Consider the following 57,671-nt stretch of genomic DNA (forward strand, 5'->3'; position numbering starts at 1 on the left):
TCCGGCGCTACGCGCCACCTCCCGCCAGCGGGAGGAAACAATGCCCCCGCCGGCGGGGGCTGTCGGCGAAGCCGACTGGGGGTGGTCCACCACGGCACATAACGAAACAGGCCGGCCCCTCGGACGGTCCGCACCCGCGGACCACCCTCCGGCGCATAACGGAACGGGCCGGGCGGCACATGTGTTGCATGTGCCGCCCGGCCCGTGGGCGGGTTCTCTTATCCGATTCCTATAGGCCCTATATATAAGGACCTATATATAGGACTCGGTTACGAAGACCCGCTCTCAGACGATGGCGGTCGGATCGTCGTCGGCGCCGTTCGCGCCGTCGCCGTCCGCACCGTCGTCACCGGGGAGCTTCAGGTCCGGCAGGTCGACGGAGCCCGAGGCGTCCGCGTCGCCGCCGAAGTCGGCGGAGCCACCCTGATCGTTCAGGAAGTCGTCCGGGTTGAAGTCCTCGCCGAGCTTCAGGTCGCCGAAGTCGATGTTGGAGAAGTCCACATCGTTCATGTCACCGTCGGTGAAGTCGAGGCCCTCGCCGTCGTCGCCACCGCCCAGACCGAAGTTCGGGTAGATGGTGTCACGGATCGCCTTGTCCGGCTCGACCACCGCGTTGCGGTAGCGGGCCAGGCCGGTGCCGGCCGGGATGAGCTTACCGATGATGACGTTCTCCTTGAGGCCCTTCAGGTCGTCGACCTTCTGGTTCAGGGCGGCGTCGGTGAGCACGCGGGTCGTCTCCTGGAAGGAGGCGGCGGACAGCCACGAGTCGGTGGCCAGCGAGGCCTTCGTGATGCCCATGAGCTCCGGACGGCCGGAAGCCGGCTTCTTGCCCGCCTGCACGGCGGCCTTGTTGACCTCGCGGAAGCGCTGCTGGTCGACGAGCTCGCCGGGCAGCAGGTCGGTCTCGCCGGAGTCGATCACGGTGATGCGACGGCTCATCTGGTGGACGATGACCTCGATGTGCTTGTCGTGGATGTCGACGCCCTGGGAGCGGTACACGTTGTGCACCTCTTCGACGATGTTCATCTGCGCGGCGCGCTTGTTGAGGATGCGCAGGATCTTCTTCGGATCGACGGAACCCTCGATGAGCTGCGTGCCGGTGGCGACGTGCTCGCCGTCCTTCACGAGCAGCGGGACACGGCGCGACACGTTGTACGTGATCGGCTTGATCTCGCCGTCCTCGACCGGGGCGCCGGAGTCGGCGTCCGGGGTGAGGATGACCTGACGGCCGCGGTCGCCGTCCACCACCTTGATGGTGCCGGCGAACTCGGCGATCGGGGACTCGCCCTTCGGCGTACGGGCTTCGAAAAGCTCGGTGACACGCGGAAGACCCTGCGTGATATCGGAGGCCGAGGCGACGCCGCCGGAGTGGAAGGAACGCAGCGTCAGCTGGGTGCCAGGCTCGCCGATGGACTGGGCCGCGACGATGCCGACGGTCTCGCCGACATCGACCAGCTTGTTGGTGGCCATCGACCAGCCGTAGCACTTCGCGCACACGCCGCGCTTGGAGGCGCAGGAGAGCACGGAACGGCACTTGACGAACTCGACGCCGTGGGCGACGAGATCGTTGAGCACGTCCATCGACAGGGCGTCGTCGCGCTTGTACAGCACGGTCTTGCCGTCGGCCGGGTCGATGACGTCGGCCGCGAGCAGACGGGAGTACGGGCCGCCGTCCGCGTTCTTGACGAGCACGAGGTTGCCGTCGGCGTCGCGGTCGGCCACGCGGATGTCGATGCCCTGCTTGGTGCCGCAGTCCTCCTCGCGGACGATCACGTCCTGGGAGACATCGACCAGACGACGGGTCAGGTAGCCAGACTCGGCGGTACGCAGTGCGGTATCGGCCAGACCCTTGCGGGCGCCGTGCTGGGAGATGAAGTACTCCAGCACGGACAGGCCGTCGCGGTAGTTGGACTTCACCGGACGGGGGATGATCTCGCCCTTCGGGTTGGCCACGAGGCCACGCATGCCGGCGATCTGGTTGATCTGCATCATGTTGCCTCGCGCGCCCGACTGGACGATGATGGCGAGGTTGTTGAGCGGATCGAAGTCGTGCTCGACGGCCTTCGACACTTCGGCGGTGCACTTCGTCCACAGGTCGATGAGCTCCTGACGGCGCTCCTCCTCGGTCAGAAGACCCATCTCGAAGTTGTCGTTGACCTGGGCGGCCTCGTCCTCGTACTTGGCGACGAGGGTGTTGCGCTCGCCCGGCTCGATGACGTCGGAGAACGCGAAGGACACGCCGGACCACGGCGCGCGGGTGAAGCCGAGATCCTTCAGGGCGTCCAGCGAGGCGGCCACCTGCGCGGTGGAGTAGCGGGTCGCGATGTCGTCGACGATCTTCGCCAGACGCTTCTTGCCGACCTGCTCGTTGACGAACGGGTAGTCGACCGGCAGGGTCTGGTTGAACAGCACGCGGCCGTAGGAGGTGGCGAACAGGGCGGTGCCGTCCTGGAAACGCTCCTCCTTGACGACGGTCTCGCCGTTCTGGGCGTCCGGATCGGCGACCTTGAGCTCGCCCGGCTCCCAGTTGGACGGCAGGACGAAGTCCTTCGGCACGCGGATGAGCACCTTGGCCTGCATGTCGATCTCGTGCAGGTCGAGCGCCATCTCGGCCTCGGCCAGCGAGGAGAACACGCGACCCTGGCCCTTGACGCCCTCCACCACGGTGGACAGGTAGTACAGGCCGAGGATCATGTCCTGGGACGGCATGGTCACGGTGTGGCCGTCGGCCGGCTTCAGGATGTTGTCGGAGGCCATCATCAGCGAGCGGGCCTCGGCCTGGGCCTCGGCGGACAGCGGCAGGTGGACGGCCATCTGGTCGCCGTCGAAGTCGGCGTTGAACGCGGCGCAGGCGAGCGGCGGCAGGTGGATGGCCTTGCCTTCGACGAGGATCGGCTCGAACGCCTGGATGCCCAGACGGTGCAGCGTAGGCGCACGGTTGAGGAGCACCGGATGCTCGGAGATGACCTCCTCGAGCACGCCGTACACCTCGGTGTCGCCACGGTCGACCATGCGCTTCGCGCTCTTCATGTTCTGCGCGTAGTTCATGTCGACGAGACGCTTGATGACGAACGGCTTGAACAGCTCGAGCGCCATCGGCTTCGGCAGACCGCACTGGTGCATGCGCAGCGACGGGCCGACGACGATCACGGAACGGCCGGAGTAGTCGACGCGCTTGCCGAGCAGGTTCTGACGGAAGCGGCCCTGCTTGCCCTTGAGCATGTCGGACAGGGACTTGAGCGGACGGTTCGAGGCGCCGGTGACCGGACGGCCGCGGCGGCCGTTGTCGAACAGGGAGTCGACGGCCTCCTGGAGCATGCGCTTCTCGTTGTTGAGCATGATCTCCGGGGCGCCGAGCTCGATGAGGCGCTTCAGACGGTTGTTGCGGTTGATGACGCGACGGTACAGGTCGTTGAGGTCGGAGGTCGCGAAGCGGCCGCCGTCCAGCTGGACCATCGGGCGCAGGTCCGGCGGGATGACCGGGATCACGTCGAGCACCATGGCCTCCGGCTTGTTGCCGGTGGACAGGAACGCGTTGACGACCTTAAGGCGCTTCAGGGCCTTGGTCTTGCGCTGCTCGGACGCGTCCTTGATCTCCTCGCGCAGCTCGGCGGCGATGGCCTCGAGGTCGAGGGACTGCAGACGCTTCTTGACCGCCTCGGCGCCCATGGAGCCCTCGAAATAGTCCTCGTAGCGGTCCTGCATCTCGCGCCACAGGTCCACGTCGTCGATGATGTCGCCGGCCTTGAGCTTCTTGAACTTGTCGAACACGGCGTTCAGACGCGCGATCTGGTCGTCGTAGCGCTGGCGGATGGCCGCCATGTCGCGCTCGGCGCCGTTGCGCAGCTTGGCCTTCGCGGCGCCCTTGGCCTCACCGGCCTCCTCGAGCTCGTGCAGATCGGCCTCGACCTTCTTGGCGCGGTCCTCGATCTCGACGTCGCGGCGCTTCTCGAAGTTCGCGATCTCGTGGTCGAACTCGTCCTGCAGGTCCGGCAGATCCTGATGACGCTGCTCCTCGTTCACGGCGGTGACCATGTAGGAGGCGAAGTAGATGACCTTCTCCAGGTCCTTCGGGGTCACGTTGAGCATGTAGCCCAGACGGGACGGCACGCCCTTGAAGAACCAGATGTGGGTGACGGGGGCGGCCAGCTCGATGTGGCCCATGCGCTCACGACGGACGCGGGAACGGGTGACCTCCACGCCGCATCGCTCGCACACGATGCCCTTGAAGCGCACGCGCTTGTACTTGCCGCAGGCGCACTCCCAGTCGCGGGTCGGTCCGAAGATCTGCTCGCCGAACAGACCGTCCTTCTCCGGCTTCAGGGTGCGGTAGTTGATGGTTTCGGGCTTCTTGACCTCGCCGTGGCTCCAGCCGCGGATATCGTCCGCGGTGGCCAGGCCGATGCGAAGCTTGTCGAATGCGTTGACGTCCAGCACTGTTGTTTTCGTCCTTACTTACGCTTGCTTACGGTTCTCGATGGGTCTCACTGGTACTCGGGCTGAGCGGCGGCCTGGTCTTCCTTCGCGGCCGCGTCGGGGCGGGCGCCGATGTTGAAGCCGAGGTCGTCGGAGGAGCCGGCCGGATCGTCGTCCTCGTCCTTCATGTCGATGGCCTGGCCTTCGGCGTTGAGCACCTCGACGTTCAGGGACAGGGACTGCATTTCCTTGAGGAGCACCTTGAAGGACTCGGGGATGCCCGCCGGCGGCAGGTTCTCGCCCTTGACGATCGCGCCGTAGACGCGCACGCGGCCGTCCACGTCGTCGGACTTGGTGGTCATCATCTCGTGCAGCGTGTACGCGGCGCCGTAGGCCTCAAGGGCCCACACCTCCATCTCGCCGAAGCGCTGGCCGCCGAACTGCGCCTTGCCGCCCAGCGGCTGCTGGGTGATCATCGAGTACGGGCCGGTGGAGCGGGCGTGGATCTTGTCGTCGACCAGGTGGTGGAGCTTCAGCATGTACATGTAGCCCACGGAGATCGGACGCGCGAACGGCTCGCCGGTGCGGCCGTCGAACAGCGTGGCCTTGCCGTCCGGGCCGACCAGACGGTCGCCGTCGCGGTTCGGCAGCGTGGTGGACAGCAGGCCCTTGAGCACGTCCGGCTTGACGCCGTCGAACACCGGGGTCGCGACCGGGGTGCCCGGCTCCGCCTTCTCGGCGCCGGAGGGCACGAGCTTCTTCCACTCGGCCTCGAGATCCGGGTCGAGGGAGATGTCCCAGCCGGAGTGCGCGATCCAGCCGAGGTGCAGCTCGAGCACCTGGCCGAGGTTCATTCGGGACGGCACGCCGAGCGGGTTCAGCATGATGTCGACCGGGGTGCCGTCGGCGAGGAACGGCATGTCCTCCTCGGGCAGGATGCGGGAGATGCAGCCCTTGTTGCCGTGGCGGCCGGAGAGCTTGTCGCCCACCGTGATCTTGCGGTGCTGGGCGATGTAGACGCGAATCATCTGGTTGACGCCGTTGGGCAGCTCGTCGCCGTCCTCCTCGGCGTCCTCGCGGGTGATCTCCTTGACGCCGATGACGGTGCCGGTCTCGCCGTGGGGCACGCGCAGCGAGGTGTCGCGCACCTCACGGGACTTCTCGCCGAAGATGGCGCGCAGCAGGCGCTCCTCCGGGGTCAGCTCGGTCTCGCCCTTCGGCGTGACCTTGCCGACGAGGATGTCGCCGGCCTCGACCTCGGCACCGATGCGGATGAGGCCGCGCTCGTCGAGGTTCGCGACCGCGTCCTCGCCGACGTTCGGCAGGTCGCGGGTGATCTCCTCGGCGCCCAGCTTGGTCTCGCGGGCGTCGATCTCGTACTCCTCGATGTGGATGGAGGAGAGCGTGTCGTCCTGGACGAGACGCTGGGAGATGATCACGGCGTCCTCGTAGTTGTAGCCGTTCCACGGCATGAACGCGATGAGCAGGTTCTTGCCAAGGGCCAGCTCGCCCTTCTCGATCGCCGGGCCGTCGGCCATCACGGTGCCGGCCTCGACGCGCTCGCCGTCGTGGACGATCGGACGCTGGTTGTAGCAGGTGGTCTGGTTGGAACGCTGGAACTTGGCCAGCTTGTAGGAGCTGGTCGTGCCGTCGTCGTTCATCACGCGGATCATGTCGGCGGAGACGTAGGTGACCACGCCGTCCTTCTCCGACTTGATGACGTCGCCGGAGTCGTTGGCGGCGCGCCACTCGGAGCCGGTGCCGACGAGCGGACGCTCGGATTCGATCAGCGGGACGGCCTGGCGCTGCATGTTCGTACCCATCAGCGCTCGGTGGCCCTCGTCGTGCTCGAGGAACGGGATCAGCGAGGCGCCGAGGGAGACCATCTGGCGCGGGGAGACGTCCATGTAGTCGACCTGGCTGACGGGCACATCGACCGCCTCCTCCTCGCCGACTCGGGCGAGGGCGGACTTCTGGACGAAGTTGCCGTTCTTGTCGAGCTCCTGGTTGGCCTGGGCGATCACGTGGTCGAGATCGCGGTCGGCGGTCATGTACTCGACCTCGTCGGTCACGTGGCCGTCGACGACCTTGCGGTACGGGGTCTCGATGAAGCCGAACGGGTTGACGCGGCCGAAGGTCGCCAGCGAGCCGATGAGGCCGATGTTCGGGCCTTCAGGGGACTCGATCGGGCACATGCGGCCGAAGTGGGACGGGTGAACGTCGCGCACCTCCATGGATGCGCGGTCGCGGGACAGGCCGCCGGGGCCCAGCGCGGAAAGACGACGCTTGTTCGTCACGCCGGACAGCGGGTTGTTCTGATCCATGAACTGCGACAGCTGCGAGGTGCCGAAGAACTCCTTGATGGTGGCGTTCACCGGGCGGATGTTGATCAGGGACTGCGGGGTGATCGCCTCGGCGTCCTGCGTGGTCATGCGCTCGCGCACGACGCGCTCCATGCGCGACAGGCCGGTGCGCAGCTGGTTCTGGATCAGCTCGCCGACCTGGCGGATACGACGGTTGCCGAAGTGGTCGATGTCGTCGACGTCGACGCGCAGGTCGACGTCCTCGCCGTTGCGCTTGCCCGGGAAGGTGTCCTTGCCGTCATGCAGCGTGCACAGGTACTTGATCGTCGCGATGATGTCCTCTTTGTGGAGGGAACGGTCGTTGACCTCGTTCTCCAGGCCGAGCTTGCGGTCGATCTTGTAGCGGCCGACGCGAGCCAGATCGTAGCGCTTCGTGTTGAAGTAGAAGGAGTCGAGCAGGTTGCGGCCCGCGTCCGGGGTCGGGGTGTCGGCCGGACGGATCTTGCGGTACAGGTCGACGAGGGCCTCGTCCTGGGTCTGGAGGGTCTCCTTCTCCAGGGCGTCGAGCACCAGCGGGTAGTCCTTGAACGCCTCGCGGATCTCCGGCTTGGTCATGCCGATGGCCATGAGGAACACGATCGCGGACTGCTTGCGCTTGCGGTCCACGCGCACCTGCGGCTGGTCCTTCTTGTCGATCTCGAACTCAAGCCACGCGCCGCGCGACGGGATGATCTTCGCGCCGAAGACCTCCTTGTCGGAGGTGCGGTCCTGCTGGCGGTCGAAGTAGACGCCCGGGGAGCGCACGAGCTGGGAGACGATGACGCGCTCGGTGCCGCCGATGATGAACGTGCCGTGCGCGGTCTGCAGCGGGAAGTCGCCCATGAACACGGTCTGGGACTTGATCTCGCCGGTCTCGCCGTTCTCGAACTCGGCGTTCACGTACAGCGGGGCGGAGTAGGTGTAGTCCTTCTCCTTGCACTCCTGGACCGTGTGGCGCGGCTCCTCGAAGTACGGGTCGGAGAAGGTGAGGGACATGGTCTGCGCGAAGTTCTCGATCGGGGAGATCTCGTTGAAGACCTCGTCGAGGCCGGAGACGTGCGGCGTGGTGACCGTGCCGTTCTCCTCGTCCTTCGCGACGCGCGCCTTCCAGCGTTCGTTGCCGATCAGCCAGTCGAAGCTGTCGGTCTGGACGCCCAGAAGGTAGGGCACGTCGATGGGTTCCTTGATGGAACCGAAGTTCACGCGATCCGACGCCTTGTGCAGGTCGATGTCGTGCTGGTCGGCGCGTGCGGTGATGGTGGTGGTGTTCGTCGTAGCTTCAGTAGCCAATGGACGTTCCTTATCGCTCGCTATGTGTTCGTTTTCCCCGTCGAAGCAAGCATGGCCACCATATGCCTATGCGAGCTTCGTTGTGTGGAGGCATGCCCGCAATATGACACACCGTATGCAAATTACAAAGAATAGCGGTATGTAAGGACTTTTTTTCGAACCCGCCCGCGCACGCCGAGACGGTCCCCCATCCCGCTCCCGCTGGCGGGAGCTGGCGCGCACAGCGCGACTGAGGGTGGCAACCGACCGCAACCACCCCCAGTCGGCCAAGGCCGACAGCCCCCCGCCAGCGGAGGCGGCACGACCCCGACCGGGGCGGCACGCTCACGTGCTGGGGGGCGCGTGACCTACTGGACTTCGATGGTGACCTTCTCGCTGGTGACTTTGGGGGCGTTCTTGAGGCTCAGCCGGGCGACGTACGCGCCGCGATCCACCTTCGGCAGGTCGTCCTGGTTCGCCACGCACTCCGACCCCGTGCGGTTCGCGCCCCACGTGAGCGTCTGCACGTCCTTGTCGCCCTTCGCCATGAGCAGCATCCTCGCATCCGCCGGGCACGAATCGGACGTCCACACCGTGTCCTTGCCGTCGGCCGACGTGATCGTGAGCACACGGCCCGAATCGGACGCGTCGATCAGACACGAATCCGCGCCGTCATGTTCGATCGTCGCGACGAACTCCATCGAACCGCCGACCGTCACCGTCGCCGCCTTCGCGGTGAGAGACAGACGCGTGTCCTTCGCGGAGCAATCCTTCACGCCGGTGCTGCGGTGCGGCGTGGGCGCCGTGTCGCGTTCCAGCGCGGCACGGCTCACGCTGCCGTACGTCGCGCCCCACACCGCGCCCACGCCGCGCGACAGGCTGTACCCGCAGAACACGACGAGCGCGAGCGCGACCAGCAGCGCGACGCCGACGACGATGCGACGACGACGGTAGACCGCACGCTGCCGTTTGCTCAGATTGCGCGTGCCCGATATGCGTGTGCGCGGATTGCCGGTGCGCGGATTGCGTGTGCGCTGCGTACCCGACTTGCCCATACCCGACCTGCCCTGTGCCATAATGCGTCCCAGTCTATCGCGGCAGACGAATCGCGCCGCCGGGCAGGATCTCGATGAGACCGTCCTCGTCGAGGCTTGCCACGCACCGGTCGAGCTGCGCATGGTCCTTCCACAGCGTCTCGACCGTCGCACGCTCCAGCACAGACGCACGTTCGCCGGATGGTTCGGACGCGGACGAACTGGACACAACGGACGAACTGGACACATCGGACAGTTCGGATGTGACGGGCGAACCGGACATGGTTGACGATTCGGACGTGACGGACGAACCGGACACAGCAGACCGTTCGGGCGCGGCAGACGAACCGGACGCGGCGGGTAGTTTGCGCAACGCGTCGAGGACGATGCCGCGCACCTGACGGTCCGTGCCCTGGAACCGTTGTCGGGGCCGCGTGCGCCGCTCCCCCAATCCGGGACGGCCCGCGGCGAGGAACGCGCAGTCGTCGTGTACCGGGCAATGGTCGCACAGCGGGCTCTTCGCCGTACACACGAGCGCCCCCAGCTCCATCACCGACTGGTTCCACGTGACGGAGGGAATGCGTGAGGAATCGCGTGAAACGTCATGTGAAACGTCACGTGGAACAACACCGGAATCCCGTGAAACATCGCGTGGAACATCATCGTCGTCGTTCCCGGAACCATCGGCGTCCCCGCCGTCGCGCGGCAGGACGGCGACGGCGAGCGCGCGTTCCGCCGCGCTCGCCGCGCCGCCGCGCGACTCCTCCCCCGCGAACACGCGCGAAAGGACGCGACGGATGTTCGTGTCGACGACGGCGATCCGCTCGCCGTACGCGAAACTCATCACCGCGCTCGCCGTATAGTCGCCGATGCCGGGCAGCGCGACCAACGCGTCATACGTGCGCGGCAGGTCGTCGCCGCACTCCGTGGCGACGACGCGCGCGCACTCCTGCAGACGCAGGGCGCGACGCGGGTAGCCGAGACGCCCCCACGCGGCGATCACGTCGGATTTCGGGGCGGCGGCGAGCGCGGCGGCGTCCGGCCACCGTTCCATCCACGCGGTCCAGTAGGGCACGACGCGACTCATCTGCGTCTGCTGACTCATCACCTCGGAGACGAGGATCCCCCACGGCGTCGCGCGGCCGAACCGCCACGGCAGGTCGCGCGCGTTCGCCTCCCACCACGCGGCGAGACGCAGACGGACGCGGGCGGCGACCCGCCGTTCCGGAACACCCATGACACCCATTCCGACTCTCCCTCCCGCTCGCCGACGCCCAGCCTGTTCGCCGACGCCCAGCCCGCGATTCCTTCTGCCGCCACAGGCGCGTTCCGGGAGCCATGCGAGTCCGGGGCACACGCGAGTCCGGGAACCACGCGAGTCCGGGGCACCATGCGAGTCCAGGAACACGCACGTCCGCGGGGAACCACGCACGGACGCCCGCATTGATGCACACCCGTGTCGGTCATCGTCCATATTCTTAGCAGCTATGACGAACGAAGCACAACAGACGCTGGGGGCCACGGCCCAGACCACGCCGGAAACCGGCAATCCGGCCGGCAACCCTGCCGACAACCCGGAGGCACAAGTCGAGAAGATGTTCGAATACGGCTACCGCAAGTCGAACTACGGACCGGACGAGCTCGTGACCGACGCGCACGGCAACCCGATCTCGGTGGTCGACGCGATGCTCACCGCGGAGAAGGCGGCCGAGGCGGAGACCGTCACCCCGCACCTGTGCTACTACTCGCCGCGTATCCCCGGCAACACCGGTTCCGCGATCCGCCTGTGCGCGGTGACCGGCACGATCCTGCACCTCGTGGAGCCGCTCGGCTTCAACCTGCGCGACACGAAACTGCGCCGCGCCGGCCTCGACTACCATGACATGGCGCACGTGGTGCTGCACCCGAACTTCGAGAACCTCGTCGAGTCGATGCCGAACTCGCGCATCATCGCGTTCACCGCGCACGCCACGAAGCTGTACACGGAGATCGAATACAAGCCGACCGACATCCTGTTGTTCGGTCCGGAGCCGGGCAACATCCCCGATCCGATGGACATCATGGCCGGCCCCCACGTCGCCGAGCAGGTCCGCCTGCCGATGCGGCCGTCGCTGCGCTCGCTCAACCTCACGAACTGCGCGTCGATCGCCATCTACGAGGCGTGGCGCCAGCTCAACTTCGCCGGCGGCCGGTAAGGATTCGTTCCGACGGCGGCCGGTAGGGATCCGTTTCGTTGGCGACCGTTAGGAATCCGTTTCGACGACAGCTGTTAGGAATCCGTTTCGTTAGCGACCGTTAGGAATCCGTTTCGACGGCGACCGTTAGGGATCCGTTTCGTTGGCGTACGTTCGGCACGATATTTTCCCGTCCTACCGTCGCGAACGTACGCTGAGGAATCGTCAGTGTACGTTCGCGACGATGCCGCCCAAAAATACCGTGCCGAACGTACGCCGCCGAACGCCACACCGACCGACCGGCACCAGCGAAACCACCGACCGACCGTACCGACACACCGACACGGCCGACCGTGCCGAACGTACGCCACGGCACGACCGTACCGGCACGACCGACACCAGAGAAACCGCCTGCCGCCGCCGAACGACCAGTACCAGCGAAACCACCGACCGGCCGTACCGACACACCGTCACACCACCAACCGACCACACCGTCCCCCGGCACGTCAGCAGTAGGCGCCCTCGGCGCGGGTTCTCGGCACGGCGTTGTCCCCCAGCATCATGAAGAGCCGGTTCGACGCGAACGCGTCCTCATACGTGCAATGCAGAATCGTGGTGACTCCGGCGGCCCTCAACACGCGATCACGCTCGTTGCGCTCGTTGAGTATCTGTTTGGCGGTGCGTCCCCGCGTCATCGCGGGATTCTCGTATTTGGCCATGCCGTCGTATTCCAACACGATCATGCGGCCGTCATGCAGTCTCCACAGGAAGTCGACACGATACCGTCGCACGGGATACGCGGGATCATGGAACTCGACCTGCAGCTCCGGCACGACGAACCCGTTGTCGATGATGAACGCGCGAACCATCGATTCCCCTCCGTTCTCGCTGGCCGCGTCAACATATCGCAACAGCATCTCGATAGGGGCGCGATCATCATGCAGTCCCTTGCACGACCGCTCCACCTCGTTCATGTCCATGCCTTTGCGCGCCGCGGAATCGAACATCGGCAGCGCGAAACGGAACGGCAGGCTCAGGCCGCAGTCGATCAGCGTTCGGGCCGCATCGGTCACCATGATGCCGTTCACCGATACCGGCGCGATCGACGGAACGTAGAGGCGTCTCACGGTGAACCGGCGTCCTCCGTCGGCCCCTGACCGACTGGAACGGCGATACCCCTCTCCCGGCATTCGCCGAGACAACTCGGACCTGTTCGAGACCTTCCGCCCCTCCGCGTTCGCGACGTAGACGGATTGGTCATGGACTTTCCACGAGTGTTCGAATCCGTGGACGTCCGCGGCCGTGATCCCCGCGAACACCCACGTGGGATGCAGACGCGCCAAACCTCGCGCCACGTGCAGCGAGCGCTGGCACTCGTTCAACTGCGCCCAATAGTCCGGCGGAACATACAGATTCTGGTAAGGAGACGCCAGTTCGCCCGTCGCGACGCGGCGCCTCATCGCCCGGCGCAGGGCGTCCGTGTCCCCTACCGCGCAACGGTTCTCCTGTTGCGCCTGCACTATCCGCGCGTTCACCACCTTGTGCTGTTTCATTCCCTCACGGTAGAGGACATCCGTTGGATCCGGCAAATCCGGGATTGTGGATAACACGCCGCACGACGTGCGATTGTGGATAACCGCCGTTCCGTCCGGCGTCGTTTCTCCGAAGATGACGCCACTGGCGGTCTCCGGACGGTGGTTTCCGGGCGACGGTCCAGCGGCACGGTGTACGTTCGGCACGGTATTTTTGGGCGGCATCGTCGCGAACGTACACTGACGATTCCCCAGCGTACGTTCGCGACGGTAGGACGGGAAAATACCGTGCCGAACGTACGCCGGCAAAACGAGACAAGAGAACAGACCGACAAGACAAGAGAACAGACCGACGGTATGGCGAAAGAACAGGCCAACGAAACAGGACGAGAGAACGAACCGACGGTCCGACGGTCCGACGGTCCAACGGTCCAACGGTCCGACAGTTTGACGGTACGACGGCTTCCGGGCGACGGTCCAGCGGTACGGCGTACGTTCGGCACGGTATTTTTGGGCGGCATCGTCGCGAACGTACACTGACGATTCCCCAGCGTACGTTCGCGACGGTAGGACAGGAAAATACCGTGCCGAACGTACGCCGACAAAACGAGACAAGAGAACAGACCAACGAAACGGCCGGAGAAAACCAACCGACCGCAGGGACGAGAGAACACAGACCGACCGCGGAACCAAAGACGCCTCCGGAGATGACGGTGTATTGCGGGATAGAATGGGAAAAGGTGCAACGACCTAGCCGGCGACTACGCCCGGGCGGGTCGACGGCCGGTGCGGACCGATACCTCATCCGACACGGGCGGCAGACATCGAAGGAGATGACCATGGGCGGGAAGAGCACACGACGGACGGGATGCGGAACATCGGGGACGCGGATGCCGGCGGCGCATGTCACGAAGCGGGTGACGACGGGCATCATGGCGCGGGTGACGGCGGGCGTTATCGCGATGATCGTCGCGGCGGCGATGCTGTTCACGCCGATGATCGCCTCGGCGTCGGGACCGTTGTCGTTGAAGGTCATCGGCAACATCGACTTCCGGAAATACGATAACGTCTCCCTCCGCGGAATGTCCAGGGATGGTTCCGTGGCCATCGTAAGCGCATCGGCCTCCTCGGACGACGACGGCACGTACTTCATGGTGACGCCGAAGGACGCGTCGATCACCGAACTGGACGATTCGAACGACGATTATCCTGTCATCTCGACCGACACCAAACACGTCTATTACATCGACGGCGACCAATCGGTGCGGATGGTGGACGTCGCTTCGAAAAAGATCACCACGCTGAACTATATGGATGACGATTCGGCGGGCTCATCGAGTTCTGACGACTCCGACGATGATTCGGATTACTCCGACGACTCCGACTACTCGGATGACGACTCCGACTACTCCGACGATGACTCCGACGACTCCGATGACTCGACCAACGCTCCGTCCGTATGGTATGCGAACGGCAACCGACTGCTGGTCAAGTACACGGACCACTACGGGGTGGGCGACATCGCACGGCACAAGATGCTCTCCACACTGAAGGTCGACGAAGACGGCGCCTCCACCATGGCCACGGATTCCGATTTGTCGCATGTGTATGTGCTCAACATCCCCTCCGATGTCTCCTCCAGCACGTTGAAGACCTATGATGCGGGCAGCGGCGACGTCGTCTCCACGATGCAGGCCGCCATTCCCGAGGATTCCGTCCCTTCTTCGTTCAATCCGGACTCGGGGACAACGTCTTTTCTGTTCGGAGTCTTCGGCGGCGGGACACTGCTCGCATATATTTATTACTTTGGCGACGCTACGGGTCCCAATGGTCCGCACATTTATCGGATTGATTCCAAAACCGGCGACGTGACGACGTTTTCAAATCATCGCAACAGCCTCGTCACTGCCAATCTGGACTATATGATGCTCGCGGAGGATGAGTCCGGCGACGTGAATCAGCAGTTGAGTGTGTACGACGCCAAGGACCGGAACGCCGTGTCGAGTCTCACCGTCAAGAGCATCACCACGGGAAAGACCATCCATAGCGTCACCGACCGCGACACGATACGGAAGATCCTCAAGCCCCTCGCCAATCCGGACGAATATCCGGACAGATATACGCCGGCGTATCTGTCGTGCGACGGCAGATACCTCGTCGAAGCGACGGCCTCGTCATTGAAACGCTCGGAATTCTCCCTGCTCGACACGGCTTCGGGAGCATTGTCGACCGTGACGCCGCCGGAATCCGACACCATCGCGCTCGGCGATGACGGCATCGATTCGCTGATGTTCAGCGCCGATAGCGGCACGATGCTCGCAGTGACCGGCATCAAGGACAAGCAGTCCGGCGAATCCTCGTACGGCAGACGGCTGGTGGTCTACGACACCGGCATCGGCGGTGACGCATGGACGCGACCGAAGACGTGGATCATGGTCGGCATCGGCGCCGCCGTGGCCGTCGCGGCGATCGTCGTCGTCGTCATCGTGGCGCGCCGGGCGAGGCGCCGCAGGCGCGCGACGACCGGCGGCGCCGGAACCGGCATGCCGCCGTTGCCGGGAGCCGCGGCGCAACCCGCGGCGACCGGTCATCCGGTGCCGCTGGTTCCGGCGCCGGTACCGCAACCGGGCCGCACGGGACGTGCGATGCCGGCGGTACCGCAACCGGCGGCACCGCACGTCCCGCCGTCACCGCAAGCGTGGCCGTCCGTGCCGTCAGTCCCGCAACCGGCGGCACCCCTGCCGCCGGGACAGCCGACGCAACCCGAACGCCCGCGGTTCTGCCCGCAGTGCGGCGCGCCGGTGGCCGACGGCGGCACCCGGTTCTGCACGCGTTGCGGCCGTCCGCTGTTCAGTTCTTAAACGAGTGGATCGGGGCGGGGATGCGGCCGCCGCGGGTGACGAACGCCTCGCAGGAGGTCTGGTTGACGGGGATGATCGGCGCGTAGCCCATGAGGCCGCCGAAGTTCGCCATCTCGCCGACGCCCTTGCCCTCGACCGGGATGACGCGCACGGCGGTGGTCTTCTGGTTGACCATGCCGATGGCCGCCTCGTCGGCGATGATGCCGGAGATCGTCGCGGCGGACGTGTCGCCGGGGATCGCGATCATGTCGAGACCGACCGAGCACACGCAGGTCATCGCCTCAAGCTTCTCGATCGTGAGGCACCCGTTGCCGGCCGCGTCGATCATGTTCTTGTCCTCGGAGACCGGGATGAACGCGCCGGACAGGCCGCCCACGTAGGAGGACGCCATGATGCCGCCCTTCTTCACCTGGTCGTTGAGCATCGCGAGCGCCGCGGTCGTGCCGGGAGCGCCCACCTGTTCGAGACCGATCTTCTCGAGCACCTCGCCGACGGAATCGCCCACGGCCGGGGTCGGCGCGAGCGACAGGTCGATGATGCCGAACGGCACGCCCAACCGTCGCGACGCCTCCTGCGCGACCAGCTGGCCGACGCGCGTGATCTTGAACGCGGTGCGCTTGATCGTCTCGCACAGGAACTCGAAGTCCTTGCCCTTGGCGGCGTCGAGCGCGCGCGAGACGACGCCGGGGCCGGAGACGCCCACGTTGATGACCGCGTCGCCCTCGGTCACGCCGTGGAAGCCGCCCGCCATGAACGGGTTGTCGTCGGGCACGTTGCAGAACGCGACGAACTTCACGCAGCCGTAGGAGTCGATGTCGGCGGTGGCGTGCGCGATGTCCTTGACGATGTGGCCGAGCAGTTCGACCGCGTTCATGTCGATGCCGGTCTTCGTGGAGCCGACGTTGACGGACGAGCAGACCACGTCGGTCTCGGAGAGCGCCTGCGGCAGGGAACGGATGAGCAGCTCCTCGGCCGGGGTCATCGCCTTCGAGACGAGCGCCGAGTAGCCGCCGATCAGGTTGACGCCGACCTCCTTGGCCGCGCGGTCGAGCGCGTGCGCGATCTTGACGAAATCACCGCTCGTCTTGCAGCAGCTCGCGCCGACCAGCGAGATCGGGGTGACGGTGATGCGCTTGTTGACGATCGGGATGCCGTAGTCGCGTTCGATGTCCTCGCCGGTGGAGACGAGGTCCTTCGCGTAGGTGGTGATCTTGCGGTAGATGTTGTCGCAGGTCTCGTCGACGCTTGCGCTCGCGCAGTCGAGCAGCGAGATGCCCATCGTGATGGTGCGCACGTCGAGCTTCTCCTGCTCGATCATCTGGTTGGTCTCGTGGACCTCCATGATATTCAGCATGATGTGATGTCCTTATCGAATAGGTATCCGCCCCACTGGAACGACGGACCCGCCGAAGGCGAGACCGTATCACCGCCCCCGCCGGCGGGGGCTGTCGGCGAAGCCGACTGGGGGTGGTCAGATTGGGTGATCGTAATCGGACCACCTCCGGCGCTACGCGCCACCTCCCGCCAGCGGGAGGAGGACACGGATGCTCCGTCGCGGGACGGCAACCACCGTCCCCGCCGACGAGGGGAAGGGATGGGATGGGATGCTAGATGCGGTGCATCTTGGTGAAGATCTCCTCACGCTGGCAGCGGATGCGCACGCCGATGTCGTCGCCGAGATCCTCGAGGTTGCCAACCATGGCGCTGAACTCCTTGTCGGAGTTCGCGTAGTCGACGATCATCATCATGTTGAAATAGCCGTCGATGATGGTCTGGGAGATGTCGAGCACGTTGACGTTGTGCTGCGACAGGTACGTGCACACGCGTGCGATGATGCCGACCGTGTCCTGGCCGACGACGGTGATGATTGCCTTGTTCATGACGCTCCCTGAATGGTGTGGTGTGTCCGGCGCATGTCCGGTGTGTCCGATTTGGCGTGGTGTCCGGTGATGCCCGTCCGGTTTGGGGATTGGCTCGGAAATACGAAAAACGGGTGTTCACCAGTATAGGTGAACACCCGTTGGCGTGTTATGGAACGTCCACGGCGGAGGACGACCGCCGCCGAGCAGGCTACGCGGCGAGGTTCTCGGCCTTCGCGCCGGCTTCCACGGCCACATCGACCTCGACCGGGGTCATCTCCGGTTCGCGGCGCGCATGCTCCTTCAGTGCGAACGAGAAGACGAGCACGAGCGCGATGAGCGCGAGACCGAACAGGTAGCCGTAGCGGGAGACATCCACGAAGCCCTGCGCGGGGTTCGTGCCGCCGCCGGCCGTGTAGGTCGCCTGGCCGAGACCGAGCAGGCAGGTGGCGACGGCGGTGGAGATGGCGCCGCACACCTGCTGCATCGTGTTGAGGATCGTGCTGCCGTCGGCGGCCATGCGGCCCGGCAGCGCCTTCAACGCGGCGGATTGCGTGGACTGCTGGATGAACGGGATGCCGACCATCACGATGATGTGCGCGGCGAGGAACAGCGCGACGGGCGAACCGGTGCCGATCGCGAAGAACAGCGCGCCGCCGACCGCGGTCATCGCCACGCCGATCCAGACGAGGCGGCGCGCGCCGTAGCGGTCGAACAGGCGGCCGGCGCCCAGCGTGCACAGCGCGTTGACGACGCCGCCGGGCAGCATGAGCAGGCCAGCGACGGTGGAGCTCAGGCCGAGCCCGCGCTGCAGCTCCTGCGGTACGAGGTACATGAACGCGAGCGTGCAGGCGAACGAGCAGGAGACCATGATGGCCGGCGTGTGGAACGCGGCGACGCCGAGCGCGCGCAGGTCGAGCAGCGGCGTGGCGATGGTGAGCTGGCGGTGCGCGTAGAAGGCGAGGACGACGACGCCGACGACGAGCAGTCCGATGACGGCCGGCGAGAAGCCCATGTCGCTCACGAGACTCACACCGGCGACGAGGCAGCCGAAGCCGAGCGCGGACGCGACGATGGAGAGCACGTCGACGGCCGGACGGGTTCGTTCGATCGGAGTGACGAAGAACAGTGCGGTGCACACGAGCGCCACGGCGGCGATCACGGCGAACAGGGCGAAGATCGCACGCCAGGAGATCGCGCCGATGAGCGCGCCGGCGACGGTCGGGCCGATGACCGGCGCGAACATGATGACGAGGCCGGCCACGCCGTTCGCGGCGCCGATCTTCGACGGCGGGAACACGCGCATGATGGCCGCGTACATGGTGGGCAGCACGATGCCGGTGCTCACGCCCTGCACGATGCGGCCGGCGAGCAGCACGGGGAACGTGGTCGCAAACGTGCACACGAGCGCGCCGACGAGGAAGCAGGCGAGCGCGAAGATGACGAGCGTCTTCGCCTTGACCCACTTGAGCAGGAAGCCGACGCACGGCAGCACGACGCCGATGGCGAGCATGTAGCCGACGACCATCCACTGCGCGGTACCGGAGGAGACGGAGAACTCGTCCATCAGATCGGGGATGGCGATGTTCATCGACGTTTCGGAGAGCATGCCGAGGAACACGGCGAAGTACAGGCCGAGCATCACACGGTGCGGATGCGCGAAGCGCGGGGCGGGCGCACCGCCGGGCACGGGGGTCGCGACCTCGTAGGAGACGTGGTCGAGATGCGGCTTGGCGGTCGCGGAGCCGGATACGGTGCCGGCCGTGGGGTCGGTCGCGGAACCGGAGATGGAATCATTGCGGACGGTTGTCTGATCGGACAACGGAAAACCTCTTCTTGTCTATATCGATGCGCCGCCGCCGGGCGATTCCCGCGCATGCTTCGCATCCCCGCGTGTTTCACGGGAAACACACGGGGACGGCATCATCGGCGGGAAGTCGAGCGCCCCTAACGTCCGGGCCCCGACGGCAACGAAAAACCGCATGCCCCATGGCGGAGAATGCGCCAAAGGCATGCGGTTATCAAGTCGAGATGTGACCGTAGTACGTTTTCCGTTTTTTCGTAAGCGAGCCGGGCGTGTCGCGGGAGATCCAGCGCGAGGGACCTCACGCACAGGAACCTCCCACGTGTGGGAACCTCCCCCACCCGGCTTCGCCGGGAGCCCCCTCCAGAGGGGGCCAAGGACAAGGCCCGGTGCTTCCCAAGACCTCGGACCGGCCGGCGTGACGCGGGAGCACGCGCACGGGGTCTCCCCGGTTCACTCATGTTTTACCTCCCTCTGATGAGGGAGGTGTCATCGCGAAGCGATGACGGAGGGAGAGACCTGAGCGACCGCAGGTCGCGGGAATATCGCATCGGCCGCAGGCCGATTCCGTTTCTCGCGGCCTGCGACCACCGCCTCTCCCCCAGTCCGCTTCGCGGACAGCCCCCTCCAGAGGGGGTCAAAGGAAAAGGAAGACGAGCCGGGCGCGACACGGAACCTCCCACGTGTGGGAACCTCCCCCACCCGGCTTCGCCGGGAGCCTCCTCCAGAGGGGGCCAAGGATGAGACTAACACCTGCGGTCGGCGTTGCGCATGGTGTTGTTGGCGGTTTTGGCGGCGGCGGGGGTGACGCCGCGTTCGCGCGCGGATTCGCGCATCTTCGGGTTCTCTGGGCCTTCGTTCGGCGGCATCTGGCACAGCCACTCCCCCACGAGGCCGACGATCATGTCCGCGAGGCAGATCACGCCGGTCACCGCGCACTCGGTCACCGCCTGCGCGTAGAACTCGGCCTCCATATGCCCGACGGACGGGATGATTTGGCCGAAATACCATCCGGCGAGCGCCGCCCCCGCCAACGCCAGCGCCTTGGCGAGCACGAGCGTATGGAACGCGAGCGTCGGGTTGACGAACGTGCGCGGCCGTTTGCGCGGGTCGGTGGTCGCGTACTTGTGCACGTTGATGGCGAGCACGAGCACGAGTATGCCGATGGCGACGAGCAGCGCCGCGACGAACCAGGGCGCGCCGATCAGCGTGAGCCCGTACCGTTCGCCCAATACGGCGACGCCCGCGCCGGCAGCCAGTCCCAACGCCAGTCCGATCGCCGGCTGCCACCATGGTGTCCTATGCGCCTTCATCCCGTGTCCTTCCAATCGTTCTTTCGTCCGTCCGATGCCGATACGCCGTCACGGTTCCCGCGGCTCCCGCGCTCCGACGAGCCCTGCGATTCGACAAGCCCCGCAGTTCCCATCATTTCGCGCCGATGATCCAGTTGTCGCTGAGCATGCCGACCATGCCCGCGTCGGGCGCCATCGCGAGCAGGAACGAGACCGGGTCGCCGCCGAGCGTGGCGTTCGGATCCATGTCCATCCACGGCGCGAGCACGGAGGCGTGGGTCTTCGCACTCGGCCACGGCACGCGGCAGTCCGGCTCGTCCGCGGTCACGTGCTCCATGTCGACCAGATTGAGGTCGATCGCGCCGTCGTGCGTGCCCTCGATGTCGCCGAGCGAGGCGATCAGCGCGCGTGCGCCGAGCTTCGTCTCGATCTGGATGACGGCGCTCATCGCGTCGGGTCCATCGAAGTTACTCACATGGTAGAGCGGCGAGATGCCGTCGACCTGATTGCCGGGCAGTCCGTCGATGGCGACGATCGCCTCGCGGAACAGGCGTTCCGCATCGGTGGAGGTCGAGTCCATCGAGATGACGGCCTTGAGCGGCACCGTCGCGCCGTCCGCGAAATCGTCCGCCGCACCATTCACATCACTACTCACGACACCACTCACGACACCACTCACAGTATCATTTGCAGTATCGTTCACAGCACCATTCACGGTGCCATTCACGGTATCGTCCGCGGCGTTGCCTCCACCGACAGATACGCCCGCCACCGCAACGGATGCGCCCGCCACCGCGTCGAGTGTCTCATCGGACACCGCCTTGCCAGTGGCCTGCCATGCTTGCATCCCACAAGATGAGGCCGCGTCGGGTGTCTCATCGGACACCGCCTTGCCAGTGAGGGAGCCAACACCCACACCGTCCGCCGCCACGCCGCCGCTCATCCAGTCGTGCGCGACGAGTTCGACCGGCGGCTCGACCCCGTCCGCCTCGGCGAGCAGTCCTTCGGCGAGCTCGTCCACCGGCCCGCCGTGCAGGCCGGGCAGGTCGGCGTGCGGGTCGAGCGCCGCCCACGGCACGAGCACGAACGCCCGCTGCCATGCGCGCGGATGCGGCAGCGTCAGGTCGGCCGCATCGGATTCGACGCCGTCGTAGTCGATGATGTCGAGGTCGAGCGTGCGGCTCGACCAGTGGGTTTCGCGCGTGCGGCCATGGTCGCGTTCGATGCGCTGAAGCGCGTCGAGCAGCGTGCGCGCTTCGAGCGTGGTCGTCGCCTCGACCACCGCGTTGAGGAAGTCGGGAGTGCCGTCCGCCATGCCCCATGCGGCGGTGCGGTAGAGCGGCGAGACGCCGGTGACTTGCGTGCCGTCGAGCGCGTCGATGCGGCGCACCGCGTCGCGCATCGTCGCCGCGACGTCGCCCTGATTGCCGCCGAGCGCGATGACGACGCGATGCGACGCAGACGCGCCGGCACCGTCCGCCACGCCGTTCCCGGCGACTTCGCGTGAACGCGTGATGCTCACGGCGACGTCGTCGAACGGCACGGTGATCGGCGCGTGCGGCTTGTGCACGGTCACGTCGACCGTGCGGATCGGTTCGATGGCGAGCAGTCTGTCGGCGATATCCTGCGCGAGCTTCTCGATGAGGTCGACGTGGTCGCCTTCGATGACGGCGACGATCGCCTTGGCGGCGCGACCGTAGTCGACGGTGTCGCCGAGTGCGTCGGAGCGGCCTGCGGCGGCGAGGTCGAGGTGAAGGGTCACGTCGACGACGAACGGCTGCGCGCGCTCGTGTTCGAAGTCGAGCACGCCGTGCGTCCCGTTCGCCCGCACGCCGGTCAGAGTGATCGTATCCATGAGGCTCCTTTGCGTTCCTACGTCTCAGTTCGCGTATTCGCGCCACGTGTCGCCGACGGCGACGGCGGCGCGGCTGCGCGCCACGTCGTGGACGCGCACCGCCCACGCGCCGTGTTCCGCGCACAGGGCGCTGAACGCGGCGGTGGCGTCGTCGCGCGCAGCCATCGTGACGTCCGTGAATCCCGCCTTGTCGAGAATCGCGGTGACGAAACGTTTACGCGACTGGCCGATGAGCACCGGGTATCCGGTCGCACGGAACCGGTCGAGTCCGGCGAGCAGCGGCAGGTTGTGCGCGATGCCGGGCTTGGAGAATCCGAGACCCGGATCGATGATGATGCGTTCGGGGGCGACGCCGGCGGCAAGCACCGCGTCGACCTGACGCATGAGCTCATCGTGTACATCCTGCAAGACGCCATGCTCGTAGTGCGAGGTGTCGGCGTCGGGGGCGCCGGTCTTGGAGCCGGCGAGCCAGCCGCGCCAATGCTGGACGATGTACAGGCAGTCGTGGTCGGCGACGACGTGCGGCAGTTCCGTGTCGAGCGTGCCGCCGGACACGTCGTTGATGATCTGCGCACCACCGTCGAGCGCCGCCGCGGCGACCGAGGCGCGCGTCGTGTCGATGGACAGCGTCGCGCCGGCGGGGATGAGCGCCTCGACCGCGCCGGTGATGCGCCTGAGCTCATCCTCCTCGCTGACGCGCTTCGCGCCGGGACGCGTCGATTCGGCGCCGATGTCGATGATGTCCGCGCCGGCGGCCATCATCGCGCGGCCGTGGTCGGCGGCGGCGCGCGGATCGAGCCAGAGGCCGCCGTCCGAGAACGAGTCCTCGGTGATGTTGAGCACGCCCATGACGAGCGTATGCGTGGCGTCGTGTAGCGCTTTGAGATCGGTTGCGGAATCGGTTGCCATGTGATTACCCCCTCAGTCCCGCCCCGCAGGACAGCTCCCCCTCCAAGGGGAGCAACATTAAATATTCCGCTCCCCCTTGAGGGGGAGCTGGCGGCCGCAGGCCGACTGAGGGGGTGTACCGCAACCCCCGGAACCGCCTAGCGGCTCATGATGAGGCTCATGGCCTCGGCGCGGGTGGCGGGGTTGCGCAGCAGCCCCCGCACCGCGGACGTGACCGTGCGCGCCTCGGATTTCCTCACGCCGCGCATCGACATGCACAGGTGCTCACATTCGGTGACGACGATCACGCCGCGCGCGCCCGCGTATTCGACGAGTGCGTCGGCGATCTGCTGGGTGAGACGCTCCTGCACCTGCGGCCGGCGCGCGTACACTTCGACGAGCCGGGCGAGCTTGCTCAACCCCATGACCCCGTCCTTGGCGGGGATGTACCCGACGTGGGCGACGCCATGGAACGGCAGCAGATGATGCTCGCACACCGAATACAGTTCGATGTTCTTGACGAGCACGAGCTCGTCGGTGTCCACGTCGAAATGCCTCTCAAGCACCTGTTCGGGCGAGGCGGAGAGTCCGGCGAACAGTTCGCGTCCGGCGCGGGCGATGCGGTCCGGCGTCTCGACGAGACCTTCGCGGTCCGGGTCCTCGCCGATCGCCTGGAGGAACAGGCGCACGGCCCTGCGCACGCCGTCCTCGTCGTAGGCGGGGCGGTCGCCGTCGCCGCGCGTCTGGCCGGCGGCGACGTGATCGCGCGGCGACTGCGGCAGCGAGACCTGCAGGGCGGAACCGTCCTGCGAGGCGCGGGACTGCACCTGCGCGGGGGCGCCGGGACCGCCATGGCCGGCATGATGCGGACGGGACTGCACCATGCCCGGCTTGCGGGAGACGTCGCCGGCGTTCGCGTTCTCGCGGACCAGCGACGGCGAATCCGGCAGGGAGATGTTCTGCGCGTGTCGTGCCATCGGTCACTCCCCCGGCTTCATGCCGACCGAACGCTTGAGCGATTCGGGGATCTCGACGGGCGGCAGGTCGGAGTCGGGGCGACGTTCGTCGGACAGCCATACCGGGCGGACCGGCGCCTTGCGGATCGGCGCGAAGATCGCGGCGAGCTCCTTCTCGTTCAGCGTCTCCTTGACGAGCAGCTGGCGCACGAGCTCGTCGAGGATGTCACGGTTCTCGTTGATGATGTTCCACGCCTCGGTGTGCGCGGTCTCGACGAGCTTGAGCACCTCCTCGTCGATGACTTCGGCGGTGCGGTTCGAGTAGTTGTGCGGCGCGAGGCTGCCCAGATCGCCGCTCTGGTCCTCGTCGTCCGCCCACTTGATCGCGCCGAGCTTCGTGGAGAAGCCGTACTGGGTGATCATCGTGCGGGCGATGTTCGTCGCCTTCTCGATGTCGTTGGAGGCGCCGGTGGTCGGATCGTGGAAGACGACCTCCTCGGCGGTGCGGCCGCCCATCGCGTACGCCATCTGGTCGAGCAGCTGGTTGCGCGACTGCGAGTAGCGGTCGGAGGTGGGCATGACGGCCGTGTAGCCGAGCGCGCGGCCTCGCGGCAGGATCGTCACCTTGGTGACCGGATCCGTGTTGTGCAGCGCGGCGGCGACGAGCGCGTGGCCGCCCTCATGGTAGGCGGTGTTGCGCAGCTCGTCGAGGGCCATGCCCTTCGACTTGCGCTTCGGACCGGCCTGGACGCGGTCGATGGCCTCGTCGATGGCGCGGTTGTCGATGAGCTGGGCGCCGGCGCGGGCGCACAGCAGGGCCGCCTCGTTGAGCACGTTGGCCAGATCGGCGCCGGTGAAGCCCGGCGTGCGCACGGCCACCATGTGCAGGTCGACGTCCGGGACGAACGGCTTGCCCTTCGCATGCACCTTGAGGATCGCCTCGCGGCCTTCGAGGTCCGGTGCGGCGACGCCCACCTGACGGTCGAAGCGGCCCGGGCGCAGCAGGGCCGGGTCGAGCACGTCGGGACGGTTCGTCGCGGCGATGATGATGAGGTTCGTGTCGTTGTCGAAACCATCCATCTCGACGAGCAGCTGGTTGAGCGTCTGCTCGCGCTCGTCATGCCCGCCGGACATGCCGGAGCCGCGCTTGCGGCCGACCGCGTCGATCTCGTCGATGAAGATGATCGCCGGGGCGTTCTTCTTCGCCTCGTCGAACAGGTCGCGCACGCGGGAGGCGCCGAGGCCGACGAACATCTCGACGAAGTCGGAGCCGGCCATCGCATAGAACGGCACGCCCGCCTCGCCGGCGATGGCGCGCGCGAGCAGCGTCTTGCCGGTGCCGGGAGGACCGTACAGGAGCACGCCTCGCGGGATGCGCGCGCCGAGCGCCTTGTACTTGGACGGGTCCTTGAGGAAGTCCTTGATCTCCTCGACCTCGGCGAGCGCCTCGTCCTCGCCGGCCACGTCGGAGAACTTCGTGGTCGGGGTTTGGCCTTCGAGCAGCTTGCCGTTGTTCTTCTTGCCGCCCATGCCGAGCATGCCGCCGGCGCCGCCCATGCGGCTCATCAGCCACCAGAACAGCGCGAAGAAGATGATGAACGGCAGGATCGAGGTGATGAGGTAGCTCATCATGCTGGTCTGCTCGATGTCCGCGCTCCAACCCTTCGACGGGTCGGCCTTCTGGACGGCCTTGAGGATATCCTGCCCCTGGGCGAACGTGTAGTAGAACTGGACCTTGTCGCCGTAGTTGTGGTTCTTGCCGGTGTCCGGGTCCTTCTTGTTGTAGTCGCCCTTGAGTTCGAGCGTGACCTTCTGCTTGTTGTCGACGATCTTCGCGTAGGTCACCTGGCCGTTGTTGAGCAGCTGCAGGCCGTCCTTGGTGTCGATGGTCTGCGCGCCGGTGCCGGCGAACATCTGGAACATCATCGCGATGAGCACCACGACGACGGCGCCCCACAGCCACGGGGACTGCCAGAACGGCTTGTCGCCGCCCTTGCGGTTCGGCTTGTCGCCCTTGCCGCCCTTGTTCCCGTTGTTGCCGTTGTCGTTCCCACGGCGGAACGGATTGTTGAACGGGTTGCCGTTGCCGCCGTTGTTCGGCTGCCCGGGCCCCTGGGGGAAAGTCATGCCTGTTCTCCTTGATACACTGCCGGCTTGAGCACGGCGATCGAGTCGAGGTTGCGGTACCGCTCGTCATAGTCGAGACCGAAGCCGACGACGAACTCGTCCGGGATCTCCAGTCCCTTGTACTTCACATCCACGTCCACTTCGCGGCGGGCGGGCTTCTCCAGCAGGGCGAAGATCTCCACCGAGGCGGCCCCGCGCCGCTTCAGCTCCTCGACCAGCCAAGCCAGCGTACGGCCTGAATCAACGATATCCTCCACGATGAGAATGTGCCGACCGCGAACATCGGTCGACAGATCCTGACGGATCGTCACGGTGCCGCTGGAAACGGTGCCCGATCCGTAGCTGGACAGGCTCATGAAGTCGATCTGGCAGGGGATGGACAGCGCCTGCGAGAACGAGGCGAGCGTGTTCACCGCCCCCTTGAGCACGGCGACGAGCAACGGGTCCTTCCCCCGGTAGTCCTCGCTCGCCTGCGCCGCGGCATGCTCGATGATGGCGTGGATCTTCTCTGCACTGACCAGCTCGTGGTCGATGTCGTCTTGTACGTCAGCGATTCGCATGCACCCCATCTTGGCACACGCGAATGACGTGTTTCTTAGCAGAAACTGGGAGAATTCAGAGTTTCGTCAGGGAGGCGGCGAACGCGTCGAGCGCCCGGTTCGCCAGCGCGCCGTTCTCCGGATCGTTGACGATCGCGGCGAACGTGACCACGCCGCCGCCCGCGCGCGACGCGTTGCCGGCGAGCGCGCGCACGTCGCCGAGCGCGCCGGTCTTCACGCGCAGCAGACCGCGCGCCGCATCGTCGCTCACACGGTTCTTCACCGTGCCGACGAGTCCGGGCAGCGCCATGCCTTCGGACGCGGCCGCCGCGCCGCCGTCCGGGTCGACGTACTTCGACTGCACCTGGGCGAGCGTCGTCACGGTGAGCGTCGTGCCGGGCGCGAGACCCGAGCAGCTGGTCATGGTGAGGCCGTCGGTGTTCACGCCGTGGTCGGCGAGCACCTTGGCGACCGCCTTGACGTCGCCGTCGATCGAATTGCCGGTGCCGAGCTTCAGCGCGGTGAGACGGCCGAACAGTTCGGCGAGCGTGTTGTCGGAGTGGCGCATCATGAACGCCATGACCTCGTTGAGCGGCGCGGAGCTCACCTTGGCGAGGCGCGCGGAGTCGGTCGCGCCGGACGTGTCGGTCGAATCGGAGACCTGGATGCCCTGCGCGGCGAGCAGCGTCTTGAACGTGGCGGCCACGTCGGCCGCCGTGTTCTGGGAGAGCATCGGATACTCCTCGAAATCGTCGGCGTCCTCCGCGTTGAGGCCGCTCCAGTCGCGGCCGCCGTCGATCGCCATCGACGAGATCGGCGTGTAGTAGCGGTTCTCGTCGTTGTTCTCCTCGATGCCGGCGGGCGTGCGGTCGTCGCCGAACAGCGTGTCGTCGGCGGCGAGCGCGACCGACGTGACGCCCTTCGCCTTCAGCGCGTCGCCGGTCTCGCGCGCGAGCGTCGCGAGACCGGCGCGGCCGTTGACGTGGCTTTCGTCGTTCTCCCCCGCGCCGAGCAGCATGTCGCCGCCGCCCTTGAGCACGACGGTGGGCGCGTCGGACGCGTGGGTGAGGTAGGTCGTGGTGTCGAGCGTCGAGCCCATTTCCAGCGTGCTCGCGGCGGCGAACGCGGTGAGCGTCTTCGTCGTCGACGCCGGCTGGCGGGGCGTCGACGACTCGTGTTCGGCGACCACGTTCCCCTTCGCGTCGGCGATGACGACGGAATAGTTGTCGCCGACGCCCTCCGCCTCGCCGAGCGTCTTGATGAGCGCCTCCGCCTGCGACTTGTCGATCGCCTTGCCCGCGTCGGCGTCGCCCGCGACCGTGCCGGCAGCGATGGTCGACGCCGGATCGGGGTAGGCGCGCGTCTCGACGGGCGCGAGGGTGAGCAGGCCGGGCGCGACGTCGGCCACGTCGGCGGCCGTGTAGCCGACGCACGCGGCGAGCGTGAGCGCGACCGACGTCGCGCACACGGCGACGCGACGGGACTTGCGGACGACGGTGGACTGGGTTTCGTTCATATCTCACCTTTATAGCAATACGGACCGGCCTGTGGCCGGACAATACCATCGCCCCGCCGGCGGGGGCTGTCGGCGAAGCCGACTGGGGGTGGTCACGACAAGCGCACCCGACGACCACCCTCCGGCGCTACGCGCCACCTCCCGCCAGCGGGAGGAGACATGAGCCGGCGGTGCTTCCTGGCAGCGGGAGGAGATATGGCCCCGCCGAAGGCGGGTCGGTATCAGCCTTTATGTTGAATCGGCTTCCATTGGGCTTTGGAGAAGATGGCCTGGAAGGAGATGGGGACGTAGGAGAGCATGTAGATCGGGAACGCGAGCACGTAGGCGAACAGCTCCTTGTTGGTCGCGCCGATCTGGCCGCGTTCCGCCACAATCGTCAGTCCGGCGAGCGCCATCATGCCGAGGACGGACAGGACGATGCCGTTCGACCATCCGGTGAGCGCGCCCAGCTGGCTGGACCAGGAGACGAATCCGAACGCGGCGAACAGCACGCCGAGGATCATGCGGATCACGCCGAGCACGGTGAACGGGCACAGCAGCAGCGTGAAGTCGACGGCGGAGAAGTCGCGTTCGCGCACCGCGCGGCGGATCAGCGACGGGCCGTAGTATCGGAACACCTGCAGGAACCCCTTGCTCCAGCGCAGGCGCTGCCGCCAGCTCTGCGCGAACGTGACCGGCTGCTCGTCGTAGAGGACGGCGCTGCCGCAGTAGCCGACGCGGTCGCCGTGCAGCACCGAATCCATCGTGAATTCGAGATCCTCGGTGAGCAGGTGGAACTTCCAGCCCTTGTTGCGTTTCATGACCTCCTTGGAGAACATGAATCCGGTGCCGCCCACGTGGCAGCTGGAGCCGAACAGCATGCGCGAGTTGTTGAGGAATCGCGATTCGCGGATGAACCACAGCGCGGAGCCGGAGGAGACCCAGTTGTCGTTGAGGTTCACCGAGTTGCGGTAGGAGGTGAGGATGCGGAAGCCCGACTGGAACGCCTTGTTCATCTCCTCGAAGTAGTGCTTGTCGAGCTTGTTGTCCGCATCGAACACGAAGTACGCGTCATAGGTGTCGGCGAGGCCCTCGTCGACCATGTGGTCGAGCAGGTAGGTGAGGGCGTAGCCTTTGCCGATGAGCTTATCGTTGTGGCGTTCGACCACGTGGCATCCCATCGCGCGCACCACGTCGGCCGTGTCGTCGGTGCAGTTGTCGGCGACGAGCCAGATGTCGATGAGTTCGCGCGGGTACGTCTGCGCGTGGATGCAGTCGATGAGGTTGCCGATGACCTTCGACTCGTTGCGCGCGGAGATGAGCACCGCGTAGCGCTTGTCCATCGGCGCGTCCGGGAAGCGGACCGGCTTGGAGAACAGGGAGATGACGATGCACGCCCCCTGATAGATCATGCCGGCGCCGCCGACGATGACGAGCAGGATATCGAGTACGGTGAGCAGGACCATCAGCGCCACCTCGCACGCGGGTTGTCGGGGATATCGGACGTGTCGGATGTGCCGGTTCCGTCGGACGTACCGGAATCGTCGGACGTACCGGCATCCGCATCGTCCGTGCCTTTCAGACCGGTCTTCAGTCCGGTCGCGGCGTTGCGTTTCAGCACGCCTTGCGGGATCGCCACGGTCGCGGCGTCGCCGGCGTCGCCCGCGCGACCGTCGGCGCCGTCGTGCGGGATCGCGTAGATCTCCTCCTGCAGACGGCGAATCTCGTCGTTCATCGGCACGCGGCTCGTCGACCCCTTCGCCGCGCGCGGCATGTGCTCGCCGATCGGGTGCAGCACGTGCTCGTTGAACGCCTCGGACGCCGCGACCACCTTCGACTTGCGTCCGACCGGATCGTTCATCAGCGGCGAATCGACCAGCTCGTAGCGGCGCGTGTACACGCGGAAGATCGTCTGCAGCGAGGCGGTGACCGGCAGCGCGAGGAACGCGCCGAGCGCGCCGAACAGCGAGCCGAACGCGAGGACGGAGAGGAACGCGATCGCCTCATTGATGTCCATCGTGCGGCGGGAGATGATCGGCGACAGCAGCAGGTTCTCGATCTGCTGGTACACGATGATGAACACGAGCACGGCGACCGCGTACGTCCACCCGCGGTTGCCCCACGCGAACAGGACGGGCAGCGCGCCGCCGATGTACGTGCCGACCGTCGGGATGAACTGGGAGACCACGCCGCAGAAGAGCGCGAGCGGCAGCCAGTAGGGCACGTCGAGTATTTCGAGGAAGATCGCCGTGCAGGTGGCGTTGATCAGCGCGAGGATCGAACGGGAGAACAGGAACGAGGAGATCTGGTCCTGGGCGACCGTCCACACGAGCAGGAAGCGCTTCTGCATGCCCGGTGCCATCCACTGGCAGAACGAGCGGCGCAGCTTCGGGCCGGCGGCGGAGATGTAGTAGGTGGTCATCACGACGGTGAGCAGCTGCAGCAGGAACGAGAACATGCCGCCGACCGTGCTGATCGCGGTGCCGGCGAAATCGCTCACCCACGAGGTCTGGAAGTTCTTGAGCAGATCCGACTTCATCAGCTCCGAGCCCAGATTGTCCATGTCCGGAACGTCGACCGAGAACTGGTCGATGACGAACGAGCGGATCTGCTCGTAGGTGGCGGGGATGCCGTAGATCATGGCGAGCATCTGCTGGAGGAACATGCTGCCGAACAGGGAGAGCAGCACGCCGATGACGAGCGCCACCGTGAGCAGGCCCACCAGCGAGGCGAAACTGCGCTTCCAGCCGTGCTTGACCAGCGCGACGACCATCGGCTCGATGGCGAGCGCGAGGAAGAACGAGATGACGATGTCGAGCACCAGATAGTCGATCCTGCCCCACGACCGCCAGCAGAAGGAGAACGCGATGATGGCGATGGCCACGTAGAGCAGCGCGCGGCTGAACCATTCCGGCGGCTTGCGCGGATCCCCCTTCGACGGGAAGAGGGTGCCGAAATCCCACCGCTGTTCGGCATCCTCGTCTGAGGTATGGTCACGCACGCTTTGATTCATGGCTCCCCATTGTAGCGACGGGGGTGATTGGCGGGAATCGTCCGCATCGCCCGCATCGTTCACCCGATGTTCGCTTTCGGGCGGCGTGTATGGGCCCTGCGCGCGGGGGCCGTGTATGGCGGCGGCACTATCCTTGGTCTTCATGCTGAACGTCTCGATCGTCATTCCGGCCTGGAACGAGGCCGAGCGCATCGCCGACTGCCTGCTCAACACGATCCGGCAGACCGTGATGCCCTACGAAGTCATCGTCGTGGACAACCGTTCCACCGACAACACCTGCGAGATCGTCGAACGGTTCATCGAGGAGCATCCCGAGGCGCCGATCAAGCTCATGCATCAGGATGCCGAACAGGGGCTCATCCCCACAAGGAACTACGGTCTCGACCACGCCACCGGCGACGTGCTCGGCCGCTTCGACGCGGACTGCATGATCAAGCCCGACTGGGTGGAGGTCGTGTCCGGCATCTTCACCGAGGACTCGCAGGCGATGGGCGCCACCGGTCCGGTCATGTACTACGACATGCCGTCGCGTCATTTCGGATTGAAGGGCGACAATTCGCTGCGCAAGCGCATCTACAAGGCGGACGGCGGCCAGCCGCTGCTGTTCGGCTCGAACATGGCGCTGCGCGCCTCCGCATGGCATGAGATCTCCGGCGAGGTGTGCCGCGACAAGGCGGACGTGATGCACGAGGACATCGACATCTCCCTGCACCTGATGGGCAAGGGATTGAAGACCGTGTACTCGCCGCGCATGATCGCCGGCATGAGCGCGCGCCGCATGGACACGTCGCTCTCCTCGTTCCGCACCTACATGAAGCGGTTCCGCAACACGTTCGACGCGCACCCGCAGCATTGGCGCAAGCACAAGCCGGAGATCCTGTTCACCGCCATGTACCCGGCGATGCACCTGTTCTACCCGGTGTGGCAGAAGGTGCTTGATTCGGCGGACATCAACCCGGCAGAGGCGGCGTGGATCAACGAGCAGATGGAGCTCGCCGAAAAGGAGGGCCGCGAGTTCTACGACGAAACCCCCACCGACGAGGAATGGGACGAAAAGCACGAGTAAGTCCCGCATGCCGCCGGCCCCCGCTAACGGCATGCCACGACTTGGCCCCCGCTGGCGGGGGCTGTCAGCGAAGCTGACTGGGGGTGGTTCCCGCGGCTACAGCCGTGACCACCCCCAGTCGCGTTTCACGCGACAGCCCCCGCCGGCGGGGGCCAGTGTCGATACCGCGCTCTTATGGACGCGAGACCGGCATCACATCAGAATCGCATCACATCAGAATCACATCACATCAGCGACGTGTAGATGGCGAGAATCTCCTCCTCGGTGGCCTTGCGCGGGTTGCCCGGGGTGCACACGTCGTTGAACGCGTCGTGGGCGAGCGGCGCGAGGTCCGCCTCGGTGGCGCCGACCTCGGAGATCTTGGTCGGGTTCTTCAGGTCCACGGTGAGCTTGTGGACGGCCTGCACGGCCTCTTCGCGCACCTTCTCCAGATCGCCCGTGTAGGCGTCCTCGACGCCGAACGCGTCGGCGATGTCACGGTACTTCTCGCCCGTGTAGTCCTTGTTGTACTCCATGACCGGGGCCAGCAGGATGCCGTTGGCGACGCCGTGCGCGACGCCGAGGCGGCCGCCCAGCGGGTGGGCCATGCCGTGCACCAGGCCGAGGCCGACGTTCGAGTAGGCCATGCCGGTGATGTAGGAGGCGTACGCCATCTGCTCGCCGGCCGGCACGTCGCCGTCGGCGGACTTGGCGAGGTTCTTCGCGATCATGCGGATCGTCTGCATCGACAGGCAGTCGGACAGCGACCACGCGCCCGGGGTGATGTAGCCCTCGATGGCGTGGGTCAGAGCGTCCAGGCCGGTGGCGACCTTGAGGCCGCGCGGCATCGAATCGGTCAGATCCGGGTCGACGAACGCGACGATCGGGATGTCGTGCGGATCGACGGCCACGAACTTGCGCTTGTTGGCCGTATCGGTGATCACGTAGTTGATGGTGGTCTCGGAGGCGGTGCCGGCGGTGGTCGGCACGCCGAAGATCGGCACGGACGGGTTCTTCGTGTCGGCCACGCCCTCCAGGGACAGCACGTCGGAGAACTCCGGGTTGGCGGTGATGATGCCGATGCCCTTGCAGGTGTCCTGCGGGGAGCCGCCGCCCAGGCCGATCAGGAAGTCGGCGCCGGAGGCGGCGAACTTCTCGACGCCGTCCTTGATGCACTCGACCGGCGGGTTCGGCTTGACGTTGGAGAACACCTCGTACGGCAGGCCCGCCTCGTCGAGGACCTTGGTGACCTTCTCGGCGGTGCCGGTCTCCAGCAGGACCGGATCGGTGACGATGAACGCCTTCGTGAAGCCGTGCTGCTTGGCGACGGCCGGAATCTCCTTGATCGCGCCACGTCCGAAGTAGGCGGTCTGGTTGAAAATCATGCGGTAGACCATAAGGCTCTCCTTTAAGCTGTGTCCTTGCCTTGCTGCTGTGGACCGGTACATCGCTGCACCGCCCGACGGTTCCTCAGTGTACTCCTAGATGTGAACGCTGCCAGCATCATCGGAAGCGTGTTTCAAAACCGACCGTCGCGCGCCGGCGCGGACCGACGCGACCGGCGGAATGTCCGCACGACATGGCCCGCACGGCGTTTCCGCGGCCTTGTGCGGGACTATCATGGGCGCTGCATCATGGGGTTTGAATGATGCGGGCAATGACACACGAGGACGCGCGGACCCGCGGACATGCGGGCACGCGGACGCAAGCGCGCGTGCGGGAGGCGCCAGCTCCCGCCACGGTACCGGAGGTGAATCATGGCGAACGGGAAATCGATGACGGTCGGCGAGATGGTGGGACTGTTCCTGAAGGACGATGCGCCCGTGAGGGTGGACGCGTTCGACGGATCGCATTTCGGCGCGCCCGATGCGGCGCTCAAGGTGCGCATCACCAGCCCGAACTGCATGTACCAGCTGCTCGCGCATCCGAACGAGATCGGCGTCGTGCGCGCGTACGTGCTCGGCGACTTCGACGTGGAGGGCATCGACTACGCCGACCCGTACCCGGCGATGCGCGCGATGGTGTCGATGGCGAAATACGTCAAGCCGATCACGCCGGTCTCGATGGCGCGCGTGACGGCCGGAATCCTGAGCCACGGATTCCGCAAGCCCCCGGTGCCGGCCACCGAGGGGCCGAGCAAGTTCGCCCGCATCAAGGAGGGGCTGCTCCCCCACACCGAGAAGGCCGATTCGGAGACGGTGAGCTTCCACTACGACATGTCCAACGAGTTCTACGCGGATTTCCTTGGACCGTCGATGACCTACACCTGCGCGGTGTTCGACAACGAGGATATGAGCCTTGAGGACGCGCAGGCCAACAAGCTGCGCCTGATCCTCGACAAGCTGGGATTGCAGCCCGGCCAGCGTCTGCTCGACATCGGCTGCGGCTGGGGTTCGATGGTCATCGCCGCCGCACGCCGCGGCATCAAGGCGCTCGGCGTCACTCTCTCCAAGGAGCAGGCGGCGTATGCGAACGAGTGGATCGAGCGCGAAGGCCTGTCCGACCTCGCCGAGGTGCGCGTGCAGGATTACCGCGAGGTGCCCGAACGCGACTTCGACGGCATCAGCTCGATCGGCATGATGGAGCATGTGGGCGTGAAGAACTACCAGAGCTACTTCGAGGAGATGTTCAAGCTCCTCAAGCCGATGGGCCGCCTGCTCAACCACCAGATCACCATCAGCCACGACAAGCCGAACGGCAAGCCGGGCACCGACGAGTTCCTCGACCGCTACATCTTCCCCGACGGCGATCTGGGCGCGCCCGGATTCATCGAATCATGCATCCACGACGCCGGCTTCAACGTGGTGCATCAGGAGAACCTGCGCCAGCATTACGCACTGACGCTGCACCATTGGAACCATAACCTGTCCGAGCATTGGGATGACGCGGTGAGGCAGGTGGGCTTCGAGCGGGCGAAGGTGTGGGGCCTGTACATGGCGGCCTGTGCGCTCAACTTCGAGCTCGACGGCATCCAGATCCACCAGTTCCTCGCCGTGCGGCCGGACCGCGCCGGCCACCCGGACGGCAAGTGGTACCCGCTGCGCCCTTGGTGGAAGGCGTGATCCTCAGAACTGTATGTAGTCCACCTCCTCGTGTTCGCCGGTCTCGAGGTATTTCGCCAGATCCTCGGGGCCGTTGAACACGGCCTTCACGGCCTGCGCGACCATCAGGTTCACGCGGTCCATCGGCGTGAGTTCGTCGCGGTAGCCGTACACCGGCTTGCCGAGCGCGTACGCGTATCCGATTTCGAACATCGTGCCGGCATCCTCGTCCATGAGGTTCGCGATGACGGCGTCGGCGGCGTCGATGCCCCCGATGTCGTCGGTGAAGCAGCCTTCCGGCCCGACCTCCTCGATCTGGCTGGCGAAACGCGGCTTGAACAGCGTCTTGCCATGGTCTTCCAGCACCTGTTCGAGATGTTCCATGCTGTGGGCCTGCTCCGGGTCGAAGAACGGCCCCGCCACGTAGAAGTCGATATGTCCGTCTTCGTTGTTCGTATCGTTCATGCCCACCATTGAAACGCGGGGAGGTCCGGGCGACTACCATGCGGTTCACGTTTCGGACGAACGCCCGCGATATGGTCACTATGTGGAATCGGGCGCGCCGCAGCGCCCGCCGGCACTCAAGCCCCCTGAGAGATCAGGCCCTTGCTCCCCCTTCAGGGGGAGCTGTCGCGCACAGCGCGACTGAGGGGGATTTCCGGTTATAGGCCCGGAGCCTCGGATGGAAATAAACGAAACCCCGCAAGCATTGCTTGCGGGGTTTGAAGTGGTGGCTCCGAACGGCGTCGATCCGTTGACCTAGCGATTTTCAGTCGCTCGCTCTACCAACTGAGCTACAGAGCCATTGGACAATCAATGAACCCGAAACCGGATTCCCAATCATCCTAGCGACCACGACCGGACTTGAACCGGCGACCTCCGCCGTGACAGGGCGGCGCTCTAACCAACTGAGCTACGCGGCCGTTGTTCTCTCGCGTTTCCGTGAGGCAACGAGTGAATATATTACTCAATCCGAAGCATCACGCAACTTACGGCGTGTCGCCTTATATCGCAACGGTTTACGCCATACCCCACAGGCACCCCGAAACCGAAACGCACGTGGGGCGCATCCGACGAACGGATGCGCCCCACGAGGCTGCGAGGAATCGACCGGCACGGCCGGCCGCCGTAACCGGGCAACGGTCTCAGTCGGCCTGCTTCCAGTGCTCGACGTCGATGTGGTGCTCCGGGTTGGCCTGCCATGCGCGCCACGCGGATTCGACGATGTCCTCCACGTTGTACTTGGCGTGCCAGCCCATCTCCTCGTTGATGCGCTTCGGGGAGCCGATGAGGTGCGGCGGATCGCCGGCGCGACGGCCCTGGACGTGCTCCTCGAACGGCAGGCCGGTGACCTTCTTGAGCTCGTCGACGATCTGGCGCACGGAGGTGCCTTCGCCGGTGCCGACGTTGAAGGCGTCGTACTTGCGCTCGTCGCGGTCGAGGTACTTGAGGGCGGCGAGGTGAGCGTCGGCCAGGTCGGAGACGTGGATGTAGTCGCGCACGCAGGTGCCGTCCGGAGTCGGGTAGTCATCGCCGAAGATCAGCGGGGCCTTGCCCTTCTTCAGGCGGTCGAGCAGCATCGGGATGAGGTTGAGGATGGCCGGATCCTCGAGCTCGACGGGGCCGCAGCCGGCCACGTTGAAGTAGCGCAGCGCGCAGAAACGGATGCCATAGCGGCCTTCGCAGGCGCGGGCCATCCACTCGCCGAACAGCTTGGTCTGGCCGTACGGGTTGATCGGGAGCATCGGGACGACGTCCTCGGGCACCACGTCGACCGGCGGGACACCGTAGGTGGCGGCGGAGGAGGAGAAGACGAGCTTGCGGGTCTTCTTGGACTCGCTCATGCCGGTGAGCACGTTGAGCATGCCGCCGATGTTCTGCTGGTAGTACCACAGCGGCTTCTCGACGGACTCGCCGACCTGCTTGCGCGCGGCGAAGTGGATGACGGCGTCGACGTCTTCGGCGTCGAGGATCTCGGCGAGACGCTCGCCGGCGCCCGGCGCGGAGATGTCCATGCCGTAGAGGCGGGAGCCTTCGATGCGGGTGGGCTTGCCGTAGCTCAGATCGTCGACGACGACGACCTTCTCCCCCGCCTCATGCAGAGCGTGAACGACATGGGCGCCGATGTAGCCGCACCCACCAGTGACGAGAACTGTCATATCTGGCCTTTCATTGCCTTGTTGAGCCTTGCGGCGTGCGGTTCGACCACGCGAGCCGCTGTTCGCTTCTGCTCACATTTGTTATATTTTCGAACAATTTGAGTATAACACAGCACACGAACGAACACACGCATTTCGTCGAATCGAACCGTTCCAATCGTACGGAATCATGGTGAATAATGGAACAACGGAAGACGACATAGGAAGGACCCCACATGACGGACGACATCGCCGCGAACGGCGACATCACGAACGACGGCGACAACGCCACGAACCCCGCCGACGGAACGACGGAGACGACGGCCGCGACGCCGCAGGCCGCGGCCGCGTCGCAGCACCCGCCGCACCGCGTCCTCTCGTTCGTGCGCCGCTCCGGCCGCCTCGACGCACGACTCCAGCGCGCATGGGGCAACTACGCCGGCGACTACCTGCTCGACATCAACGCCGGCGAAGGCTCGCTCGACGTGCGCGACGGATTCGCGTTCGACGCGGACTACGTGCGCGGCACGTGGGGCAACGCGAATCCGCTCGTCATCGAGATCGGCTCCGGTCAGGGCGAGAACATCGTCGCGGCCGCCGAGGCGCGGCCGGACACGAACTTCCTCGCGCTCGAGGTCTACGACCCCGGCGTCGCGCACACGCTGCTGCTCGCCGGCAAGCGCGGACTGAGGAACATCCGCGTGGCGCAGGTGAACGCGCCGGAACTGTTCAAGGCGGCCGCCGACGGCGTGGCCGCCGAGGTCTGGACGTTCTTCCCCGACCCGTGGCCGAAGAAGAAGCACCACAAGCGCCGCATCGTGCAGCCCGGCCTGGCCGGCGAGGTGCGCCGCGTGCTGGCGGACAGCGGCGTGTGGCGCATCGCCACCGATATCGAGGACTACGCGCTGCACGTGCACGAAGTGATGGACGGGCTCGACGGCTGGGAGAACACGGGCGACGTGACCGTGAGCCTGCCGACCGGCCACGTCGGCAAGGGCAACGCCGACCTCGCGGCCGACATGCCGCACGCCGACTTCGCCGAATCCGCGCGATTCGACGGCCGCGTGCTCACCAACTTCGAGAAGAAGGGCCTCGCCGCCGGCCGCGTGATCCACGACTTCACCTACCGCAAGGCGTGAGGCGGACGTCGCGCGGTGCGACGCGTGGTGCGACGCGGACGGCGGGAGCTCCGACAGCGGCCTCGCCCATCGGCGACACCGTCGGCGACACCGACGGGCGGGTGCCCGTCATCCGACCGACAGGCGACGGGTACCCCACCACGCGACACGCGACGACACGCCGGATTTGCACAGCACCGACGACTTGCGTATTGTTATGCAAGTTGTCACGCCCCCATCGTCTAACGGTTAGGACACCAGACTTTCAATCTGACAACGAGAGTTCGACTCTCTCTGGGGGTACTTGCACAGGAATCCTTGGGAACCGTGAGTTTCCAAGGATTTTTTTCATTTCCGGCCACGCGGGCGCCACCCCAAATGAGCCATCAGGGAATCTAGGCCAATGCCGCCCTATAAGGACTCAAAGGGGTCAAAGAACCGTGTCATCCGGGAAAAGTTGTACCATCCCCGCCTCACCTGTTCCAGCGCAATTAATCCCGGACAACAGGGCGGATTTCCGGGATTTCTCACCATGTGGCGAGTGTTTCGATGGTATCCAGTCCGTCTTGACGGTGTGATTCGTCGAGGCTCTCCCAGTAGGGGGAGTCCTCGGTGAGCTGGTCATGCAGAAGCTTGATGCGTTTGCGGTCGGTGCCACTGTGCAGGCGTGCGAGCTCGGCGTCAGGGTCCGGGATGAGTGATGCCAGCAGGGCGGCGTCGTAGAGGTGGCGTTCACCGTAGCCGGCGTGGTCGGCACTGTAGGCCGCGCTCTTGAGTATCAGGGCACCGAGCAGGTCCGGGATACGGATTGTGACTTCGGTTCCGCTCTGGTCGTCGATGAGTCTGATCTGCATGCTGCGTTCCACGGCCTGCGCGCCGCCTGGCATGGACAGTACCGGTGTACCGGCGATGGTCGCGTCGTTGCCGAGAAACTTGGGCAGGTGATCGGCGACCAGCAGGTCCACGATATCGCCGTTCGGTGCGCTCATACGGGTCGTATATCCGGTCAACGTACCCGGCTGCGTCTCGAACCCACGGGAAACGAGGATGCTGCGTAATCTGGCGATGCCACGTCGGTCGGCCATGAGATCGGCGAGCAGGTCGGCATCGGTGGTGGGTCGCGCGGTCAATCCTCCCATGATGGCATGCAGCTGGACCATGAGCCCGCCCGTAAGCAGCCATGATTCCGGGATGCCCGCCGCGGCGACCGCGTACACGGTGCTCCATGGATGGCCCGTGTTGGGTATGTGAATTATGGGAATCATTCCTGATGCTCCTTGCGGCGATAGTCATCAATCAGTTGTTGGAGGGTTTCCAGTCCGGCACGGCGTTCTCTTGGATCATTGGACTCGGCCAGGTCGGCCGCACATACGGCGAGAGGCATAGGTCCCTCACCAGCGGGGAGCATATCGACGGCACGAAGCCGCACTCGAATCGGCATCATGCCTTGTTTCAGCCGACATCTCCGGACGGCATCATCCAGAGCATCGGTGATGATGTAGCCCTCCACCACGTCCGTGGCGGCCAATTGAAACGAATCCGCCAGTACGCCGGTGGCAGCGGAAGAGCGAACGAGGTCTGCGACCTTGCCAAGGTTGGAGTCCCTGCACCAGTATTCGACCATCGTTGCGCGACGTCGGGTAAGCCGGACCAGATTCTCAGCATCCATCCGCTCCAGATAACCCTTGAGTCGATACCGCTGCTGCCGGCTCAGCCATGACGCATCAAGCCCACTGAGCATGTACAACGCCCCGAACGCCATGCCCGGCGAATACGGACGCCCGTCCGTACCCCGCCATCGCGATTGACGGCGTACGGAATCCTCCGTGAACAGCGCACTGCTCCCCACAGCGACTGACTCAAGCTGACCCGAGGCGTTAAGCGCACTGACCCGCCGCTCACTTATCCCAAGCAGACGAGCAGCCTCCCGCCGCGTGAGCAATGTTCGATTCGTACGGATGACCATAGCCCCATTGTATACAGAATTATTCTCAACTAAGAACAGTTTTGTATACATCAATCAATAGGATGTTCCTGTTTGCGTTTCACCCATCAACGCGACGCCGCACCAGCGCAATTAATCCCGGAGAACAGCTCAATCGTCCGGGAAAAGTTGCACTGCACCTGTCTCAGCGCAAGAAATCCCGGAAAAGAACCGCAACGCCCGGGATTCCTTGCGCTGACGCCGTCTCAGTGCGAACAATCCCGGGCAACAGGGCGGATTCCCGGGATTTCTTGCGCCGGAGGTATCCGTAGACGGGGGAAGCTGCGATGCCACACGGCAAGCGCACCACGAGCAGAACCACAATCACATCTACCATGAGGATGCATGAGGGACTCGGCAAGAACCGGCGAGCGTTGGTATTGTTAACTTCGCAATGCTTTTGATACGGATTCGCTACGGCTCCGCGTTTTGGACGGATTCTGGACGACAATGGTGGATACGCGAAGCGAAGGAGCCTCATGGACGAGAATACGACCGCGACGGTGCGGGAAACCACGGATACGCATAAGACGATGCGTAAGATCCCAGCGGAACCGCAGAATCTCACGGAAACGACGGCATGGCACATCATCCCCACGCCGCGTACCCTGCGGCACGACGAAGGCGTCACATTGCTACCTCTGAACGGGCGTGTCAACGAGTCGCGAGCCGTCGGTGACGACCGGCACGTGCTCGCCATGCAGCTCGTCGACGACATCCACGACACCACGGGCCTCGATTGGGGTATCACCACCGGCGACCGGTGGCCGGGATTCATCACCCTCACGGTCGCCGTCCCCATCACGGTCGCCGCCCCTGCCACCGCCGACACGCACTCCCCCGCCATCACGCCGGACACACCGGACGCACCAATCGCACCAACCCCCTCAACCACTCCCGGCGCATACACGCTCGACATCACCGAACACGGCATCACCGTCGCCGGCGCGGACTTCGAGGGCGTGCGCAACGGCGTGCAGACCCTGCGCCAGCTCATCCGCCAATGCGGCGCCGCCCTGCCTCGCCTGCACATCGAGGACCAGCCCGCCTTCCCAACGCGCGGCTACTACCTCGACGTGACCCGCGGGCGCGTCCCCACCCTCGACTGGCTCAAGACCTGGGCCGACAAGCTTTGCCTGTACAAAGTCAACCAGCTCCAGCTCTACGTCGAGCACACCTTCGCGTTCGACGGGCTCAGCGAGACCTGGCGCGGCAGCAGTCCGCTCGCCCCGCGCGACATCCTCGAATTCGACGACTACTGCGCCGAACGGGGCATCGAGCTCGTCCCGTCCGTCTCCACATTCGGCCACCTCTACATGGCCCTGCGCACGCAATCGCTTCGCGATCTCGGCGAGTTCCCGGAGGCCGCCGACGAACCGTTCGGGTTCATCGACCGCATGCGCCATCACACGCTCAACATCGGCGACGAACGCGCCTTCGCCCTGTCGTGCCGACTCATCGACAACTACCTGCAACTATTTCGTTCCGACAAGTTCAACATCTGCGCCGACGAGACCTTCGACCTCGGCAAGGGCCGTTCCAAGCCCCTCGCCGAGCGGATCGGCGTCGCCGCCATGTACGCCGACTACGTCACCCGCCTGTGCCGCCACCTCGAAGCCCAAGGCAAGCAACCGATGATGTGGGGCGACATCGCCCTCGAACACCCCGAGATCCTCGACCAACTCCCCGAAGAAGTCACCCTGCTCAACTGGCAGTACGACCCGCAGGTCGACGACGGGAAGATCCGCACCGTCGCCGAATCCGGCGCCACGCAGATCGTCTGCCCGGCCGTATGGTGCTGGAACGCGCTCCTGCCGCGCATCGACGACGCCTGGCACAACATCACCCGCATGGCCCGCCACGGCACGCAATACCAAGCGCAGGGCATGCTCGTCACCGATTGGGGCGATTTCGGCCACGTCAACGACCCGCGCATGGCCGTCCCCGGCATGATCGTCGGCGCGCAGGAATCGTGGGCACCGGGGCGAGTCGCCGACGAGGCCGACATGCTCCGCCGCATCTCGCGCGTCGAATACGGCGACGCCGGCGGCACGCTGGTACCGTCGCTCGCCGCGGCGCGACGGGCGACGCTGTTCGGCTGGGACGATCTCGTCACGTGGCTGGAGACCGGCATGCCCGCACTCGCCGCGGCGCGGGCGTGCGGCATCGTCGCTGGCTTCGACGCCGCCGACGCGACGTTGCGCGAGTGCGCCGCGCGTCTCGCGACGGCGCTCGCGCAATCGCGCACGGCGGATGCGGCGGGCACGTCGGCGGCGTTCCGCATCGCCGTCGACGGTCAGCGGCTGTTGAACCGCGTCGGCCTGCGGCTCGCGCGGATGAACGACGACGGACGCGACGATGATGCGCATAGCGACATCCACGTTGACGGGAGTGCGCTCGCCGCGGCGCTGGAATCGTGGATGGAGGCGTACGCCGCACAGTGGCGCACGGTCAGCCGCGAGTCGGAGCTGCGGCGCGTCGAGGACGTGATATGGAGGACCGCCGACGCGATGCGGCGGTCCTAGCATCACCCACATCCCATGGTGCGGTGAAACTCCCATGGTGCGGTCGACGAAAACGGCTTGATTCCGCCGTTATGGAGATTGTGTGTTACCGCACCATGGGAGCGGGGCTACGCGTCGAGGCGCCTCGCCACCCAGTCGACGATGTAGGGGGCGACCTGTTCAATCTGGTCGATGGCGACCTCGAACTCGTGCGGACCGCCGTACCACGGATCGACCAGGTCAATCTCGCTTTCGCGGCCGGCCGGCGGCTTCGGCAGATTCGGGTCGAAGCTGCGGTACATGTGCACCTCGGCGCGCTTCGCCGGCGGCAGCATGCGCAACAATGCGCGCATGTGCGAGGCGGTCATCGGCAGGAACAGGTCGGTGCGGTTGATCTCGTCGCGGCTGATTCGGTGCGCGAAATGGTCGCGCGGGATCTCGTCGCCATAGCCGCGCTCGCGCAGCACGTGCACGGCGCGCGGGTCGATCGGGTGGCTCCACTCCTCGTCGGAGACGCCGCTGGACTCGACGTCCACGCGGTCGGACAGGCCGCGCTCGTCGAAATAGTGGCGCAGGATGATCTCGCCCATCGGCGACCGGCAGATGTTGCCGGTGCACACGGTCATGACGGTGTACTTCTTCTCGTCGGTCATACTTCTCTTTCGGCTAACGGATGCGGGCTGACGGGGGTTCGGGGCGCGGGGAATCAGTGGGAACGCACGTACTTGATGAAGCGGTAGCGCGCGATGCCGGATTCCGGCTTCTTCGGCTTCAGCCACGGCGTGCGGTCGGCGATCTGCCAGCCGGCATGGTCGTCGTCGGCGAGCGCGGCGATGTCGGGCGCGTACGTGTCGGCGTCCACGGCCGTGTCGAGCAGGGTGACGAACACCTTGTTCGCCTGCGGCAGGGCCTCCGCGAACAGCTGCGCGCCGCCGATCACCCAGATCTCGGAACGGTCGAGGCCGTCGTCCGGAATCGCCTCCTGACGGGCCAGGTCGAGCGCGTCCTCCAGACTGTCGACCACGGTCGCGCCGGGCGCGCGGTACTGGTGGTCATGGGAGACGACGATGTTGTCGCGGTTGGGCAGGGGCCTGTAGCGCAGGTCCAGCGATTCCCAGGTGCGACGGCCCATGATCACCGGGTGCGAGACGGTGAGTTCCTTGAAATGCTTCATATCCTCGGCGAGATGCCACGGCATGCCGCCCTCCAAGCCGATGGCCCCCGCACGACCTTCCTTGTCGCGGGCTTCGGCCCAGATGAGGTTCACCGAGAACGTCTTGGGGAAATCGTCGCCCCAGTCCTCGGTCTCGTCGAGCCCGGCATTCCCGGGCTCGGGTTCGTGATAGCCGCTTCGGCTACTGTCATGCTCCATTTCGGACTCCTTGAGTGGGATTGGACTGGAACAGAAGTGTAATGTCAGACGGCGACGGGCGCTTTGATGGTGGGGTGGTGGCGGTAGTCGAGGATGTGGAAGTCCTCGTACTCGTAGTCGAAAATCGAGTCGGCCTTGTCGATCGCGATCCTCGGGTACGGGTAGGGCTCGCGCGACAGCTGTTCGAGGACCTGTTCGATGTGGTTGTCGTACACGTGGCAGTCGCCGCCGGTCCACACGAACTCGCCGGGCTTCAGGCCCGCCTGCTGCGCCATCATCAGGGTGAGCAGCGAGTAGGAGGCGATGTTGAACGGCACGCCGAGGAACATGTCGCAGCTGCGCTGGTAGAGCTGGCAGCTGAGCTTGCCGTCGGCCACGTAGAACTGGAAGAGCGCGTGGCAGGGCGGCAGTGCCATGTGCTCTACCTCGGCCGGGTTCCATGCGGAGACGATCATGCGGCGCGAATCCGGATGATGCTTGATGAGATCCATCACGTTGGCGATCTGGTCGATCGTGCGGTTCGGATCGTCCGGGGTCGGGGCCGGCCACGAACGCCACTGCACGCCGTAGACGGGGCCGAGGTCGCCGTTGGCGTCCGCCCACTCGTCCCAGATGTGCACGCCGCGTTCCTGCAGCCAGCGCACGTTCGAGGAGCCCTTGAGGAACCACAGCAGCTCGTAGGCAAGGCCCTTGAAGAACACGGTCTTCGTGGTGAGCAGCGGGAACGTGCCGTCGGACAGGTCGAAGCGGATCTGCTGGCCGAACAGGGAGATCGTGCCCGTGCCGGTGCGGTCCGACTTGAGCGTACCTTCGGTGAGGATCCGGCGCACGAGATCCTCATACGGGGTGGGCACGTCCGTCTCGGGACGGGCGGGGATGCGGGTGCGGATGTCAGCGAGTTGTTCCGGGGTCAAAGCCATGGGCACCAGTGTAGCGTGCCCCCTCAGTCAGCCGAAGCCGACTGAGGGGGTGCACTCACGGCGCATGGCGATTCGCGGCGAAATCGGCGGTTTTCGGCTAGATTGGAGATGGTCGCGACGCGACAGGCGCGCCGCACGGATAGACGAGGAGTCATCATGGCCAAGCGACTGTGGGTCGAGCGCAACAAGGACGGTTCGTGGGACGCGTTCAGCGAGGACGGCGCGCACATCAAGTTCGGCAAGGATCGTGGCCAGTTCACGCCGGGCGATCTGATGAAGATCGCGCTGGCCGGCTGCGCGGCGCTGTCCAGCCAGTTCGCGATCGAGCATACGCTGGGCGAGGGCAAGGGCGCGAAGATCGTCGTCGGCGGCACCTATGACGCGGACAACGACGCGTACATCAACTTCGACGAGCAGGTCGTCGTGGATGCGACCGGCTCGGATCTGAGCGACGAGGACGCGGCCAAGCTCAAGGAGCGCATCACGCGTCACATCGACAAGGGCTGCACGGTCAAGCACACCTACGTGCAGGAGACCCCCGTCCGCATGGAAGTGACAATCAAGAAGTAGGACGAGAGCGGCACCCGCCGGGGCCGTCAGTAGGACGGACGAAAGCGGCCTCGCCAGAGCTGTAAGTAGGACGAATGAAGCGGCCCCCGCTGGCGGGGGCTGTCGTGTGGAACACGACTGGGGGTGGTCAGAGGCTTTGGCTTCGACCACCCCCAGTCAGCTTCGCTGACAGCCCCCGCCAGCGGGGGCAAATCATATGACCAGACCACCAATCACCGCCAGCGGGGGCGAAATACATGCCCGACCCAGCCGAACAACATATGCCCGACCCAGCCAAACGCCGCCGGCGGGGGCGAATATATGAACGCCCCGACTGGACACCGCCAGCGGGGCAAATCATATGGCCGGCCTACTTGGGCCACGTATGTGGTCATGCGCGGCGCGCATGGCCTTGTCAGTGTTCGGGGTCGATGGTCTTTTCGATCTGCTGGACGACCTCGGGCTCGGCGGGCTCGACCGGGACCTCCTTGACGCCGCTGATGTCGTCGAGCGGCTTCGGCTTGACTTCGGCCGGCGAGCTCGGCACGGTGTCGAGACGGCTTTCGGCGGCCTCCACGTACTTGCGCGGCACGACGTAGACGGGGCCGACGGAGTGCTGCAGCAGGCCTTGGCTGGTGGAGCCGAGCAACAGGCCGGTGAAGCCGCCGCGGCCGCGGGAGCCCACGACGACGACGTCATGGTCGTAGCTGGCCTTGGTGAGCGTGTCGACGGCGGAGCCGGGCACGATGCGCTTCTGGATCTTCAGATCCGGGTACTGCTCCTCCAGCGGCTTGACGCGCGTCTCCAGATCCTCCATGTAGGAGTCGTAGACGCTCTGATCCGCGCCCTTGACCTGCGGGGCGGCGGAGATGACGTCGAGTTCGGCGCCCCACGCGTGCGCGAAGGAGGCGGCGATGTCGAGGGCCTTCAGGCCCCACTTGGATTCGTCGGAGCCGACCGCCACCTTGGTGATCGTATTGTTGAGGTGCATGAGGTTGCCGTCGTCGTCGGTGTAGGGCACGACGACGATCGGGCAGTACGCGTAGGCGGGCAGCGAGGAGGACGTGGTGCCGAGCAGGCGCTCCGCGAGACCGCCCTTGCCGCGGTTGCCGATGACGATGAGGTTGTAGTTGCGCGACAGTTCGACGAACACGGACGCCGGGTCGCCGGTCACAATCAGCGTGGCCGCCTGGACGCCCTGCTCGTCGGCGATGGCCTTCGCCTTGGACAGGATCTCCTGCGCGTCGGAATGGGCCGCGTTGTCGTCGCCCATCGCGGTGTACGTGGCGTCGAAGCTGACGGCCGCGTAGCTGGGCAGGGAGTACGCGCAGACGATCTGCAGCGTGAGTCCCGCGTGCTTGGCGTAGTTCGCCGCCCACCAGGCGGCCTTGTAACTGGCGTTCGACCCGTCAACGCCGACGAGTATGGCCTTGTCGTTAATCATGACGACCTCCTTGAGTTATACGCGATGCCGTCATGCCGTTGGCGACATCGCCCCCTGTGCATCCCAGAATACCCCGTCGCGGACGAATATCGCGTGTCATCCGCGTGAAATAGTTCACTCGTGTCGCGCGTGTCAATCCCCGGAAAACGCGAAACGCGCCTCCCCTCAGGGGGAGACGCGTTCCGTCAAGAAATGAAGCCGAATCCGCAATCAGCCGACGCGGCGGATGGAGTAGCTCTGGCCGCCGAAGGACCAGGACACCGGGTTGGTGCGGATGCCGTAGCCGTAGTTCTCGGCGTCGACCAGCATGCCGTTGCCGATGTAGATGGCGGCGTGGTTCGCGTTGGCGATGATGTCGCCCGGCTGCGCCTCGGCGAGGCTCGGGACGGCGACGCCGACGGTGGCCTGCGCGCCGGAGGTGCGGGGCAGGGAGATGCCGTTCTGGGCGAACACGTACTGGACGAAGCAGGAGCAGTCCATGTTGTACGGCGGGTTGCAGCCACCGTACTGGTAGCGGTCGTCGGCGGCGATGGCGAGGCCGAGGGCCACGATGCCCGCCGCGTTGCCGGTGGCGGCCGGCAGGTTGGACGTGTCGAAGGACTCGCGGGTGGCGGAACGGCTGGCGGCCTGGCTCTGGGCCTGGGCTGCCGCGGCGGCGGCCTCCTGCTGGGCCTTGGCCTTGGCTTCGGCGTCCTTCTCGGCCTGCGACTTGGTCTGCGGCACGTTCAGGGACTCGATGCCGCCCCAGTTGGAGTCGGACTCCACGTCGGTGGAGGTGGACTCCTTGAGGAGGTCCTTGCGAGCGGTCGTGGTCTTCGGGAACGAACGCTCGGAGGAGACCACGGAGGAGTTCTGGTCGGCGGCGGTGGCGGCCGGCGCGACGGCGATGAACGTCGCGCAGGCGGCGACGGCCGCGGTGAATGCGATTACGGTTTGCTTCAAATTCTTCATCGGAACCTTACGGTAGCACCCGGGGTGGCCCCGGGATATGGATTGTCTGTGGCCTTGAGGGAAATCAAGGGCGACACGCCGGTGAATGACGGATATCTCACAATCCGCCGGAAATCGCGGATGTGAGCGGAAACACGAATCAGTAGTGGATGTATTCGAAGTCGGAGACGTTCTTGTACGTCTTCGAATAGGTCTTGCCGTTCATCACGGAACCGCACTCGGACGTGGTGACGGAGCCGTCGGCGTTGATCTTCTCGACGATGGCGACATGGCCGTAGCTGGCATCGGAGCCCTCCTGACCGGCGCGGAAGACCATGATGTCGCCCACGTGACGCGGGGTGTTGTCGACCCAGTAGCCGAGGGCGCGCGCGGAGTTGGCCCACATGTTGCCGTTGCCCATGTGCGAGCCGACCGGCAGGCCGAGCTCGTGGCGGCGCACGTACACCCACCAGGTGCACTGGCTGTACTCGTACGCGTTGCCGATGTCGCCGGTGGCGTGGTTCGGATCGAAGCCCGACGGGAGCAGCGCGGAATCCTGATCCATGAGCTTGGCGACGTTCTCGTTGTTGGCGAGGGACTTGGACATCTGCTTGGAGTCGATCGCGGTGTCGGCGTCGCCGAGCGACCAGGAACCCTCGTTCGAGGTCTGCTGGGTCTGCACGTCCGCGTCGGACTGCTGCTGCGCGGAATCGTTCGCCACGGTGCTGGACGCGGTGTCGTCGGTGGTGCCGGTCAGCGGGGTGCGCACGTCGGAACGGGAGGCTGCGCCCTTGACGGCCTGAATCTGCGTGGTCGTCGTGGCCGCGTCGGCGGTGGTGAAGGAGATACCGTCGTCGGACGGGCTGGCGAAGGCCACCGCGGTCGCCGCGGTGCCGGCCAGAGCCGCGAGGGACGCGGATCCGACGATGAAGTTACGACGCTCGGCCGCACGGGCCGCCTCGCGGATGGCGCGGCGCGACATCGGCGCGAGTTCGTTGAGCTTGTTGGCCACCGCCTCGTCGAGACCGAGCACGGCGCCGTTGTTCCCCGCCATCTGCATGGCGATCACGTTGCCACGCGTGTGGGTGCCACGGGACCCGGAGAACAGTCCCAGAAGGCTGTTCGATCCGTTGCCCTTGGCGGTGTTTCCGGCCGCCTTGTGTGCAGCATGCCTCATACAGTATCAGCTCCTTGGTGGGTTGGGAGGGCGCCTCTGCAGACGGCACCCTTCACCGTCACAATTCGCCACCCTACAACGACCCCTTCCCTCAGGCAAATCCCCTAGGGGTGTCGAACCGGTTCGACACCGACATGGCGCACTCACGACTCCATCACATTCCGTCCACCGTGCGTTCACCATGCGGCCGTCCATGCGGCCGTCCATGCAATCGTCCATGCGACGACGCCATATCCGACATGCGGTCGCCCACGGCCGATATGTGGAGCCCCCGGCCACCCGGCCGCACGATTGGCTAGGGTGGTGCCCATGGCCAATTCAGTGAACATCCCCTCCGACATGCTGCCCGAAGACGGCCGATTCGGCTCCGGGCCCAGCAAGATCCGCCCCGAACAGGTCGCCGCGCTCGACGCCGGCGCCACCACGCTGCTGGGCACGTCCCACCGGCAGAGGCCGGTGCGCCAGCTCGTCGGCTCGATTCGCGAAGGCCTCGAATCCTTCTTCCGCGTGCCGGACGGCTACGAGATCGCGCTCGGCAACGGCGGCGCCAGCTGCTTCTGGGAGATCGCCTGTGCCTCGCTCATCACCCGCCGCGCCGCATACGGCGCCTACGGTTCGTTCAGCGCGAAATTCGCGGCCTCCGCCGCCGCGGCCCCGTTCCTCGAGGATCCGGTCATCTATAAGGGCGAACCCGGCACGTACCGTCTGCCGGAGTTCACCGAAGACGCGGACGCCTACTGCTGGGCGCACAACGAGACCTCCACCGGCGTCGCCGCCCCGGTGCGCCGCGTCGAAGGCAGCGTCGGGCAGGGCGCGATCACGCTGGTCGACGGCACGTCGGCCGCCGGCGCGCTGCCGGTCGACGTCAGCCAGACCGACGCCTACTACTTCTCCCCGCAGAAGGCGTTCGGCTCGGACGGCGGCCTGTGGGTCGCGGTCCTCTCCCCCACCGCCGTCGAACGCGCCGCGCGCGTCGAGGCGAACGCGGGACTGCCCGGCGCGAGCCGCTGGGTGCCGCCGTTCCTGTCGCTCACGAAGGCGCTGGACAACTCGCGCAAGGACCAGACGCTCAACACGCCCGCCGTGGCCACGCTCATCATGATGGAGAACCAGGTGCGCTGGCTCAACGACAACGGCGGCATGGACTGGGCGACCGCCCGCTGCGCCAAATCCGCGTCCATCCTCTACTCGTGGGCGGAACGCTCGGAGTACGCGAAGCCGTTCGTCGCCGACGAGGGCGCGCGCTCCCACGCGGTCGTCACCATCGACCTGGATGATGCGGTCCCCGCCTCCGAGGTCGTGGCCGCGCTGCGCGAGAACGGCATCGTCGACACGTCCGGATACCGCAAGCTGGGACGCAACCAGCTGCGCGTCGGCGTGTTCCCATCGGTCGAGCCGTCGGACGTCGCCGCTCTCACCGCGTGCATCGACTACGTCGTCGAACACCTGTGACAATCCCCCTGACGCATGGCATGTGCGGCAGGCATGCGGTAAGGTGGTCGCTGTGAAATTGCGATTCGCCCCGATACTCGACCCCGCGGTGCGCAGGCCGGCGCCCAAACCGGTGCGCGTGGATCTGCGCACCGTGTTCCTCATCGGCACCGGCCTGTGGTGCGTGGCGCTGATCGTGTGCTTCATTCTCGACGCGCTTGGGTTCGACGTCGCCACGCCGCTGAGCATCTGCGCGGCGGGCGTCATCGTCGGCGTGCTCATGCTCATCTGGGAGCATTTCGACCGCTGGGACTACCGCCGATTGGGCCAGTAGTTCTTCCGCTCCCGCTGTAGGTTTCCGCTCCCGCTGGCGGGAGCTGGCTCGCGAAGCGAGACTGAGGGTGGTTTCCCGCCACGCAACGACCATCCAACCCGACCACCCCCACCCGGCTTTCGCCGGGAGCCCCCGCCAGCGGGGGCTGAATCGTGACCGACGGGGTCGCATCCATCGGATACGCCGGGAGCCCCGCCAGCGGGGGCCGTGACGAACGTCATGCGCGATCGCATGGCCTCATTCAGCGGGCGATGGGCAGGGTGAGGGTGAACGTGCTGCCCTGGCCGGGCGCGGACCATACGGCGACGGTGCCGTGGTGGGTGAGCGCCACATGCTTGACGATCGACAATCCCAATCCCACGCCGTCCGCGGTGCGCGCGCTCTGGTCGGCGCCGCGGTAGAACCGTTCGAAGATGCGCGACTGCTCCCGCTTCGCAATGCCCTTGCCCTGGTCGATCACGCGGATCACCGCGTGACGGCGCATCTCGTCCGCCTCCACGGACACGCCCACATACCCGCCGGGTTCCGAATATTCGATCGCGTTCTCGACGAGCTTCGTCAGCGCCGTGCGGATCTGCCCGGAATCGCCGTTGACGACGAGCGAATCGTCGCCCTCCACGTTCACGTCGACGCCGAAATCGGCGATCCGCTGCGCGAGCGACGCCTTCACCGCGCGCACCTCGTCCATCACGTTGAGACGGTTCGCGGCGGACGGCACAATCGGCTCCTGCGCCTTGATGAGCAGCAGCAGGTCGGAGACCATGTGGTTGAGATGGTTGCTGGTCGTGCGCACCTCACGCGCGTCCGCCTCGATGCGCGCGCGGTCGGGGACGTTCCCGCCGCCGGCCTCCAGATCGTCGGCGAGACGTCCCAGCGCCTCGGTCGGTCCCAGCAGCTGTTCGGACACGTTGATGATGAACGAGTCGCGGATCTGCGCGAACCGCACCGTCTCGCTCACGTCGTCGATGAGGACGACGACGTGGCGCTCGTCCACGCGTCCGACCGTCACCTTCAGCCAGTTCGGGCGTCGCACGCCGGGCCGCGCGCCCGGCGAGACGCCCGCACCGGACTGCGTGTCGTCGTCGGACGCCGTGACGAACCGTTCCGGCGTCTCCGTCTCCAGGTCGAAACGCTGCCGGCCGCCGGTGGCGAACACCTCACGCACCGTCTCCAGCACCTTCTCGTTGACGATGCTGTCGTCCCGGACGATGCCGAGACGGTACGACTGCGGGTTCGCGCGGACTACGTCGCCGTCGCGGTCGACGATCAGCGACGCGCTCGGCAGAATCGACAGCAGCGATTCCGCCGACGCGTCGAGGCCGGCGTCGCCGTCATCGTCGTCGCGACGCCGCCGCAGCCCGCGCGTCTTGCGTCCGATGAGATTGCCGAGCCATTCGGTGAACGACGCTCCCCCAAGCAGCCGTTCCACAATCGGTTCGACATGATCGATGATGAACAGCAGGACGGCGAGCGCGATGGCGAGACCCATCACGCCGAAGACCGACGACACGAGGATCGACGGCAGCGGGGAATCATACATGCGCTCCATTCTCCCACACCGGGCGTGTCGTAGGCGGCGACATGCCGTGTAGTTGAATACTTGGTGAACGTAGCAGTGAACGCGCAGCCAACAACAGATGGCGATTGCGCTACGTTGTCGCGAAAGCACCGGGGCTCGCATAAAATGGGAGAGGTTGCCGTGAGGTACGGGCTGCGCATGACCGTCGCCCGTCCATGGCCGAAGAAAGATGAAAGGCTGAAGACAATGCGCGTTATCTTTAACGAAGAGCTCAAGGCCGTGGCCGACGACCTTGACCGTATGGCGCAGGGTGTGCGTAAGTCCATCCGCGGCGCCGGCGATGCCCTGCTCAAGCAGGACGTGGAGGCCGCCCAGACCGTGATCGATGGCGACATCGAGCTGGACGCCCTTGAGGAGAGCGTCGTCGACCAGTGCGTCAAGCTGCTCGCCAAGCAGAACCCGGTCGCCACCGATCTGCGCGTCGTGGTCTCCACGATGCGTCTGGCCACCACCTTCGAGCGTATGGGCGATCTCGCCAAGCACGTGGCCGAGACCGCGCGCCGCGCCTACCCCGCCTCCGCGCTGCCGGAAGGCGCGAAGGAGACGTTCCAGCAGATGCAGGACTTCCTGGACGAGACGTCCGACGACGTGGTGAGCATGCTCGCCGACCGCGACGCCAAGACCGCCGAGCGCATCATCGCCAACGATGACAAGCTCGACGCCCTGCACCACAAGACTTTCGAGTTCGCGCTTGACGAAAGCGTGGAGATCAGCCGTCAGCAGCTCATCGACGTGGTGCTGCTCGGCCGCTTCCTCGAGCGCCTCGGCGACCACGCGGTCTCCGCCGCCCGTCGCGTCGTGTTCATCGTCTCCGGCTTCGATCCGTCGAAGGAGCCGAGCCGTGACGAGGAAGGCTCGATCGAGTAAGGTTCCGTCCACGCCCGTCAGGTTTGGCGGGTTCGGTCGGATAATGGATTTCCTCCCTAGGGAGGGCCCGAAACGGCGCAATGGCCTTGACTGGTCTTGCGTCGTTTTGTTATATGCGGCGGCACCGGGCGCAACGGACACGCACGATGCGTATGAGGTTATCCTGCTCTCGCCCGCAACGGACACGCACACACGTGCGCGACGGCATCCTGCTCCCGCTGGCAAAAGACACGCACGCATGCGCGACGCATCCCCGCTCCCGCTGGCGGGAGCTGTCGAACGCAGTGAGACTGAGGGTGGTCTCGCCCGACCAACGACCACCCCCACCCGGCTTCGCCGGGAGCCCCCGCCAGCGGGGGCAAAACCGCCGCATCCTCGTCTTCCGCCGGACACCCATCAGACGCGGACCCCCATCAGACGCGGACACCCATCAGACGCGGACCCCGCCAGCGGGGGCAACAGCCATTGCCGGAGACACGGGCCGCCGGGCGGGGCAACGGCCATTGCCCCGCCGTCGGGGCGAAACGAAAGGGGGGACGCTCCGTTGTGGAGCGTCCCCCCTTGTTACCGTGATTCAGTGACGAATCGTCGGGCTCACTTCTGGCCCTGGGCGGCGACGGCGGCGGCACCGGCGGCGGCGGCCTCCGGGTCCAGGTACTCGCCACGCGGCTTGATCGGCTTGAAGTCCTCGTCCAGCTCGTAGAGCAGCGGGATGGCGGTCGGGATGTTGACCTTGGCGATCTCCTCCTCGGACAGGTTGTCGAGCATCTTGACGATGGCACGCAGCGAGTTGCCGTGGGCGGCGATCAGGACGGTCTTGCCGGCCTTGAGCTCAGGCTCGATGGCGGACTTGAAGTACGGCTCGACGCGCTTGACGACGTCGGCCAGGCACTCGGCTTCCGGAACCGGATCGCCGGTGTAGCGCGGATCGTGGTTCTGCGCGTACTCGTCGTTCGGGTCGATTTCGGGCGGCGGGGTCGCGTAGGAGCGGCGCCACAGCATGAACTTCTCGTCGCCGTACTCCTGACGGATCTCCGTCTTGTTCTTGCCCTGCAGAGCGCCGTAGTGACGCTCGTTGAGACGCCAGTTGCGCTCGACCGGGATCCACAGGCGGTCCGCGGCGTCCAGCGCGATGTTGGCGGTGTTGATGGCGCGACGCAGCAGGGAGGTGAACACGATGTCCGGGAGGACGTTCTTCTCCTTGAGCAGCTCGCCGCCGCGCTTGGCTTCGGCTTCACCCTGCTCGGTCAGCGGGACGTCGACCCAGCCGGTGAACTGATTGGTTTTGTTCCATGCGCTCTGTCCGTGACGGAGCAGTACCAGTTTGTAAGACATACGGCCAGTCTACCGCCAGTCCGGGCCAGACACGAACATGAATCCCACGTTTCTCGGCAACGTTTGGGTAAACAATCGCGCGCACGACGGGTCAGGCGGCGATGCTGTCGTCGGGGGCGCCGGTGGCGATCATCGTGAGCGCGGCGAACGCGACGGCGAACCACAGGGCGTTGAGACCGGCGAGCTTCAGGGCGACGCCGTGCCGCGCGCGTGAGACGTTCAGCACGACGCCCGCCAGCAGCGCCAATCCGATGCCAGCCGCGACCAGCAGAAGCAGCGCCGCCAATCCCGGCATCCGCCCGATATGACCGGTCACCGCGAACGACGCCCGGTCGGCCGCGACAAGCCCCGACGCGACCATCAGGTATCCGGCGACCATCCACTCCACGGCCGCGCACACGATGAGCATGATCCGCGCGCCGCGTGCGCCCAGACGCACGGCGAGCGTGCGTTTGCCGTGTACGCGGTCGTCGTCGATGTCACGCAGGTTGTTGACCATGAGCAGCATCATCGCGTTGACGCCGCAGCAGACGGCGGCGAGAATCCCCATCCCGTCGACGCCGTACTCGCCATCCCACAGCATCGACCACACGGTCCAACCGGCCGCCGCCGACTTGGCCGGCACCGTGAGCGGCGTCTCGAACGCGATCCGCCACGTGTCGGGCATGCCGAAGCCGTCGAAACTCCACGCGACCGCGAACTGCGTGCCGAGCGTGGCGACCAGACCGAAGAACACGAACACGAACAACTCGCCGAATCCCGCGTACCCGTAGGGGTGACGGCCGCCGGTGTAGAACCACCCGGCGATGACGCACAACGCGCCGACGCCGATCAGCCAGTACTGCCCGGACAGCGCGGCGACGGCGAGACCGCACGCGCGAGGCGAGTGCGGCGGCGACGCCGGCCGCGGCCAGAGCCTCGTCGTGTGGGCCATCGCCGAAGGCCGCTCCTGCGCGGCCGCCGTCGACGAATACCTGTCCAGCGAGCACACCAGCGAGCTGCCTGCACCGATCAAGGCGAGCACCAGGCCGATGATGCTGCCCCGCTGATTCCGGGACGCCAGCCGTCAGTCGATGTGATTGCCGGCATATGAGGGAATCCTGCGGTACTATCTACCGCAGGATTCTTTTCGTAACACCAAAGGAGCTTGCAGATGCCGAATCGAGCGGAACGTCGCGCCAAGGCCAAAGCCGACCGCAGGGGCAGGGGAATGCCTTCCCAGTATGATGCCACGCGTGGCCGCGGCCGGTCGGGCATGATCGACGAATACCAGCTGCAGGAGCGTTCCCGCAGGCTGCAGGAAGGCGAGAGTCTGGGACCGTGGAAGCCGAGCGGCGGCTCCATCGCCGAGACGGACACCACGATGACCACCAATCCCAACTACCGCAATCCGAAGGCGTTCAAGGCGCCACACTCGGTGCGCCAGTGGTTCCGCGTGGGCAGCTGGACGCTCATCGCCCTCGCCATCATCGCGTTCTTCGTGGTCATGTGGCTGCCGACCGCCGTGCGCCCCATGTGGCTGATCATCACCGTGTCCGCCGTGTTCATCGTCGGCGTGGTGAGCCTGTTCTTCACCGCCGGGGATTCGAAGCACAATCCGAACCTCGACGAGAACGGAACCGCGGTCTGATTCCGACGGACGGTCGGGGAGACGCCGCGGCGTCGGAACCATGAACAAACGCGAAACGCACGACGGAAGTCGTGCGTTTTCCGTATGTCGTGCCGTAAAGTTGGATGTGCTTGAGTTTTCCGGATGGAAAGAGAGGTAGCAGACCAATGAAGGTTGACATTCTGACCCGTGAATACCCGCCGCACGTCTACGGTGGCGCAGGCGTGCACGCCGAGGAGCTGTCCAAGGTGCTCGCCGAGCGCGTCGACGTGACCGTGCGTGCGTTCGATGGCCCCCGCACCGAAGCGGACATCCCCGCCATCCCGAACGCCTCCGAGGCGAAGGGCTCCCTCAAGGTCGTCGGCTATGACACGCCCGCCGAGCTGAAGGACGCGAACCCCGCGTTGAAGACCTTCGGCGTCGACCTGCAGATCGCCAACGACGTGGACGCCGACATCGTCCACGCGCACACCTGGTACGCCTGCCTCGCCGGCTATGCGGCCAAGATGCTGCACGGCACGCCGCTCGTCATCACCGCGCACTCGCTCGAACCGTTCCGCCCGTGGAAGCGCGAGCAGCTCGGCGGCGGCTACAACCTGAGCTCCTGGGCCGAAAAGGACGCCTACGAGCACGCCGACCGCGTCATCGCCGTGTCCGGCGGCATGCGCGAGGACATCCTCACCGCCTACCCGAACCTCGATCCGGACAAGGTCGTCGTCGTGTACAACGGCATCACCATGGCCGACTTCGCCACGCCGGCGGACGACGATCCGGGCTGGAAGGTGTTCGACCGCTACCACATCGACCGCAGCAAGCCGACCCTGCTGTTCGTCGGCCG

General features: G+C 65.9%; 42 protein-coding genes, 3 tRNA genes and 2 pseudogenes (1 of these 47 running past the window's edge). 14 read left to right on the forward strand and 33 right to left on the reverse strand.

All coding sequences use genetic code 11. The features are described 5' to 3' along the window. Positions 1 to 285 precede the first annotated feature (285 nt). The 4 genes from BSTEL_RS00475 to BSTEL_RS00490 all read right to left on the reverse strand — a co-directional run bounded on the left by BSTEL_RS00475 (position 286) and on the right by BSTEL_RS00490 (position 10,307). Positions 286 to 4,437: a DNA-directed RNA polymerase subunit beta' gene (locus BSTEL_RS00475; protein ID WP_034525810.1), complete on the reverse strand. Its 4,152-nt coding sequence runs from the start codon at positions 4,435 to 4,437 to the stop codon at positions 286 to 288. A gap of 47 nt (positions 4,438 to 4,484) precedes the next feature. Next, the gene (gene rpoB, locus BSTEL_RS00480; protein ID WP_034525813.1) at positions 4,485 to 8,048 is read right to left on the reverse strand and encodes a DNA-directed RNA polymerase subunit beta; all 3,564 of its coding nucleotides are present in this window, start codon (positions 8,046 to 8,048) and stop codon (positions 4,485 to 4,487) included. 347 nt (positions 8,049 to 8,395) lie between these two features. Continuing rightward, positions 8,396 to 9,103 (reverse strand): hypothetical protein, encoded by a 708-nt coding sequence (locus BSTEL_RS00485; protein WP_034525816.1) that lies wholly within the window; start codon positions 9,101 to 9,103, stop codon positions 8,396 to 8,398. Positions 9,104 to 9,116: 13 nt separating this feature from the next. Then, positions 9,117 to 10,307 carry an HhH-GPD family protein gene (locus tag BSTEL_RS00490; protein ID WP_420796384.1) on the reverse strand — a complete coding sequence of 397 codons (1,191 nt, stop codon included), beginning with the start codon at positions 10,305 to 10,307 and terminating at the stop codon, positions 9,117 to 9,119. Between the two features lie 241 nt (positions 10,308 to 10,548). On the opposite strand from BSTEL_RS00490, the gene BSTEL_RS00495 reads away from it, so the two are divergent. Beyond that, positions 10,549 to 11,256 (forward strand): tRNA (cytidine(34)-2'-O)-methyltransferase, encoded by a 708-nt coding sequence (locus tag BSTEL_RS00495; RefSeq protein ID WP_084686015.1) that lies wholly within the window; start codon positions 10,549 to 10,551, stop codon positions 11,254 to 11,256. Positions 11,257 to 11,741: 485 nt separating this feature from the next. Here the strand turns inward: BSTEL_RS00495 and BSTEL_RS11990 are convergent, their stop codons facing one another. Next, entirely contained in the window at positions 11,742 to 13,304 is a 1,563-nt protein-coding gene (locus tag BSTEL_RS11990) for a hypothetical protein (protein WP_162178956.1), read from the reverse strand. A gap of 395 nt (positions 13,305 to 13,699) precedes the next feature. Here BSTEL_RS11990 and BSTEL_RS00505 point away from each other — a divergent pair, with 395 nt between their 5' ends. Further along, positions 13,700 to 15,628: a zinc ribbon domain-containing protein gene (locus BSTEL_RS00505; protein ID WP_156963100.1), complete on the forward strand. Its 1,929-nt coding sequence runs from the start codon at positions 13,700 to 13,702 to the stop codon at positions 15,626 to 15,628. Here BSTEL_RS00505 and BSTEL_RS00510 read toward each other — a convergent pair. From BSTEL_RS00510 to BSTEL_RS00565, 12 genes are all read right to left on the reverse strand, one after another. Next, a complete protein-coding gene (locus BSTEL_RS00510; protein WP_034525822.1) occupies positions 15,618 to 16,982 on the reverse strand; it encodes a PFL family protein in 1,365 nt (454 codons plus the stop codon). The genes BSTEL_RS00505 and BSTEL_RS00510 overlap by 11 nt on opposite strands. 253 nt (positions 16,983 to 17,235) lie before the next feature. Continuing rightward, positions 17,236 to 17,508, reverse strand: coding sequence for an ACT domain-containing protein (locus BSTEL_RS00515; protein WP_034525826.1), 273 nt, complete (start codon positions 17,506 to 17,508; stop codon positions 17,236 to 17,238). Positions 17,509 to 17,698: 190 nt separating this feature from the next. Next, entirely contained in the window at positions 17,699 to 19,177 is a 1,479-nt protein-coding gene (locus BSTEL_RS00520; protein ID WP_051922714.1) for a DHA2 family efflux MFS transporter permease subunit, read from the reverse strand. A gap of 860 nt (positions 19,178 to 20,037) precedes the next feature. After that, the gene (locus BSTEL_RS00525; protein WP_034525828.1) at positions 20,038 to 20,604 is read right to left on the reverse strand and encodes a DUF3180 domain-containing protein; all 567 of its coding nucleotides are present in this window, start codon (positions 20,602 to 20,604) and stop codon (positions 20,038 to 20,040) included. 112 nt (positions 20,605 to 20,716) lie between these two features. Then, on the reverse strand, positions 20,717 to 22,438 hold the full coding sequence (gene folK / locus BSTEL_RS00530; protein ID WP_034525830.1) for a 2-amino-4-hydroxy-6-hydroxymethyldihydropteridine diphosphokinase: 1,722 nt from the start codon (positions 22,436 to 22,438) through the stop codon (positions 20,717 to 20,719). 24 nt (positions 22,439 to 22,462) lie between these two features. Then, positions 22,463 to 23,347 (reverse strand): dihydropteroate synthase, encoded by an 885-nt coding sequence (gene folP, locus BSTEL_RS00535; protein ID WP_034525832.1) that lies wholly within the window; start codon positions 23,345 to 23,347, stop codon positions 22,463 to 22,465. 137 nt (positions 23,348 to 23,484) lie between these two features. After that, positions 23,485 to 24,153: a GTP cyclohydrolase I FolE gene (gene folE, locus BSTEL_RS00540; RefSeq protein WP_420796385.1), complete on the reverse strand. Its 669-nt coding sequence runs from the start codon at positions 24,151 to 24,153 to the stop codon at positions 23,485 to 23,487. A 153-nt stretch (positions 24,154 to 24,306) separates the two neighbouring features. After that, positions 24,307 to 26,409, reverse strand: coding sequence for an ATP-dependent zinc metalloprotease FtsH (ftsH, locus tag BSTEL_RS00545; protein WP_034525834.1), 2,103 nt, complete (start codon positions 26,407 to 26,409; stop codon positions 24,307 to 24,309). After that, positions 26,406 to 26,969 (reverse strand): hypoxanthine phosphoribosyltransferase, encoded by a 564-nt coding sequence (gene hpt / locus BSTEL_RS00550; protein WP_156963101.1) that lies wholly within the window; start codon positions 26,967 to 26,969, stop codon positions 26,406 to 26,408. The genes ftsH and hpt overlap by 4 nt, the downstream gene beginning before the upstream one ends. A 55-nt stretch (positions 26,970 to 27,024) precedes the next feature. Continuing rightward, the gene (locus BSTEL_RS00555; RefSeq protein WP_034525838.1) at positions 27,025 to 28,464 is read right to left on the reverse strand and encodes a D-alanyl-D-alanine carboxypeptidase/D-alanyl-D-alanine-endopeptidase; all 1,440 of its coding nucleotides are present in this window, start codon (positions 28,462 to 28,464) and stop codon (positions 27,025 to 27,027) included. Positions 28,465 to 28,685: 221 nt separating this feature from the next. After that, positions 28,686 to 29,909 (reverse strand): glycosyltransferase family 2 protein, encoded by a 1,224-nt coding sequence (locus BSTEL_RS00560; RefSeq protein WP_034525840.1) that lies wholly within the window; start codon positions 29,907 to 29,909, stop codon positions 28,686 to 28,688. Next, positions 29,909 to 31,456 carry an AI-2E family transporter gene (locus BSTEL_RS00565; RefSeq protein ID WP_034525842.1) on the reverse strand — a complete coding sequence of 516 codons (1,548 nt, stop codon included), beginning with the start codon at positions 31,454 to 31,456 and terminating at the stop codon, positions 29,909 to 29,911. The genes BSTEL_RS00560 and BSTEL_RS00565 overlap by 1 nt, the downstream gene beginning before the upstream one ends. Positions 31,457 to 31,598: 142 nt before the next feature. On the opposite strand from BSTEL_RS00565, the gene BSTEL_RS00570 reads away from it, so the two are divergent. Next, positions 31,599 to 32,522: a glycosyltransferase family 2 protein gene (locus tag BSTEL_RS00570; RefSeq protein ID WP_034525930.1), complete on the forward strand. Its 924-nt coding sequence runs from the start codon at positions 31,599 to 31,601 to the stop codon at positions 32,520 to 32,522. A gap of 224 nt (positions 32,523 to 32,746) precedes the next feature. Here the strand turns inward: BSTEL_RS00570 and fucO are convergent, their stop codons facing one another. Further along, positions 32,747 to 33,898: a lactaldehyde reductase gene (gene fucO / locus BSTEL_RS00575; protein ID WP_034525847.1), complete on the reverse strand. Its 1,152-nt coding sequence runs from the start codon at positions 33,896 to 33,898 to the stop codon at positions 32,747 to 32,749. Positions 33,899 to 34,258: 360 nt separating this feature from the next. Between fucO and BSTEL_RS00580 the strand changes: the two genes are divergently transcribed. Then, positions 34,259 to 35,563 carry a class I SAM-dependent methyltransferase gene (locus BSTEL_RS00580; RefSeq protein ID WP_034525850.1) on the forward strand — a complete coding sequence of 435 codons (1,305 nt, stop codon included), beginning with the start codon at positions 34,259 to 34,261 and terminating at the stop codon, positions 35,561 to 35,563. Between the two features lie 3 nt (positions 35,564 to 35,566). On the opposite strand, the gene BSTEL_RS00585 is transcribed toward BSTEL_RS00580, so the two are convergent. The 4 genes from BSTEL_RS00585 to galE form a co-directional block, all read right to left on the reverse strand. Further along, positions 35,567 to 36,007 (reverse strand): nucleoside 2-deoxyribosyltransferase, encoded by a 441-nt coding sequence (locus BSTEL_RS00585; RefSeq protein ID WP_034525938.1) that lies wholly within the window; start codon positions 36,005 to 36,007, stop codon positions 35,567 to 35,569. A 263-nt stretch (positions 36,008 to 36,270) separates the two neighbouring features. After that, positions 36,271 to 36,346, reverse strand: a tRNA-Phe gene (locus tag BSTEL_RS00590). 45 nt (positions 36,347 to 36,391) lie between these two features. Next, positions 36,392 to 36,465 (reverse strand) — tRNA-Asp (locus BSTEL_RS00595). Between the two features lie 222 nt (positions 36,466 to 36,687). Beyond that, positions 36,688 to 37,701 carry a UDP-glucose 4-epimerase GalE gene (galE, locus tag BSTEL_RS00600; protein WP_034525852.1) on the reverse strand — a complete coding sequence of 338 codons (1,014 nt, stop codon included), beginning with the start codon at positions 37,699 to 37,701 and terminating at the stop codon, positions 36,688 to 36,690. Positions 37,702 to 37,916: 215 nt separating this feature from the next. On the opposite strand from galE, the gene trmB reads away from it, so the two are divergent. Together trmB and BSTEL_RS00610 are read left to right on the forward strand one after the other, a co-directional pair. Further along, complete coding sequence (gene trmB, locus BSTEL_RS00605) at positions 37,917 to 38,819, forward strand: tRNA (guanosine(46)-N7)-methyltransferase TrmB (protein ID WP_084686016.1); 903 nt, start codon at positions 37,917 to 37,919, stop codon at positions 38,817 to 38,819. A 210-nt stretch (positions 38,820 to 39,029) separates the two neighbouring features. Continuing rightward, a tRNA-Glu gene (locus BSTEL_RS00610) sits at positions 39,030 to 39,101 on the forward strand. A gap of 224 nt (positions 39,102 to 39,325) precedes the next feature. On the opposite strand, the gene BSTEL_RS12620 is transcribed toward BSTEL_RS00610, so the two are convergent. Then, entirely contained in the window at positions 39,326 to 40,063 is a 738-nt protein-coding gene (locus BSTEL_RS12620) for a hypothetical protein (protein WP_034525854.1), read from the reverse strand. After that, the gene (locus tag BSTEL_RS00620) at positions 40,060 to 40,764 is read right to left on the reverse strand and encodes a MerR family transcriptional regulator (protein WP_156963102.1); all 705 of its coding nucleotides are present in this window, start codon (positions 40,762 to 40,764) and stop codon (positions 40,060 to 40,062) included. Before BSTEL_RS00620 ends, BSTEL_RS12620 begins: the two co-directional genes overlap by 4 nt. 551 nt (positions 40,765 to 41,315) lie before the next feature. Between BSTEL_RS00620 and BSTEL_RS00625 the strand changes: the two genes are divergently transcribed. Further along, a complete protein-coding gene (locus BSTEL_RS00625) occupies positions 41,316 to 43,307 on the forward strand; it encodes a beta-N-acetylhexosaminidase (protein WP_051922717.1) in 1,992 nt (663 codons plus the stop codon). A 107-nt stretch (positions 43,308 to 43,414) separates the two neighbouring features. Here BSTEL_RS00625 and BSTEL_RS00630 read toward each other — a convergent pair whose 3' ends face one another. Genes BSTEL_RS00630 through BSTEL_RS00640 form a run of 3 tightly spaced genes read right to left on the reverse strand, consistent with a single transcriptional unit; the run spans position 43,415 to position 45,578 of the window. Beyond that, the gene (locus BSTEL_RS00630) at positions 43,415 to 43,939 is read right to left on the reverse strand and encodes a low molecular weight protein-tyrosine-phosphatase (protein WP_034525856.1); all 525 of its coding nucleotides are present in this window, start codon (positions 43,937 to 43,939) and stop codon (positions 43,415 to 43,417) included. Positions 43,940 to 43,992: 53 nt separating this feature from the next. Beyond that, positions 43,993 to 44,658, reverse strand: coding sequence for a dihydrofolate reductase (locus BSTEL_RS00635; RefSeq protein ID WP_034525858.1), 666 nt, complete (start codon positions 44,656 to 44,658; stop codon positions 43,993 to 43,995). Between the two features lie 44 nt (positions 44,659 to 44,702). Continuing rightward, positions 44,703 to 45,578 carry a thymidylate synthase gene (locus BSTEL_RS00640; RefSeq protein ID WP_034525860.1) on the reverse strand — a complete coding sequence of 292 codons (876 nt, stop codon included), beginning with the start codon at positions 45,576 to 45,578 and terminating at the stop codon, positions 44,703 to 44,705. Between the two features lie 156 nt (positions 45,579 to 45,734). Here BSTEL_RS00640 and BSTEL_RS00645 point away from each other — a divergent pair, with 156 nt between their 5' ends. Beyond that, positions 45,735 to 46,148 carry an OsmC family protein gene (locus BSTEL_RS00645; RefSeq protein WP_034525863.1) on the forward strand — a complete coding sequence of 138 codons (414 nt, stop codon included), beginning with the start codon at positions 45,735 to 45,737 and terminating at the stop codon, positions 46,146 to 46,148. A 394-nt stretch (positions 46,149 to 46,542) separates the two neighbouring features. On the opposite strand, the gene BSTEL_RS00650 is transcribed toward BSTEL_RS00645, so the two are convergent. The 3 genes from BSTEL_RS00650 to BSTEL_RS00660 form a co-directional block, all read right to left on the reverse strand. Then, positions 46,543 to 47,571, reverse strand: coding sequence for a universal stress protein (locus BSTEL_RS00650; protein WP_034525866.1), 1,029 nt, complete (start codon positions 47,569 to 47,571; stop codon positions 46,543 to 46,545). Between the two features lie 210 nt (positions 47,572 to 47,781). Beyond that, the gene (locus BSTEL_RS00655; protein WP_034525868.1) at positions 47,782 to 48,522 is read right to left on the reverse strand and encodes a C40 family peptidase; all 741 of its coding nucleotides are present in this window, start codon (positions 48,520 to 48,522) and stop codon (positions 47,782 to 47,784) included. A gap of 139 nt (positions 48,523 to 48,661) precedes the next feature. Beyond that, positions 48,662 to 49,678 carry a CHAP domain-containing protein gene (locus BSTEL_RS00660; RefSeq protein WP_034525870.1) on the reverse strand — a complete coding sequence of 339 codons (1,017 nt, stop codon included), beginning with the start codon at positions 49,676 to 49,678 and terminating at the stop codon, positions 48,662 to 48,664. Between the two features lie 309 nt (positions 49,679 to 49,987). Between BSTEL_RS00660 and serC the strand changes: the two genes are divergently transcribed. Together serC and BSTEL_RS00670 are read left to right on the forward strand one after the other, a co-directional pair. Further along, entirely contained in the window at positions 49,988 to 51,130 is a 1,143-nt protein-coding gene (gene serC / locus BSTEL_RS00665; RefSeq protein ID WP_034525875.1) for a phosphoserine transaminase, read from the forward strand. Positions 51,131 to 51,188: 58 nt separating this feature from the next. Next, positions 51,189 to 51,443 carry a DUF2530 domain-containing protein gene (locus BSTEL_RS00670; protein ID WP_034525949.1) on the forward strand — a complete coding sequence of 85 codons (255 nt, stop codon included), beginning with the start codon at positions 51,189 to 51,191 and terminating at the stop codon, positions 51,441 to 51,443. A 241-nt stretch (positions 51,444 to 51,684) separates the two neighbouring features. On the opposite strand, the gene BSTEL_RS00675 is transcribed toward BSTEL_RS00670, so the two are convergent. Then, complete coding sequence (locus tag BSTEL_RS00675) at positions 51,685 to 52,983, reverse strand: sensor histidine kinase (RefSeq protein WP_034525881.1); 1,299 nt, start codon at positions 52,981 to 52,983, stop codon at positions 51,685 to 51,687. A 225-nt stretch (positions 52,984 to 53,208) separates the two neighbouring features. Here BSTEL_RS00675 and phoU point away from each other — a divergent pair, with 225 nt between their 5' ends. Next, a complete protein-coding gene (phoU, locus tag BSTEL_RS00680; protein WP_034525951.1) occupies positions 53,209 to 53,889 on the forward strand; it encodes a phosphate signaling complex protein PhoU in 681 nt (226 codons plus the stop codon). A gap of 594 nt (positions 53,890 to 54,483) precedes the next feature. Here the strand turns inward: phoU and BSTEL_RS00685 are convergent. Both BSTEL_RS00685 and BSTEL_RS12960 read right to left on the reverse strand, forming a co-directional pair. Next, a complete protein-coding gene (locus BSTEL_RS00685; RefSeq protein WP_034525883.1) occupies positions 54,484 to 55,224 on the reverse strand; it encodes a phosphoglyceromutase in 741 nt (246 codons plus the stop codon). A gap of 91 nt (positions 55,225 to 55,315) precedes the next feature. Further along, positions 55,316 to 56,098: pseudogene (locus BSTEL_RS12960) on the reverse strand (UbiA family prenyltransferase); the annotation flags it as partial. 19 nt (positions 56,099 to 56,117) lie between these two features. On the opposite strand from BSTEL_RS12960, the pseudogene gltD reads away from it, so the two are divergent. The 3 genes and pseudogenes from gltD to glgA form a co-directional block, all read left to right on the forward strand. Beyond that, positions 56,118 to 56,273 (forward strand): annotated as a pseudogene (gene gltD, locus BSTEL_RS11995) (glutamate synthase); the annotation flags it as partial. 104 nt (positions 56,274 to 56,377) lie between these two features. Then, positions 56,378 to 56,854 carry a DUF2975 domain-containing protein gene (locus tag BSTEL_RS00695; RefSeq protein ID WP_034525887.1) on the forward strand — a complete coding sequence of 159 codons (477 nt, stop codon included), beginning with the start codon at positions 56,378 to 56,380 and terminating at the stop codon, positions 56,852 to 56,854. A 146-nt stretch (positions 56,855 to 57,000) separates the two neighbouring features. Continuing rightward, positions 57,001 to 57,671: the 5' portion of a glycogen synthase gene (gene glgA, locus BSTEL_RS00700; RefSeq protein WP_034525888.1), read on the forward strand. 580 nt of this gene lie beyond the right edge of the window; only the first 671 of its 1,251 coding nucleotides appear in the window; the start codon lies at positions 57,001 to 57,003; its stop codon lies beyond the right edge, outside the window.

It is taken from the genome of Bifidobacterium stellenboschense (genome assembly GCF_000741785.1).
Taxonomy (GTDB): Bacteria; Actinomycetota; Actinomycetes; order Actinomycetales; family Bifidobacteriaceae; genus Bifidobacterium; species Bifidobacterium stellenboschense.

Excerpts from the sequence above, each read along its gene's own strand:
- BSTEL_RS00485 (WP_034525816.1), bottom strand. The coding sequence starts at position 9,103 with ATGGCACAGGGCAGGTCGGGTATGGGCAAGTCGGGTACGCAGCGCACA.
- BSTEL_RS00490 (WP_420796384.1), bottom strand. The coding sequence starts at position 10,307 with ATGGGTGTCATGGGTGTTCCGGAACGGCGGGTCGCCGCCCGCGTCCGT.
- BSTEL_RS00495 (WP_084686015.1), top strand. The coding sequence starts at position 10,549 with ATGACGAACGAAGCACAACAGACGCTGGGGGCCACGGCCCAGACCACG.
- BSTEL_RS00505 (WP_156963100.1), top strand. The coding sequence starts at position 13,700 with ATGGCGCGGGTGACGGCGGGCGTTATCGCGATGATCGTCGCGGCGGCG.
- BSTEL_RS00510 (WP_034525822.1), bottom strand. The coding sequence starts at position 16,982 with ATGCTGAATATCATGGAGGTCCACGAGACCAACCAGATGATCGAGCAG.
- BSTEL_RS00515 (WP_034525826.1), bottom strand. The coding sequence starts at position 17,508 with ATGAACAAGGCAATCATCACCGTCGTCGGCCAGGACACGGTCGGCATC.
- BSTEL_RS00525 (WP_034525828.1), bottom strand. The coding sequence starts at position 20,604 with ATGAAGGCGCATAGGACACCATGGTGGCAGCCGGCGATCGGACTGGCG.
- folK (WP_034525830.1), bottom strand. The coding sequence starts at position 22,438 with ATGGATACGATCACTCTGACCGGCGTGCGGGCGAACGGGACGCACGGC.
- folP (WP_034525832.1), bottom strand. The coding sequence starts at position 23,347 with ATGGCAACCGATTCCGCAACCGATCTCAAAGCGCTACACGACGCCACG.
- ftsH (WP_034525834.1), bottom strand. The coding sequence starts at position 26,409 with ATGACTTTCCCCCAGGGGCCCGGGCAGCCGAACAACGGCGGCAACGGC.
- hpt (WP_156963101.1), bottom strand. The coding sequence starts at position 26,969 with ATGCGAATCGCTGACGTACAAGACGACATCGACCACGAGCTGGTCAGT.
- BSTEL_RS00555 (WP_034525838.1), bottom strand. The coding sequence starts at position 28,464 with ATGAACGAAACCCAGTCCACCGTCGTCCGCAAGTCCCGTCGCGTCGCC.
- BSTEL_RS00560 (WP_034525840.1), bottom strand. The coding sequence starts at position 29,909 with ATGGTCCTGCTCACCGTACTCGATATCCTGCTCGTCATCGTCGGCGGC.
- BSTEL_RS00565 (WP_034525842.1), bottom strand. The coding sequence starts at position 31,456 with ATGAATCAAAGCGTGCGTGACCATACCTCAGACGAGGATGCCGAACAG.
- BSTEL_RS00570 (WP_034525930.1), top strand. The coding sequence starts at position 31,599 with ATGCTGAACGTCTCGATCGTCATTCCGGCCTGGAACGAGGCCGAGCGC.
- fucO (WP_034525847.1), bottom strand. The coding sequence starts at position 33,898 with ATGGTCTACCGCATGATTTTCAACCAGACCGCCTACTTCGGACGTGGC.
- BSTEL_RS00580 (WP_034525850.1), top strand. The coding sequence starts at position 34,259 with ATGGCGAACGGGAAATCGATGACGGTCGGCGAGATGGTGGGACTGTTC.
- BSTEL_RS00585 (WP_034525938.1), bottom strand. The coding sequence starts at position 36,007 with ATGAACGATACGAACAACGAAGACGGACATATCGACTTCTACGTGGCG.
- galE (WP_034525852.1), bottom strand. The coding sequence starts at position 37,701 with ATGACAGTTCTCGTCACTGGTGGGTGCGGCTACATCGGCGCCCATGTC.
- trmB (WP_084686016.1), top strand. The coding sequence starts at position 37,917 with ATGACGGACGACATCGCCGCGAACGGCGACATCACGAACGACGGCGAC.
- BSTEL_RS12620 (WP_034525854.1), bottom strand. The coding sequence starts at position 40,063 with ATGATTCCCATAATTCACATACCCAACACGGGCCATCCATGGAGCACC.
- BSTEL_RS00620 (WP_156963102.1), bottom strand. The coding sequence starts at position 40,764 with ATGGTCATCCGTACGAATCGAACATTGCTCACGCGGCGGGAGGCTGCT.
- BSTEL_RS00625 (WP_051922717.1), top strand. The coding sequence starts at position 41,316 with ATGCGTAAGATCCCAGCGGAACCGCAGAATCTCACGGAAACGACGGCA.
- BSTEL_RS00630 (WP_034525856.1), bottom strand. The coding sequence starts at position 43,939 with ATGACCGACGAGAAGAAGTACACCGTCATGACCGTGTGCACCGGCAAC.
- BSTEL_RS00635 (WP_034525858.1), bottom strand. The coding sequence starts at position 44,658 with ATGGAGCATGACAGTAGCCGAAGCGGCTATCACGAACCCGAGCCCGGG.
- BSTEL_RS00640 (WP_034525860.1), bottom strand. The coding sequence starts at position 45,578 with ATGGCTTTGACCCCGGAACAACTCGCTGACATCCGCACCCGCATCCCC.
- BSTEL_RS00645 (WP_034525863.1), top strand. The coding sequence starts at position 45,735 with ATGGCCAAGCGACTGTGGGTCGAGCGCAACAAGGACGGTTCGTGGGAC.
- BSTEL_RS00650 (WP_034525866.1), bottom strand. The coding sequence starts at position 47,571 with ATGATTAACGACAAGGCCATACTCGTCGGCGTTGACGGGTCGAACGCC.
- BSTEL_RS00655 (WP_034525868.1), bottom strand. The coding sequence starts at position 48,522 with ATGAAGAATTTGAAGCAAACCGTAATCGCATTCACCGCGGCCGTCGCC.
- BSTEL_RS00660 (WP_034525870.1), bottom strand. The coding sequence starts at position 49,678 with ATGAGGCATGCTGCACACAAGGCGGCCGGAAACACCGCCAAGGGCAAC.
- serC (WP_034525875.1), top strand. The coding sequence starts at position 49,988 with ATGGCCAATTCAGTGAACATCCCCTCCGACATGCTGCCCGAAGACGGC.
- BSTEL_RS00675 (WP_034525881.1), bottom strand. The coding sequence starts at position 52,983 with ATGTATGATTCCCCGCTGCCGTCGATCCTCGTGTCGTCGGTCTTCGGC.
- phoU (WP_034525951.1), top strand. The coding sequence starts at position 53,209 with ATGCGCGTTATCTTTAACGAAGAGCTCAAGGCCGTGGCCGACGACCTT.
- BSTEL_RS00685 (WP_034525883.1), bottom strand. The coding sequence starts at position 55,224 with ATGTCTTACAAACTGGTACTGCTCCGTCACGGACAGAGCGCATGGAAC.
- BSTEL_RS00695 (WP_034525887.1), top strand. The coding sequence starts at position 56,378 with ATGCCGAATCGAGCGGAACGTCGCGCCAAGGCCAAAGCCGACCGCAGG.